The sequence below is a fragment of the Leisingera sp. ABM4_060 genome (genome assembly GCF_056158765.1).
The window spans coordinates 3,070,852-3,126,042 of the sequence record NZ_JBSWTX010000001.1 but is presented as its reverse complement, the minus strand read 5'-3'; the positions used below and the strand labels follow the sequence as shown (position 1 = coordinate 3,126,042).

The window sequence follows — 55,191 nt, the reverse complement described above, 5'->3', positions numbered from 1 at the left end:
CATTCATTGGTGCAAGGATCCGATCCCTATCCTTAAGGATAGGGAGTAATCCCTTTGCGCGCTTTGGGTCTCCGGCACCGCTTGCTATCGTCGGATAACGGATATGGAATACTATCCGGTCTGTACGGGGCTAAGCCCTGGAACCGAGTGAAATTCTTACCACCTCCACTGGTGGGTCCGCCCAGAGGTTTTCGAGACCGCCACTCACGGATGATGGGGATCGATGGGGGAGAAGGGCGCCTGCTTGCAGGCGTCCTTCTTGTTATTCAGGCAGGATTTGGCGCTGAAAAGCAGCCTCAGCCGCTTTCTTCCAGCTTCCCGCGCAGCTCACGCAGGATCGGCAGTGTCGCGCGGACCCGGTCGCTTCCCAGCTCGCCGACCACCTCAGAAATCACTGGAATAATCCCCGCCAGCGCCGCATCGCGGGCCTGCTTGCCGGCCGGACTGATCGCCACCATCTTGCGGCGCGCGTCGTCCCAGTCGGGGCGGACATGGATGTCAGCCGGCCACCTCCAGCTTGTTCAGCGTGTTGGTCATTGCGCCGCGGGTCACGTGAAACGCCTTGGCCAGCTGTGCAGGCGAGCGTTCCAGCCCCGCGCGGGCCAGATGGTTCAGCACCGAGAAATGCGACAGCTCCATCCCCTTGGGCAGCACTTTGCTGAGGCGGGACCGGGCCAGCTGGTCAGCCATGAGTATTTCGCTGAACAGCGATACCGCCAGGGAATTGGTCTCGTCCATCAGGGTCCGTCAAACTCCCGGTCGTGGGTCAGGGAAGGCACGCGCTTGCGTGCTTCTGCCACTTTTTCCAGGTCGAGATCAACGAAAGTCACGCCCGGCTCCTGACCCGCATCGGCCAGCACCTCGCCCCAGGGCGCCACGGCCAGCGAATGGCCGTAGGTCTTGCGGCTTGGCCCGCGGGAAGCAGGGTGCTTGCCGGTCTGGGCCGGAGCCAGCACAAAGCATCCGGTCTCGATCGCGCGGGCACGCAGCAGCGAATGCCAATGCGCAGCCCCGGTAACATAGGAGAACGCCGCCGGCGCGGTGATGATCTGCGCCCCGCCCTTGGCCAGGGCCCGGTGCAGATGCGGAAAGCGCACATCGTAGCAGATGGTCATGCCGATACTGGCAAAGGGCGTTTCCGCCACAACCGCCTGGGTGCCCGGGCGGTAGCCATCGGATTCGCGGTAGGTTTCCTCGGGCGTGACCTCCACGTCGAACATGTGGATCTTGTCATAGCGCGCTTTAATCTCGCCCGTGGGGGAAATCAGGAACTGCCGGTTGGCAAAGCGGCCATCGTCGTCGTGCGTCTTGATACCCAGCGAGCCCAGCAGCAGCCAGATGCCGTGTTTGGCAGCCTCATCGCGCAAGGCGGCCAGGGTCGGGTCGTCCTCTTCATGGCACAGCACGCCGTTCTGATGGGTGCGGCTGCCGGAGAGGCAATTGGTGACCTCAGGCGTCAGTACAAAACCCGCCCCGCCGCGCACAGCCTCCGCGATCATCTCCTGTACCGTTTCCAGGTTTTCAGCTGGAATGTCGGTGGATGTCATTTGCAGCAAAGCTGTGCGCATATCAGGTCTCCGGGTTCAGGCCGCCAGCAACGGGTCGAGCTTGCCCGCCTGCTCCAGCGCATAAAGGTCGTCACAGCCGCCGACATGGGTGTCGCCGATGAAGATCTGCGGCACGGTGCGGCCGCCATTGGCGCGCTCGATCATTTCCGCCTTGCGGCCCGGCTCTGCCAGCACGTTGACTTCGGAAAAGCTGACGCCTTTCTGGTTCAGCAGGCGCTTGGCCGCGTGGCAGAAGCCGCAGAGAGGCGAAGTGTAGATTTCAACGGTTTTCATTCAGGACCCCATGATCTGGTTTGCAAGGTTTTGGAGGAATTGGGGGTTCATTGCAACAATTGCCAGAGGGCGGCGCTTTGCCTCACGCTTGCGTGACCCGGGCCAGCACCGCGACCCGTACCTCCGCGGCACCTGCCTGCAGGCAAGCATCGGTGCAGGCGCTGAGCGTCGCGCCGGAGGTCATCACGTCATCCACGATCAGGACAACGCGGTCCTTGACCCGCTCCAGCCGGTGCGGATGCGCCGTGATTGCGGTGCCCAGAAGCTGATAGCGCTGATCCCGCGTCTTCCCCTCCAGCGCCGGGGTGTGCCGCGCGCGGACGAGCAGATCCGGGCAATGGTCCAAGCCGCTGCGTTTCGCCAGTGCGTCCGCCAGCAAAGCCGACTGGTTGTACTTACGTTTCAAAAGGCGCGTCCAATGCAGCGGCACCGGGCAGAGCAGCGGGTCATCCTGCAGCAAAGGCTGCGCCGCCCGCTCCAGCCAGACTGCCGCCGTCTGCGCAATTTCGGTCCGGTCGCCGTGCTTCAAGCCCAGCACCAGCTTGCGCCCCTGCCCTTCATAGAGCAGCGCCGACCGGCCCTGGCTCCATGGCCGCGGGTGGCGCAGGCAGCTGTCGCATTCCAGCCGGAAACCATCCCCCTCTCCGGGCAGCGGTACTCCGCAGGCCTCGCACACTGTGCCGCTGACGAAATGCATATCCGCCCAGCAGGTGCCACAGAGGCCAAAGTCGCTATCCACCAGCCCGCCGCAGCCCATGCATTGGGATGGGTAAATCAGCGAAACAGCTGTTTGAATCCCGGTCAGCAGCATCTAAATAGCCCCCATGACACAAGCACCCGGAAATCAGGCGCCTCAGCAGCTTTTCGACCGCCGCGCTTTGGCGGCCCGCCGTGCCCGCCGAAACGCGGACGCATTGTTCCTGCATCAGATGGCACGGGACGAGGCCAAGGATCGCCTGAGCTTGGTTAACAGATCCTTTACAGCGCCAGCCGTGGTCTGCCCGTTCCCCGAAGTCTGGGAGGGTTTCCTGCCTGGTGCCAAATTTGTTCTGGACGATGATGTGCTGGCACTGGCGGAAGGCGCGCATGACGTGGTGATCCACGCCATGGCCCTGCATTGGGCCAATGATCCGGTCGGCCAGCTTATCCAATGCCGCCGTGCGCTGAAGGAAGACGGTCTTCTGCTAGTGGTCCTGCTGGGTGGCCAGACCCTGCACGAATTGCGCGCCGCCATGGCCGAGGCTGAGACCGCGGTGATGGGCGGGTTGTCGCCGCGGGTCGCGCCGATGGGAGAGATCCGCGACCTGGGCGGGCTGCTGCAACGGGCCGGGTTCGCCTTGCCGGTGGCCGACCTGGTGCCGCTCACCGCCGAGTACCGCGACCTGACCCACCTGGTCCACGACCTGCGCGGCATGGGAGAGACCAACGCCCTCGCCCAGCGCCTGAAACAACCGGCGCCGCGGGCGCTGTTCCAGCTGGCCGACCAAATCTACCGGGAACACTTCGCCAATGCCGAGGGCCGGCTGCCTGCCACGTTCGAGCTGGTTTGCCTAACAGGCTGGTCGCCGTCGGACAGCCAGCAGAAACCCCTGCGCCCCGGCTCTGCCCAGATGCGGTTGGCTGATGCGCTGAAAGTGCCGGAATCCAAACTCTGATCCCGATAATCTGCACCTATGGCTGCGCCAATGTGATCCAATTGGCCTTTCGCCCGTAAAGACAGTACCTTCCCACCATTCACCGAATTTCCAAGCCCTACAGGACCCGCCCATGCTGGACGCCGCCCGGACCGCCAAATGCCCTGCCCATGCCCCTGCCGACCATCCCGAGATCCCGGCAGAAAAGATCGGCATCCTGCTGGCCAACCTCGGCACACCAGACGACTATTCCTACTGGCCGATGCGCCGGTATCTGAGCGAGTTTCTGTCCGACAAGCGGGTGATCGACTATCCGTCCTGGAAATGGCAGCCGCTGCTGCAACTGATCATCCTGACCAAGCGGCCGTTCTCCTCGGGCGCGGCGTACAAGTCGATCTGGAATCACGACAAGGGCGAAAGCCCACTGATGACCATCACCAAGGACCAGACCGCCAAGATGGCAGAGGTGATGAAAGTGCGCTACGGCGATCAGGTGATGGTCGAATTCTGCATGCGCTACGGTAACCCGTCGACCAAGTCCAAGGTGCGGGAAATGGTGAAAGCCGGCTGCCAGAAGATCCTGTTTGTGCCGCTTTACCCGCAATATGCCGGCGCAACCTCCGGCACCGCAAATGACCAATTCTTCCGCGCGCTGATGGAAGAGCCCTGGCAGCCCGCGGCCCGCACCATCGAACCCTATTTCGATCAGCCCGCCTATATCGACGCTTTGGCGCGTTCGGTTGAAGAAGCCTATGCCAAAGCAGAAAAGCGCCCTGACATCCTCGTGGTCTCCTACCACGGGATGCCCAAGCGCTATCTGATGCAGGGCGATCCCTACCACTGCCAGTGCCAAAAGACGACGCGGCTCTTGAAAGAACGACTGGGCTGGGACGACACCCGGATCACAACCACCTTCCAGTCGGTGTTCGGCCCCGAGGAATGGCTGAAACCCTACACGGTGGATCACGTCGCCACGCTGGCAAAAGAGGGCAAGAAGAATATTGCGGTAATCGCCCCGGCGTTTTCAGCCGACTGCATCGAGACCTTGGAAGAGATCAATGAAGAGATCCGCGAAAGCTTTAAGCACGCGGGCGGCGAGGACTTCCTCTATATTCCCTGCCTCAACGATGATGAGGATCACATTACGGCACTGGCAGGCGTAATTGAGCAGAACCTGAAAGGCTGGCTGGACTAAACGCCCCTCCCGGTCCACATAGGATCCAATATTGGATCGCCGGGCACACCGGCAGACCGGGGAGAGTTTGGATGACGCTTGCGCATTGGGCCGCCGCCCTGAAACAGCATTGGGGCATCGAGGCGGAGCTGACCCGCCTCGATGGGGAATACGACCTGAACTTCCTGGCTAAGGGAGCGGATGGCCAGGGATACATCCTGAAAGCCATGCGCCCCGGCTGCGAGACTTGGCTAGTCGACATGCAGGTGAAGGCGTTCGAACACATCGCCGCCCGCCAGCCCGGTCTGCCTTGCCCGCGGGTGATTGCCTCCGCCGACGGTGAATCCCTGATGACGATCACGGATGAAGTCGGCAAGGACCGGCTGGTCTGGCTGCTGAACCAGCTGCCCGGGCGCTGCTATGCAAAGGTAGAACCCAAAACCGATGCTCTGATCCATGAGATCGGCCAGGTTCTGGGCGGCTCAGCCAAGGCGCTGGCGGATTTCCGGCACGAAGGGCTGGAGCGCGAATTCAAATGGGACCTGATGCGTGCGGGATGGGTCACCGATCAGCTCTCCTGCGTCAACGACCCTGCGCGCCGCGCGATCCTGGAAGATATTTTCGCCAATTTTGCCAAGTTTGAGCCTGTTTTGGCCGAACTTCCCAAACAGGCCATCCACAATGACGCCAATGACTACAACATCATTGTGGCGGGCCAATTGGGTGAGCCGCGCCGGGTGTCCGGCCTCATTGACCTCGGCGACATGTGCGCCGCACCGCGTGTTTGCGACTTGGCGATTGCCGCGGCCTATATCGTGCTGGACCATTCTGTCCCCGAAGCAGCCCTTGCTTCCCTGGTGGCAGGCTATCACCAGGCCTATCCGCTGACACCCGCTGAAGTGGACATGGTCTGGCCGTTGCTGCGTATGCGGCTGGCGGTCAGCGTGGTGAACTCGACCCTGATGGCAGCGGACAATCCGGACGATCCCTATATCACCATCTCGCAAGCCCCGGCTTGGCGGTTCTTGGAAGGCAATGCCTTGCATGGCGGCCTGCTGACCGCCCGGCTGCGCGCCGCCTGCGGCCTGCCCGTGGTAGACGGAGCTGACCGCGTGATGGCCTGGCTGGAACAGGAGCGCGGCAATTTCGCGCCGCTGATGGGCGAGGATCTGGCGGATGCACCGATGGGCTCGCTCTCCGTCGAACACTCCACCTGGCCGCAGAACCCGTTTAACATGCCGCTGGAGGAAGCCGCCAGGGTTGGTGAGGAGTTCGAGGACAATGGCCGTATCTGGCTCGGCTATTATCACGAACCGAGGTTGATCTATGCGGAGCCGGCATTCCGCAAGGGGCCGTGGAAGGCCAGCGACCGCCGCACGGTGCATCTTGCCGTCGACGCATTTGCACCGGCCGGCACACCGATGTTTGCCCCCTTGCGCGGCGAGGTTTTCGTGGCTGAATACCGGGCCGGGCATCTGGACTACGGCGGGGTGATCATCCTGCGCCATGAAACGCCTGAGGGGGATCCGTTCTATACGCTCTATGGCCATCTGAACCCGGAATTCCTCGACCGGTTGAAACCTGGTGACGTGGTGGAACAGGGAGAGGAATTCTGTTGCCTGGGCGATCCCAGTCAAAATGGCGGCTGGGCGCCGCATGTACATTTCCAACTGGCACTGACGACCGAAGGGATCGAGGCCGACTGGCCCGGCGTCGGCGATCCGGACGAGATGTATCTATGGCGCGCAGTCTGCCCGAACCCGGCCGCGCTGCTGAACCTGCCGGACGAAAAGGTCCGCTATCACCCCACCGACAAGGAGAAGGTTCTGGAAGGGCGCCGCGCACATTTCGGCGGCAACCTCAGCCTCACCTACAACGACCCGGTGATGCTGGTGCGGGGTTGGAAGCACCATTTGTTTGACGAATGGGGCCGCCCCTATCTGGACGCCTACAACAACGTCCCCCACGTCGGCCACGCGCATCCCCGCATCCAGGCCGTCGCGTCAGACCAGCTTAAGCGGATGAACTCCAACACCCGCTATCTACATCCGGCGCAAACTGCCTTTGCAGACAAGATCCTGTCAAAGCTGCCGGATCACTTCGAGGTTTGCTTCTTTGTCAATTCCGGCACTGAGGCCAACGAGCTGGCCCTGCGCCTGGCCCGTGCCCATACCGGTGCCAAAGGCATGGTAACGCCGGACCACGGCTACCATGGCAACACCACGGGCGCGATCGACATCTCGGCTTATAAGTTCAACAAGCCCGGCGGTGTTGGCCAGGCCGGCTGGGTCGAACTGGTGGAGGTCGCCGATGACTACCGCGGCTCCTTCCGCCGCGGTGATCCAGACCGAGCACAAAAATTCGCGGATCTGGTAGACCCGGCCATCGCGAATCTGCAACGAAAGGGCCACGGCGTGGCCGGCTTCATTGCGGAAACCTTCCCTTCGGTCGGCGGCCAGATCATTCCGCCCCAAGGCTACCTGCCCGCAGCCTATGAGAAAATCCGGGCCGCCGGCGGCGTTTGTATCGCTGATGAAGTGCAAACGGGGCTCGGCCGTCTGGGCAAGTATTACTTCGGCTTCGAACACCAGGGCGCACTGCCGGACATCGTGGTGATGGGCAAACCCATTGGCAACGGCCATCCCTTGGGTGTGCTGGCGACGACCAAGGCCATCGCAGAAAGCTTTGACAATGGCATCGAGTTCTTCTCAACCTTCGGCGGTTCGACGCTTTCCTGCCGGACTGGCAAGGAAGTGCTGGATATCGTTGACGACGAAGGGCTGCAGGAAAATGCCGAGGCTGTGGGTGCCGTGCTGATCGAAGGTTTACGGGAAGCAGAGCGGAAACACGCCTGTGTCGGCGACGTCCGGGGTATGGGGTTGTTTCTGGGGCTGGAGCTGATCAACCCGGACGGCTCGGAAGCCACAGAGATCTGCGCCTACGTTAAGAACCGGATGCGCGACCACCGCATTCTGATCGGCAGTGAGGGTCCCAAGGACAACATTCTGAAAATCCGGCCGCCTTTGACCATCGAAGCTGAGGACGCGCAGATGATCGTCACAGTGCTGGACAAGATCCTTGCTGAAGTGGCGGCAGTCTGACCCCCCTTCACCTCCTGCAATCAGGCAACAAAAAAGGCGGTGGGATACCACCGCCTTTTCTGTAACCGTGTATCGAAATTAGTTCGATGCAACAGCTGCGCCAACCAGAACCAGCAGCAGCAGCGGCAGCAGGATGCCGCTGGAAGAGCCCTGTGCTTCTTCGACGATGACCGGCGGTTCAACAACCGGCTCGGACAGGTTGCCAGCAGTGGCGGTCGAAGCAGCAGCGGTCAGCGCAGCAGCGATAACGAGTTTTTTCATGTTAACCTCCAGAATTTGCGCGGACCAAACAACTGATCCACGCACCCAAGACTTACCTCGTAATTTTTTCTAACCAGCAAAAATGCGGGATTGCAATTGCTTGTTATAGTTAACAGCTTAGCGCCCGCGCCCGTGTCGTCAAATAAGCAACACCTGCGTGCCGACTTTGGCCAGGCTGAACAATTCGGCAATATGCTCATTGTAAAGACCGATGCAACCGTTGGAAGATTTCCGGCCGATCTTACGCGTATCATGGGTGCCATGAATGCGGTAGTACTTCCAGCTCAGGTACAGCGCATGGCTGCCAAGCGGATTGTCGGGCCCCGGCGGGATGAAGGCCGGCCACTCCGGATTGCGCTTGCGCATGTTTGGAGTTGGTGCCCAGCTCGGCCCCTCAACCTTGCGCACGATCTGGGTGCGGCCGCGGCGGGTGAGGTCATCCGACAGCGGCACCGACGACGGGAACAGCTTGTAGGTGCTTTCGTCCTGCGACCAGTAATGCAGCGCCCGGCTGTCGATATCGACCAGGATTGCCCCATTGCGCAGATTGTCGAAATAAGGCGTCCAGGATTTGGCGCGGAAGGCGGAAATGTTGCGCTGTACCGGCGGTTCCGGCTCCGGCGGCGGGCGCAGCGGATCGAAGGCCTGCTGTGTCTCGTCACCTTCTTCCTGTGCAATGACAGGAGAAGCCGTCAGGGCAGCACTGCCGGCAATGAACTGCCGCCTGCTGAGATTTTTAAATAGATTTCGGGACATCACTCATTCCAACTTGCGCAACCGGGTTCCGGGGTTGCCGCAGTTTATGACCGGAAAGCCGCAGTCGCAAACCAATCCGCCCCGCGCATCCGCATATTTCTGCCGGCCCATTTGCACCTCTGCCACAGGAAGGATAAGTCCAACTGCAACTGACGGAGCGAGAGAGCACTATGAAACGCGTATTTCTGCTGGCAGCTGCTGCAATCCTGACTCTTGCGGCGGCCTGTACGCCGGCAACTGAAACCGGCGGCGCCTACCGGATCCGGAATGCAGACAAAGTTCAGATCCGGATGCTCGATTCCGTCAATGCGCTGCGTCAGGCCTCTGGTTCGCAAGCTGTTCAGCTGAATGCAGAATTGACTGCCGCTGCCGCCACACACTCCCGGGACATGTCGGTGCAGAACCGGCCCTGGCACTTCGGCTCCGACGGCTCCTCGCCCCTGGACCGGATTGCCCGTGCGGGCTACACAGGCACGCTTTTGGGCGAGAATATCTCGGAGACCTACGAGAACGAGCAGCAGACCCTGACCGCCTGGCTGGAACAGCCGGCCACCCGGGCGGTGATCCTTGATCCCAAGGCCGTGAACATGGGGTTTTCCTGGTTCCAGGAAGACAACGGCAAGATCTGGTGGACAATGATCATGGCCAATTGAGCCGGTGCGCCGTGCATCGGCACGGCGTCACGCCCAAGGCTGCCAAGGGGGCCGGCCCTGCCGGCGCTTCTGCAGGCGCGGGAGCCCGCCGGTGCCTGATCAGGGCCGCAGCGCGATGGTAGTGCCGTTCTGCACCATCGCATAGATCTCCTCGATCTCTTCATTCGTCACGGCAATGCAACCCGCAGTCCAGTCGTCCACCCGCGCCGCGCGCTTGCGCTCCTTGGCGTTGTTCGGCTGGCCGTGGATAAAGATCTCTCCGCCGGGCCGCTTGCCCTGCGCCTGCGCATGTGCTCGGTCCTGCACATTGGGGTAGGAAATTCCAACCGACAGGTGGTACCGGCTGTTCGGGTTGCGCCGGTCGACTACATAGGTGCCTTCCGGGGTCTTGCCATCCCCCTCGAACTGCTTGTGCCCCAGCGGTGCAAAGCCAAGCTCGACTTCGTACTCCCGCAGGATTTCATCATTGTGCAGCAGATACAGTTTGCGCGCACCCTTGTTGATCACCACCGAAGTGACCTGGGGGCCTTCATAGGTCTTAAATCTGCTTACCACACCGCCCGCATTGCTGCAGCCCGCCAGCGCCAAGCTGGCCGCGGCACCGATTCCAAATGCCCTTCTGTCCATTGTTGAGCCTGTAGTTCTTTTTTGCCTCTATTCAGCCCATACCGCGAAACCAGCATTAAGAAAATTCACATTTTCCTGCCATCCTGCCCGATCAGGAGTTTTTTTGCGGCCCGGACAAGCCGGAAAGCTTCTGTTCAATCGCTTCCAACCGGTTCAGAACTTCATCCCGGTAGGCATCGGTACGCTCGCCTTCTTCTTCGCCGTGGGCATCCTGCATCGAGTTCACGATCAAGCCGACCAGCAGGTTTACCACCGCAAAGGTCGTCACCATGATGAAGGGCACGAAGAACGCCCAGGCATGCGGGTGCACTTCCATCACCGGACGCACGATCCCCATCGACCAGCTTTCCAAGGTCATGATCTGGAACAGGGAATAGGCGCTGAGGCCCAAATCGCCGAACCATTCCGGAAAGTCCTGTCCGAACAGCTTGGTCGAGATCACCGAGCCGATGTAGAAAATGATCGCCATCAGCAGGAACACCGAGCCCATGCCCGGCAGCGCGGTGATAAAACCTTCGACCACCCGGCGCAGCCGCGGCGCCACCGAGATCACCCGAAGCACCCGCAAAATCCGCAGTGCCCGCAAGACCGACAACCCTTGGGTGCCGGGGGCCAGCGCAATGCCAACAATCACAAAATCAAACACATTCCAGCCGCTCAGGAAAAACCGGTGCCGCCGCACGAGGAGCTTGGCCAGGATCTCCACCACAAAGATCGACAGGCAGATGTAGTCAATCAGATGGATCAGGCCGCCAACCTTGGCCATCACCGAAGGCGCCGTCTCCAGCCCCAGCGTGACAGCATTGACCAGAATGACTGCAGTAATGAACCGGCCAAAGCCGTCGCTGTCCAGAATGGCTGCCAGGCGGCGGGTCGGGGTAGTCGCTTGCGTATCGGTCATCTCAGTCTTCCAGGGTAAATCGCGCAACCAGTTCGGTATGGGCCGACCAGCGGAACTGGTCAACAACCTGCACCCAATCAAGGCTGTAGCCCGCCGAGACAAGGGTCTTTGCGTCACGGGCAAAGCTCACCGGGTTGCAGGAGACATAGGCGATCACCGGCGTGCGGGCCTTGGACAGCTGCGCAACCTGTGCCTCGGCACCGGCCCGGGGCGGGTCGATCAGTGCCGCGTCAAAGGCGGCGCCAAAGGGGTTCAGATCTTCGGGCAGCAGCGGGTTGCGGAACAGGTCGCGGGCTTCGGTGGTCACCTTCTTCAGCCCCTTGGCCTTGCGCCAGCCGGCATCCAGCGCCGCCACCATTTCGCGCTCGCCTTCCACCGCGTGCACCTCGGCCGTTTGCGCCAAGGGCAGCGAAAAGGTGCCGCAGCCGGCAAACAGATCCACAATCCGCTTGGCGCCCTTGGTGATTTCCAGGACGCCGGCCAGCAACGCCTCCTCGCCATCGCGCGTTGCCTGCAGGAAGGCACCCGGCGGCGGGCAAACTCGGGCCGCGCCAAAGGCCTGCACCGGCGGCTGTTCCATCGCCACCGGCTCGTCATCCCAGGTCAGCCGGGCGACCCTGTGCTTCTCCGCCAGCTGCGCAAGCTCAATGCGCAACGGCCCGTCCAGCGGTTTGCCGTTCTTGACCAGCATGTCCAGCCCGGCCTCGGAGATGGTGACTGTCACCGCCAGCGGCGTCTTGCGGCTGGCGCCGGCCAGCGCCAGCGCCTCGGCCACCGGAATCGCCGCCATCAAGGCAGGTTCCAGCAACTGGCAATCCGGAATTTCGGTGATCACATCCGACGCCTGGCCATGAAACCCGGCCATCGCCCCCTTCTTGGTGCGCCGCACCGCCAGCGTCGCACGGCGGCGGGAGCGTGAAGGCGAGGTGTGGATGGAGCGGAACTCTGTCTCCAGCCCCTGCGCTGTCAGCGCATTGCGCACCACATCCGTCTTCCACTCCGCCACAAAACCGTCGCTGGCGTGCTGCAACTGGCAGCCGCCGCAGGATTTGTAATGGCGGCAGGGCGGCTGCACCCGGTGCTCAGACGGTGTCTCGATCCGGATGCCGGTCAGGCGGCTGCCCTCGGTGATGCCGGAGACGGTTTCTCCCGGCAGCGTGCGCGGGGCAAACAAGGGGCCATCGGCCACGCCATCGCCCTGATGGCCCAGCCGGCTGATCGTTGCTGTGGTTCTGGCTGCGTCAGTCATGGCCGCTCCATAGCGCGGTGCATGGATCAGCAAAAGCAAAATGAACGGGGAATTCTATTCAGCTGCCTCAGCCGCGTCGTCATCGGTGCAGATAAAGCCGCCCGACTGGCGCGCCCAGAACTGAGCATAAAGCCTGCCTTTGGCCAGCAGTTCCTCGTGGCTGCCGCTTTCGGCGATCCGGCCCTTTTCCATCACGACAATCCGGTCCATCTCGCTGAGCGTCGACAACCGGTGCGCAATCGCCAGCACCGTCTTGCCGTCCATGACCCGGTGCAAGGCGGCCTGGATCGCGGCCTCGACCTCGGAATCCAGCGCCGAGGTCGCCTCATCCAGCACCAGGATCGGCGCGTCCTTGACGATGGCGCGGGCCAAGGCAATCCGCTGCCGCTGACCGCCCGAGAGCTTCACGCCGCGTTCGCCCAGATAGGCATCATAGCCCTGGCGCCCCTGCCCGTCTTGCAGCTCGGTAATGAATTCATGCGCCTCAGCCTTTTCCGCCGCGGCGATCAATTCATCTTCCGACGCATCCGGTCTGCCATAAAGAATGTTCTCCCGCGCCGAGCGGTTGAACATCGCGGTTTCCTGGGTGACCATGCCGATTTGGCTGCGCAGAGAGTTCTGAGTGACGCCGGAAATATCCTGGCCATCAATCCGGATCTGCCCCTTTTCCCCATCATAGAGCCGAAGAAGCAGTGAAACGAGAGTCGATTTCCCGGCCCCGGATGCCCCAACAATGCCGAGCTTCTCACCCGGGTGAATGGTCAGGCTTATGCCCTGCACCCCGCCCACATCGCGGCCATAGGCAAACTCCACCTGGTCAAAGACAATGCCGCCCTCGCTGACCTGCAGCTCTGTGGCATCCGGAGCATCCTCGACCCGCTCACGTACCGAAAGAGTCTTCATCCCATTTTCGATCTCACCCACGTTGGCATAAATCGCCATCAGCGTGAAGCTGACCCAGCCGGTCATCTGGGCAATGCGGATCGATACCGCGCCCGCAGCCACGATGTCGCCTTCGGTGGCGGTGCCGGACTGCCACAGGAACAAGGTCGCGCCGATCAGCAGCACCGGCAGGATACCCGCCAGGCACATCAGGCAGAAGCGGAAGCTGGCCGAGAGATAGCCGAAATGCAGCGACTTTTCCCGGAAGGAGACCATGGCGTCCTGGGCAGTGCGCTCCTCGTGGTCAGCATGGGCAAACAGTTTTACCGTCTTGATGTTGGTGATCGAGTCGACCACCTGGCCGGTCACCATCGCCCGCGCGCCGGCCCGCGCGCCGGACCGTTTGCGCACGCGCGGCAGGAACCAGCGGATCAGCGCAAAATAGCCAATCAGCCAAGCCAGAAATACGCCGGTGATGCGCCAATCAATAGAGCCTAACAAGGCTAATGAGCCCGCCAGCGATGCCAAGGCAAAGGCCACCACATTGATCATCTCAGTGGTGACAGAGGTCACCGCCGTGGCCGTTTGCATCTGCTTTTGGGCAATCCGGCCGGCAAAGTCATCGTCGAAAAACCGTACCGACTGGCCCAGTGTCCAACGGTTCAGCCTCGACAGCACCAGAGGGTTCACATTGGGCTGCACCACGATGGCGTTGGAGGCCGCAGACAGGCCGAACAGCACCGGGCGCACAAACAGGAAAAAGCCCAGCGCCAGAGCGATCACCGCGACATTGCTCGCGGAGAAGAACTTCTCCGGCCCGCTGGCAATGGCGGTGTCGATCACCATGCCGAGAATAAAGGCGGTGCCTGCCTCCATCCCGCCGGCCAGGGCCGAGAAAGCCGCCGCCATGAACAGCATCGGCCAGGCCCCGGACAGGCACCAGCGCAGGAACGCTCCCAGCTGCTGCGGCGGCGGGCCCTCGGCCGGGCGGAAGGCGTCAATCAGATTGCCAATGTTCATTCTGCTGCCTCGATGTTCAGAAAGCCGCCGGACTGGCGCGCCCAGAGCTGTGCATAAAGCCCCTGCGCCTCCAATAGCGCCTCATGCGAGCCTTCTTCAACTATACGGCCCTGATCCATCACCAGGATACGGTCCATCTGCGCAATGGTGGACAGGCGATGTGCAATAGCGATCACCGTCTTGCCCTGCATCATGCCGTAGAGGGTCTCTTGAATGGCCGCTTCCACCTCGGAATCCAGCGCCGAGGTTGCCTCGTCCAGCACCAGGATCGGCGCGTCCTTCAAGACTACCCGCGCCAGCGTCACCCGCTGGCGCTGGCCGCCGGACAGTTTCACCCCGCGCTCACCCACGTGGGCGTCATATCCCTTGCGCCCCTGCGGGTCCTCCAGATCCAGGATGAAGTCATGCGCCTGCGCCTGTTTGGCGGCAGCGATCATTTGCTCCTCGGTGGCATCGGGCCGGCCATAGAGCAGGTTATCCCGCACCGAGCGGTGCATCAGCGCGCTGTCCTGCTGCACCATGCCGATCCGGCTGCGCAAGCTGTCCTGCGTCACCGCACGGATGTCCTGGCCGTCGATCAGGATCTGGCCGCTTTCGGCGTCATAGAACCGCAAGAGCAGCTTCACCAGTGTCGACTTGCCCGCACCCGACCGCCCGATCAGGCCGATCTTCTCACCCGGGCGGATGGTCATGCTGATCTTATCCAAACCGCCAGCCTCACGCCCGTAATGATGCGAGAGGTTGCGCAGCTCGATCTTACCTTCCGCCAGCCGCAGCGGGTCCGCATTGGCGGCATCGACCAGGTCGATGGGCTGGGCAATCGTTTCCATGCCCTCCGCCACGACCCCCAACTGGCGGAAGAAGGAGGTCAGCGCCCACATGATCCAGCCGGTCATTGCATTCAGCCGCAGGGTCAGCGCCGTGGCAGCCGCAACCAGTCCAACCGACGCCGTTCCCTGCATCCACAGCATCACCGCCCAGCCGACCACGCCGACAATCAGCAGCCCGTTCAGCGTAACCAAGGCCGCATCCATGACGGTGAAAATCCGCATCTCCGCCTGGAACGTCTTGCGGGTGTTTTCGATCGCATCCCGGGCATAGGTCAGCTCGTGGTCGTGATGGGCAAACATCTTAACCGAATGGATATTGGAATAGCTGTCGACCACCCGCCCCGTCACGGTGGAGCGCGCATCCGAGGACGCCTGGCTGGCCGGCCCCACCCGCTTGACAGTCCACATCACCAAAAGCGCGTAAAGGCCAAACCAGATCGCCAGTGGCAGCATCAGCCGGATATCAGCGACCAGCAATAGCACCGCCGCGCCGGCCAGATAGGCCAGCGAGAAGGTGATCGCATCGAACACCTGAAAGATCACTTCGCCTGCGGCGGGAGGAGTTTGCATGATCCGGTTGGCAATGCGGCCGGCAAAATCGTTTTCAAACCAGCCCACCGACTGGCGCAGCACGTGCTTATGCGCGCGCCAGCGGATCAGCGTGCCATAGTTCGGCAGGATCGCGTTGTTCAGCAGCACCACGTCCAGGAACTGGATCAACGGCCGCAGCAGCAGGATGAACAAGGCCACCAGGATCAACTCGGTCCCGTAGTTTTCCCAGACCTGCTCGGGCGTGCCGGACATGATGTCCACCACCCGGCCCATGTAATAGATCAGCCCGACCTCGATGGCGGCAACAATCACCGACATCAGCGCCGTCAGGATAAAGACGGTTTTGAAGGGCTTGGAAAAATCGCGCAGGAACGGCCACAGCCGCGTCGGCGGCGTGTCGGTCTCAGGGTAGGCGCAATAAGGATCAATCAGGTTTTCAAAGAAGCGAAACATGCGGGTGCTCCAGGCGTTCGAGCATTAATGTTGGAATACAGATGAAGACAGCGGGCCGCCCAAGGCTCCCACGTCCAACGGGGCAAGGTCTCAGGCGTTAGAGAAACCAGATCCCGTAATACATCAGCATTCCTCCCGTCATGTGGTGGCTGCCCTATGCGTACGCAAGATTTTTGGTTTTGTCACCCCCTTGCGGTTGTGACGCTGCTGACAGAGGGTGTCAGTGGAGGGTGTCCAGCAGCGCTTCACGGCTGAGCGTGAAACCTGAGGCAATCCACTCGGCCTCAAGGTTTTTCAGCGCCGCGCCCAGCGCCTGCCCTTTGATATCCGGCAAAAGGTCGCGGGCTTTCACCGGGAAGACGGCGTTTGCACCAAGGGTAATTCTAGTCTCTAAATTGGACAAAACCGGCTGTTCCAGCATAGCAGCACGCAGCAGCAGCGCATCCAATGCCTGTTCTGCGCCCAGCCTGTAGCCCAGCTCCCCCGGCCCGGACGTGCCTGCTGCGGCTTCGCGGATGGCCTTCAGGTGGGACGTCTGCGCCTTGCTGAGCCGCAAGGCCTCTTGCGGCCCCTCTCCGCCCAGCGCCGCCAGGCGGCGGATACTGGACGCGGTCCGGTCCCCTTCCAGGTGAACCAGCGGTGCCAAAGCACGGTCATCCGCGCCCGGCAGGACTTGTGCCAGGACACCCGCTTGCCGCATTGCCGCAACCGAAGGCGCGGGATCCGGCGCAGTCAGAAGTTTCAGCAGCTCGGCGCCGACGCGCTCCTTGGACAGTGTCGCCAGCCCATCCAGGTTTGAGGCGATTGCTGCCAAAGCATCCGCATCAAATCCTGCGGCAGGATCGCCATACCAGGAATGGAAGCGGAAATACCGCAAAGACCGCAGGTAATCCTCGCGGATGCGGTTCTCCGCGGTGCCGATAAACCGCACCCGGCGCGCCTGCAGGTCTGCCATCCCGCCCAGCGGGTCCACCACCTCGCCATCCGGGCGCGCGTAAATCGCGTTCATGGTGAAGTCGCGGCGGCGAGCGTCCTCGGCAAGGTCATTCGAAAAGGCCACCACCGCACGGCGGCCGTCAGTTGCCACATCCTTGCGGAAGGTGGTGATCTCATGTGGGATGCCGTGTTTCACCAGCGTCACGGTGCCGTGGTCAATGCCGGTCGGAACCGCATTGATCCCCGCCCGTGCGGCCAGTTCTATCACCTGGTCCGGCAAGGCATCGGTGGCGATGTCCATATCCGAGACCGGCTCGCCCAGCAGCGCATTTCGCACGCAGCCGCCCACAAAAAGCACCTGCGCGCCGTCTGCCGTTACCGCCGTGCAAACCGCCTGGGTTGCCGGGTCGTTCAGCCAGGGCTGATCTATCCGCATTGTCACTCCATCCGCGCCGCCAGTCCGCGCAGCATCCGCGCGGTGGCACCCCAAATGTAATAGGGGCCATAAGGTACGGTATAATAGCGGCGGCGGGTGCCGCGCCAGCGCCGGGATTCCACGATGTAGTGTTCCGGGTTCAGCACATGGGAGAGCGGGACAGAGAACACCTCCACCACTTCACCCGCTTCCGGGCGGGCGGTAAAGTCTTCTCGGATCAGCGCAACAACAGGAGTCACTGCGAACCCGGTTACTGTCTCATGCTCCGGCAGGCAGCCGATGATTTCCGGCAGGTCTTGCGGCAGTCCGATCTCTTCCCAGGCCTCGCGCAGCGCCGCGGCGCAGGCGTCGGCGTCGCCGGCGTCCACCTTGCCGCCGGGAAAGGCGATCTGGCCCGGGTGGTGTTTCAGCGCCGAGGACCGTTTGGTCAGGATCAACCGCGGTGCACCGGTGGCAAGGCAGATTGGCACCAGCACCCCGGCAGGCCGCAGCTTTCGCCCTTCCGGCAGCACGGTGCCCGGGTTGAGGTCAAAATCAGAGGAGCCGCCGCCCTGTTTGCCCAGCGCGGCGGAAAGTCTTTCGGTGAGATCCTGGGCGGTTTCACTCACTGGGCGGATTATCCGCATCAAACCCGAGCGAGGACGGGTCCAGATCGTAATGCGCACCGCAGAACTGGCAGTCGGCGGTTACCCGGCCATCGTCGGTGGTCATCTTTTCGATGTCCTTGGACGAGTAGATCGACAGGCTTTGGCGCACCCGGTCTTCCGAGCAGGTGCAGCCGAACCGGACCGGTTGGAAGTCATAGACCCGCGGTTGTTCCTCGTGAAACAATCGGATCAGCAGATCAGTCGGGGTGACCGAAGGACCGATCAGCTCCAGTGCTTCTACCGTGTTCAGCAGCATGGTGGCACGGTTCCAGTTCTCTTCCTCGTCGCCGGAAACCAGATCGCTGGCTTGCAGGACCTCGCCGGACCCTTCGCCCTGGGCGGCAAAAGGCGACGCCTTGGGCATACTCTGCAGCATGACACCGCCAGCGCGCCAATGCTCGGCCACGCCGGGTTCGGCAGATTTGCCAAAGCTCAGCTTGAACATGGTCGGCAGCTGCTCGGACTGGGCGAAATAGGCCTCGGCACAGGCGCTCAGCGAACCGCCGGCCAGCGGCGTGATGCCTTGGTACGGCTGGGTGCCGTTGCCCTGGTCGATCAGGATGGCGAAATAGCCCTCGCCCACCTGCTCGAACGGGTCGCCATCGGTCAGCCGGTCACGGTCAAAGCTGGCATAGGCGCGGATCTGACCGATCTCGCCTTCCTTCTGCGGCGCATAGTAATCGGTTGCGATCATCCGCACCGCGCCTTTGGACTGCACCTGCAGCGACAGCTTCCAGCGCAGCGAAATGGTTTGGCCGATCAGCGCCGTCAGCAGCGCCATCTCTGCGACCAGCGCCTCGACCACTGACGGGTAGTCATGCTGTTTCAGGATACCATCCAGCACACCATCCAGCCGCGCCACGCGGCCGCGCATGTCGGATGCATCAAGCTGGAAGGGCAGGACGGTGTCGTCCCACGCGATTTTCGAACCAATGGTCATGGGGTTTCCTTACGCGCCGGGGATTGGCATACCGGGGCTATATAGGAGAAACCGCACCAGAGTGAAGAGGCAGACCCGTGATCAGACGTTTTGGCGAGACGCCTCAAAAAGGCCGGACCTACCGCAGACGCCCGGGTGCCTATGCGCTGCTGCCGCGGAACGGCAAGCTATTGGTCACCTGCCAGTATGATCCGGACCCCGATTTGCAATTGCCCGGCGGAGGTATAGATCCGGGCGAATCGCCCATTCCCGCCCTGCACCGCGAGGTTTACGAGGAAACCGGCTGGAAGATCTCCACGCCGCGCAAGCTGGGTGTGTTCCGGCGCTTTGCCTATATGCCGGAATATGAACTATGGGCGGAAAAACTCTGCCATATTTATATGGCCAGGCCCCTGCGCCGGATCGGCCCGCCGCTGGAAGAAGGGCATGAGGCGCTGTGGATGGACCCGCAGGACGCAGCAATCCGGCTGGGCAACGCCGGTGACCGCCATTTCGCGGCACAACTGGCAGCCCGTCTTTAGGGAGCCTGCAGCCCTCCCTTGGAAAATACAAAAGCCCAGCCGCGGCCGGGGTACCTCTGGCAAAGCGCTGTTTGGGAAACTTAGGGGCCCTGATATTCGAACAGAGTGGCTGAGACGTCGTCCTCGAGCCCGTGTTCCTTGCTCATCACTTGGGTCAGATGCCAGTAGAGATCATCAAGGAACTCCTTGCCGCTCTGATCCGGGCTGCATTTTCCAATCAGCTCGAGCAGGCCCTCAGGCTCCAGCATCGAGCCGTCTTCCAGCCGTGCCTCGGTAAAACCATCCGAGAACAGCAGCAGCCGGTCGCCCCGCTCCATGGTGAATTCTTCCTGAGTGTAGCCGATGTCGGGCACCAGCCCCACCGGGACACCGCCCTTGCCGATAAACTCCAGCTCGCCGGTTTTACGCAGCAGCAGAGGGTGCGGATGGCCAGCTTGCACCATCTTGACCACACCGCTGCGCAAGTCGGCGATGCAATAGGCCATGGTGAAGTATTCTTCGATGCCGGTATCGGCGATTAGCCTTGCATTCAGCAGACCCGCGACTTCCTCTGGCTGGCGCAGGGCATAGAACCGGTTAAAGCGTTTCTCCATGCCAACATTCTGGTCGAAGTAATTCGAGGACAAGTAGCCGCCCAAGCGCGCTGTCATCATCGCTGAAGTGATGCCATGGCCGGACACGTCAATGGAATAAAATCCGATTCGATTCACCCCCGGGGAGAACATCCCCACCAGGTCGCCGCCAATATGGCCGCAAGGTTTCAACAGCAGGCTGACAGTGGAAGAACCGAAATCCTTGGACAATTCCGGGACCAGCGATTCCTGGATCTTACGGGCCTGGATCAGGTCCTTGTCGATCGCGTCATAGACCCGCTGCAGCTCCCCAAGCGTTTCGGAGACAATGCGGTTTTTCTCGGACAATTCCCGCTGCATCCGCAGAATCCGCTCGCCCGCCGAAATTCGCGCACGCAGCTCATCCGAGCTTACCGGTTTGGTCAGGAAATCATCTGCGCCGGCGTCAAGCCCTTCGGCAACCTCGTTTTTCTCACTCTTGGAAGTCAGCAGAATGAAATAGGCATAGTCTTCGCTGGACCGGTCCCGGAAGGCGCGGCAGAACTCCAGGCCGTTCATGCCCGGCATCATCCAGTCGCTGAGGATCAGGTCTGGGGTTTCCGCCTGGCAGATCTCCATCGCCGCCTCGCCGCTCTCGGCCTCGACAACCTCGAAACCCCATTTCTTGAGGGAGGCCACAAGGATGCGTCTTTGCAATCGGCTGTCGTCGACAACCAGCACACGGCGTATTGATCCGGCCACTGTGTGGTCCTCGTTGTCCATCGAACTTTCTGGCAGCACCGAAGGCACCTCACAAATGGCAAAATCAGATTGATCTTGTGATACTATCGGTCCAGAAATTTAACAGGCGGTGAAACCTAAAATTTGAGCTTCCCCCTTTAATTCACTATATTTTTACTGCAAGCAACTTAAGAAATGACCCATCCCGACAGATCGTAAGGACGCTTTTACATGATAGACTGGCCGCGCGTGACCGAGCTGCGTGAAGAAGTTGGGGCAGAGGATTTCGAGGAAGTCGTTGAAATCTTTCTTGAAGAAGTCGAGGAGGTCATCGGCAAGCTGCAGGGCGGCGACCGCAGCCAGCTGGAGCAGGACCTGCATTTTCTGAAAGGCAGTGCGCTCAACCTCGGGTTTGCAGACTTTTCGGAATTATGCCTCAGCGGCGAAAGAAAATCTGCACAAGGCGAAGCAGGCAGCGTTGACGTCCCCGCCATCATTGCCAAGTTCCACGATTCGAAATCGGCCTTTCTGGCCGGAATGGCCGAAAAGTTCTGACCGCCGCCTGGCGTCAGATCACGAATTGCGCCAGAGTCTCGTCCTGGGTGATGTCCGTAAAGGTCATCCCCGCTGCGTCCAGCCGCGCGAACAACAGCTCGAAATTCTCCGGCCGCTTGGTTTCAATGCCGATCAGCACCGAACCAAAGTTGCGGGCCGACTTCTTCATGTATTCGAACCGGGCGATATCATCCTCCGGACCCAGGATGCCCAGAAACTCCTTCAGCGCACCGGGCCGCTGCGGAAGGCGCAGGATGAAATACTTCTTCACTCCCGAATAGCGCTGTGCCCGTTCCTTGACCTCGGGCAGGCGTTCAAAATCGAAGTTACCGCCTGACGTCAGGCACACCACGGTCTTGCCGCGGATCCAGGAGCGCACGTCCTGCAGCGCCTCAACCGCCAGCGCCCCGGCCGGCTCCAGCACGATGCCCTCAACGTTCAGCATTTCGATGATCGTGGCGCAGATCCGGTCCTCGGCCACGCTGAGCACATCCGGCAGCGGCACGTCCTTCAGGATGTCAAAGGTCTGATTGCCGATCCGGCCCACCGCAGCGCCGTCGCAAAAGGTATCGACATGCTCCAGCGCCACTGGTTTGCCGGCAGCCAGCGCCGCGCGCAGGCAGGCACCGCCAGAGGGTTCCACAAACAAGCTGTGCACCTCATCGCCAAACCAGGAAGCAACGCCGGAAGACATGCCGCCGCCGCCAACCGGCAGGATCACATGGTCCGGCGCCTTGCCCAGCTGCGCTTCTATCTCCACCGCGATCGAGGCCTGGCCTTCGATCACATCGGCATCGTCGAAGGGCGACAGGAAATGCCCGCCCTCCTTGGCGCACCACTCCTGCGCGGCGGCCAGGCAGATGTCGAAATAGTCGCCGACCAGGTGGATCTCGATATTGCCGCCGCCGAACATCCGGGTCTTCTGGATCTTCTGCTGCGGCGTGGTGACCGGCATGAAGATCACCCCGCGCTTGCCCATGTGCCGGCACATGAAGGCGACACCCTGGGCATGGTTCCCAGCCGATGCGCAAACGAACAGCTCCTGATCCGGCTGCTTGCGCATCGCGTTCAGCGCGCCGCGGATCTTGTAGGAACGAACCGGGCTCAGGTCTTCGCGCTTCAGGTAAATGTCCGCGCCAAAGCGTTCGGACAGATGCACATTGCGCTGCAGCGGAGTTGCAGGGAATACATCGCGCATTGCCTGTTCAGCAGCGCGGGCTTGGGTCTTGAAATCGCTCATGCATCCTTCAGTGGCGCATGCCCGCCCCCAAGGCAAGGGGCGGGCGCGCAGCATACATAAGAATACCGGGAGCTTAGACCGGGCGGCCTTCGACATAGTGGCCGTAGAATGTTGTCAGGATACTGACATTTACCAGCGAAGTTAGTAGGTTCAGGGCATAGGCAAAAAACGGTCCGAGTAGAGGAACCTGCCAAAACCAGTTTGACGCAGATTGAACAACAAACTGGAAAACAAGAAGAATAATGACAAGCACTGTGATTGTACCAGTCGCACCAGAAGTAGCCTGCCAAGCTTCACCGAGTTTGATTGGCTTACCGATCGCAGCACCGGGCAAAACTGAGCCATAGCGGAACATTACGACCATAACGACAACCGGAAAAACTATTGGCATTAGCATTGAAGCCCAAACGGGCGCCATCTGGGCGACTACAATCGTGACAACGATGACTGGGAATGCAAACAGTACAGCCATAAGCATCAGCAAAACCACGTGTCCTGCATATGCAAAAACCCGCTCTGTTGGAAAAGCCGGTATCCATCCTTCGGGATAGGCTTCTAGCAACACGAAGCGATGCCAAGACACAGCAATCCACAAAAAGACCACAACCGAAAACAGCAAAGCAACAATCAGCCACAGAAGCAACGCAACCGAACCATTGCTAATCAACTGCTGCAACGCTGCCTCGTCATACCAAGTAGAGACGGGTACACCAGTTGCGGCAGAAAACCCGATATCAGCAGCAAAGGTCAACACAACTGGAACCAAGCCTATTTGGACGGCTTGCGGAAAATTTCTAACTAGTAATCCTACTGAGTGCACAAAAATCGACCACGCTTTCATTGCCAGCGTTCTCCAATAGATCCTTCATATTCGCCGCGCACGTTATGCGTGCCCGGCGGATTAGAAAACCCCGGACAACCTTGCCCTTCCGGGCAAAACCCGTTACGCCGCAGGCGTTCTGACCTGAGAGGGAATTCCATGTCCGCGCCCAAGAAAGTTGTGCTCGCCTACTCCGGCGGCCTCGACACCTCGATCATCCTGAAATGGCTGCAGACCGAATACGGCTGCGAAGTTGTCACCTTCACCGCCGATCTCGGCCAGGGTGAAGAGCTGGAGCCCGCCCGCAAGAAAGCGGAAATGCTGGGCATCAAGCCGGAAAACATCTTCATCGAAGATGTGCGCGAGGAATTTGTCCGCGACTTCGTGTTCCCGATGTTCCGCGCCAATGCGGTCTACGAGGGTCTCTACCTGCTGGGCACCTCCATCGCCCGCCCGCTGATCTCCAAGCGCCTGGTTGAGATTGCGGAACAGACCGGCGCCGATGCCGTCTCCCATGGCGCCACCGGCAAAGGCAACGACCAGGTCCGTTTCGAACTGGCAGCTTATGCGCTGAACCCCGACATCAAGGTGATCGCGCCCTGGCGCGAGTGGGACCTGTCTTCGCGCACAAAGCTGCTGGAATTCGCCGAGGCGCATCAGATCCCGATCGCCAAGGACAAGCGCGGCGAGGCGCCTTTCTCGGTCGACGCCAACCTGCTGCACACCTCTTCTGAGGGTAAGGTTCTGGAAGATCCGGCGGAAATGGCGCCCGACTATGTCTACCAGCGCACCGTGCACCCGGAAGACGCGCCGGACACCCCGGAATTCATCGAGATCACCTTTGAAAAGGGCGATCCGGTTGCGATCAACGGCGAAGCGATGTCGCCGGCAACCATCCTGACCGCGCTCAATGAATACGGCCGCAAGCACGGCATCGGCCGCCTCGACCTGGTCGAAGGCCGCTTTGTCGGCATGAAATCCCGCGGCATCTATGAAACCCCGGGCGGCACCATCATGCTAGAAGCCCACCGCGGCATCGAATCCATCACCATGGACCGCGGCGCGATGCACCTGAAGGACCAGCTGATGCCGCAATACGCCGAGCTGATCTATAACGGCTTTTGGTACTCGCCGGAGCGCGAAATGCTGCAGGCTGCGATTGACGCCAGCCAGACCCATGTCTCCGGCACCGTGCGCGTGAAGCTCTACAAGGGCTCGGTGAACACTGTTGGCCGCTGGTCCGAAAACTCGCTCTACTCTGAGGCGCATGTGACCTTCGAGGAAGATGCCGGCGCCTACGACCAGAAAGACGCCGCAGGCTTCATCCAGCTGAACGCGCTGCGTCTCAAGCTGCTGGCAGCTCGCGAGCGCCGCACGAAGAAATGAGCGGCTTTGACGACATAGACGGCGAGTTCGAGGACGATTTCGCGGAAGAGCTGGATATGTTCGTCGAAGCTCAGGACACCGTATGGGCGGATGTTCTGAGTGAACTCTCTGCCGGACAGAAGACGAGCCACTGGATGTGGTTCGTCTTCCCCCAGCTGGCCGAACTCGGCCGCTCCCATATGGCGCAGCTTTACGGGATCGAAGATCTCGCAGAAGCCACTGCCTATCTGAATCACGAAAAACTGCGCGCCCGCCTGGTCGAAGTCAGCCGGCTGATGCTGATACATCAGGGCTTGGATGCCGCGCGGATCCTCGGCGATACCGACGCCAAGAAACTGCGCTCCTCAATGACGTTGTTCGCTGCGGTCCCGGATGCGCCCCGGGAGTTTCAGCAGGTGCTCGGCACCTTCTTTGGCGGTCAGCCCTGCCCGTTGACTCAAGACGCGCTTGCCGCCGGGTAACACCCAGCCCTCCCCTTTGGTCAATATTGCCGGAGAGCCCATGGCCGCCTAACCCTGCCATAAGCAGGGGAGGAATACATGGCGCTGGACGATATGGCCGCGAGCATCCGGAAGGGTTTGACCGGCAAGCGCTTTGACGGTTCCCTCAAATTCGATTGCGGCGCAGACGGTGTCATTGTCCTGGCAGACGGAAACGCCAGCACCACAGACCGGAACACCGACTGCACCTTGCGGCTCTCCACCGAAAACCTTACCAAACTGCTGACCGGAAAACTCAACCCGATGACAGCCGTGATGATGGGCAAGATCAGGATCTCCGGCGATATGAGCGTTGCCATGAGACTCAGCAAATTGATTTCCTGAAACTCTTCTTCTGGCCAACAATATCCTGGGGTGAGCGCCGCAGGCGCGAGGGGCAAAGCCCCTCCTCCACTCAGATCCTGGCCGATTTCATCCGCTCGTAATACGGCATCGCTGCGTCCAGCACCGGCTTCAGCGCCTCTGGCACCTCCGGCAATTCCCCTTCAGGGCCGGCAAAACCGGTAGAGTCCCAGACTGCCCCATACCAATGTGCGGCCCAGACACCATCGTCCGGGTGCCCGCCCTGGGCCCAGCTCAGCATTTTTGGTGAAAATGGCATTCCAATGGTGTCGCACAGCTGTTCTAGCTTGCCTGCCGGGTCTTGACGGATATCATGGCTGTCCACAACAACAGGCGTTTGCCCCCAGCTGCGCACCAGATCAAAAAGCTCGGCCTGCTGGCGGAACCCGATATCCTCCAGCGCCGGATTCTCCCGTTTCACCGCATAAGAGGCAATCACCCGGGCCGGATGCCGGATCAGGAAGACGTTTTTCACATCCCGCATCCAATCCCGCGGGACACCAGGGATCATGTGGTGAGTCATGTGCTTCTGATAGAAATAGGGCTTGGCCGCCGGCACCGGCCCAAGCAAGGCCGCGGCTACAGCATCAGGGTCCCGCGGCTGGCTGTCCAGAATCTCCGCCCGCATTGGGTGATCCAGGCCGGTCATCGCCAGGTAGGCTGCATAAAACGGTTCATCCGCCACCGCACAATCGCCACGGTTGGCAAAGGCATACATCATAGCCGTCGACAGGTTGCGCGGTCCGGACCACATGGCAATCCGCATCAGGCGCACTCCCGTTCGATGAGCGCCTTGTACAAGCCCCGGATGTGCTCGGTCACCGGGCCCATTTGCCCGCTGCCGATCTGCCGCCCGTCAATATCCCCCACTGGTGTCTGCGCCCCGAAGGTCCCGGTCAGGAAGGCCTCGTCCGCACCATAGGTGTCGACCAGCGAATAGTTCCGCTCATAAACCGGAATGCCGTTTTCCCGGCACAGATCGATCACCTTCTGCCGGGTGATCCCGTTCATGCAGTAATCTCCGGTCGAAGTCCAAACCTCCCCTTTGCGCACAATGAAGAAGTTGCAGGCATTGGTGGTGTTCACAAAGCCATTCACGTCGAGCATCAGCGCCTCATCCGCACCGGCCTTCTCGGCCGCCACACAGGCGATGATGCAATTCAGCTTGGAATGCGAGTTGAGCTTGGGGTCCTGAGTCATCGGCAGCCCGCGGATATGCGGCACCGTCGCCAGTTTGATCGGCCGCGGCAGATTGGGGCGCGAGTGCTCCATGATGATCGCCATGGTCGGCCCCTGCCGCGACAGGGATGGATGTTGGAACGGCCGCGTCTTCACCCCGCGAGTGACCATCAGGCGGGCATGGGCATCCGTCGTCATGCTATTGGCTTTTTGTGTCTCTAACACCGCGTTTTTGACAGCTTCCCGGTCCATGCCAATATCCAGATCAATGGCCTTGGCAGCCTCGAAAAGCCGGTCCAGGTGCTCATCAATAAAGGCCCATGTCCCGTTATACAGCCGCAGCCCTTCCCAGACACCGTCCCCTAGCATGAAACCGCTGTCATAGACGCTTACCTTGGCCTCGGCCTTGGGGACGGTTTCACCATTCAGATAGATCAGAATCTCTTCGTTGCGCTGATCTTCTTCGGCCTGATGGGTGCTCATCTTATCGGTCATGATGTCCTCCTGCCGGCGCAACCTAGTAATATTGGATCCAATTTCCAAGCAGTAACTTGCCGTCACCTGTCCGTGAAACCCGGTATCAGCGGGTTGAGCCATGGCCTCGCAGCCGGCAGGGTAGCGTCAAATGTAATGGAGTCAGACAATGCGTGTTCTGGAAACCCTGAAACCCCTGGCCCTGATGGGGCTGATTGCCATCGGCACCCTGGCGCAAACCAACCCGTTGCGGGCTCAGTCCCCTGAAACGCTAACTGTGGCCGGAGGCTGTTTCTGGTGTGTCGAAAGCGATTTCGAAAGCGTGCCCGGAGTGATTGAAGCCGTCTCGGGCTATACCGGCGGCAAGCTGGAAAACCCGACCTACAAGGACGTGACCCGCGGCGGAACCGGCCACTATGAGGCGGTGCAGATCACTTTTGACCCGGCAAAAGTATCTCGGGAGAGGCTTCTGGAGCTGTTCTTCCGCTCGGTCGATCCCACCGATGCAGGCGGCCAGTTCTGCGACCGCGGCGAAAGCTACCGGACGGCGGTGTTTGTCTCTGACTCTGCGGAAAAGAGCCTCGCCAAACAAGTAAAAGCCGAAGCGCAATCGGCCCTCGGGCAAGAAATCGTGACACCGGTCCTGCAGGCGGGAACCTTTTACAAGGCAGAAGACTACCACCAGGACTACTACAAAGGAGAAAGCCTGGTGTTTACCCGCTTTGGCCCCAAACGGCAGGCGGCCGCCTACAAACGCTACCGCCAGGCCTGCGGCCGCGACGCGCGGGTGGCGCAATTGTGGGGGGATGCCGCCCCCTTTGCCAAAGGGCATTGAAGCGGGGCGCTGCCCCCTTGGCCTGACGGCCAATTCCCCCGGAGTATTCCGAACCAGAAAGAAGCAGGCCGTCCGGTATCAGAACTTGGCGGCCTGGACTTCGTTTAGATAGGGAATGACATCTGCAGTGCCATGACGCGTCACCATCAGCGCCGCGGCGCGGCTGGCAATTGCCATTGCCTCGGCCATTGCCAGCCCCTGGTCCAAACCGGCCAGCACGTAGCCGGTGAACGTGTCGCCGGCACCTGTTGTATCCACCGCGGTGACCGGCCGGGCCTGGCACGTCGCGCACAGTTCCAGTCTCGCCATCAATATGCCGGGCGCCCTTTGCGCCAAGCGTGATGATCACATCCTTGACGCCAATTGCCCCCGGCGCCTTGCCCGTCGCAGCCTGAAGCTGGCGGGCTTCGACCTCATTCAGAATCAGGAAATCGAGATGAGGCAGCACCGCCTGCACTGCGCCCGCATCAAAGGGTGCAGCTGCGTAGCAGACCCGCAACCCCAGCTGCCGGCCCCGTTCCGCAGCCTCTGCTTGCAGGCCGGTTTCATTCTGCATCACCAGAGTATCACCTTCCGCGGCCTTGGAGAGCGCCCGGATCAGCTGCTCCACCGCAAGTGCCCGGTTGGCGCCGGGAAACAGGATGATCTGGTTTTCGCCATCAGGCTCAACCGCAATGATCGCATGGCCTGTGGGGGTCTCCGTTTCAGTGACATGGCTGGTGTCCACACCATACCCCGCCAGACGCTCCCGGGCCCAGGCACCGTCCGGCCCAACCGCACCGATGTGAAACACCTCGCTGCCGGCGCGGGCGGCGGCCACTGACATGTTGGCGCCCTTGCCGCCCAAGAACCTGTCCAGGCCGGAGGCGGCAAGAGTTTCCCCCGCCGCCGGAAGATGCGGCATGGCATAAACCATATCCGCGTTGATCGAGCCCAGGTTCCAGACCGCCATATCAAATCACCCGATGTTGCAGGCTGCCAGCACCGCCATGTTGAGAATGTCATTGGTGGTGGAGGTGGTCGAACAGATCTGGATCGGCTTGTCGATGCCGGACAGGATCGGGCCGATCACCGTGGCGCCGCCCATTTCCTGCATCAGCTTGACCGAGATTGAAGCGGAATGGCGGGCCGGCACGATCAGGATATTGGCCGGGCCGGTTAGGCGCTGGAACGGGTAGTAGCGCTGCGCGCGCTCATTCAGCGCCACATCGACTGTCATCTCGCCTTCATACTCGAAATCGACGCCGCGCTGATCCAGCACGGTGGGCGCGACATGCATCTTCTCGGCCCGTTCCGACACTGGGTAGCCAAAGGTGGAGAAGCTGACAAAAGCCACCCGCGGCTCAAGCCCCATGTGCCGGGCCACCCCGGCGGCGCGTTCAGCAATGTTGGCCAGGTGGTTCTCGTCCGGCCATTCATGCACCAGCGTGTCTCCGATCAGCACGATCCGGCCCTTGTGCAAAAGCGCGGTAACACCTGCCACGCCATGGGCAGCGTCGGCATCAAACACATGATTGATCCGCTCCAGCACATGCGCGGATTTGCGGGTCGCCCCGGTCACCAGCCCGTCGCCATGGCCATGCGCCAGCATCAGGCTCGAGAACACATGCCGGTCGCGGCCAACCAGGCGGTGGATGTCCTTGTGGTCAAAGCCCTTGCGCTGCAGGCGGCTGTAGAGGAAATCCTTGTAGGCATCGAAATGCGGAGTGTTGGCAGCGTTTACCACCTCCAGCTCGCGCACCGCATCGCCCAGGCCGGCTTTCTCCAGCTTGGCGCGCACGTCTTCCTGCCGGCCCACCACCAGAGATTTGCCAAAGCCCGAACGCTGGTACATGACGGCGGCGCGCAGCGCCCGCGGATCGTCGCCCTCGGCAAAGATCATCCGCGACTGAGCCGAGCGGGCCCGCGCATTCAGCCCGCGCAGGATCGAGGCGGTTGGATCCATCCGGGATTTCAGACCAACCTCATAGGCATCCATATCGACAATCGGACGGCGGGCGGCGCCGGTATCCATGCCGGCTTTGGCCACCGCCGGAGGAATCCGGTGGATCAGCCGCGGGTCGAACGGCGTCGGGATGATATAATCGCGCCCAAAGGACAGCGATTTGCCATAGGCCAGCGCCACCTCGTCCGGCACGTCTTCACGGGCCAGGGCGGCCAGGGCATGGGCGCAGGCGATCTTCATCTCGTCATTGATGGCACGGGCGTGAATGTCCAGCGCGCCGCGGAACAGGTAGGGGAAGCCCAGCACGTTGTTGACCTGGTTCGGGTAATCCGAGCGGCCGGTGGCGACAATGGCATCCACCCGCACCTCATGTGCCTCTTCCGGGGTGATTTCCGGATCCGGGTTGGCCATCGCAAAGATCACCGGGTTGTCGGCCATCGAGGCAACCATCTCCTGGGTCACCGCGCCTTTGACAGACACGCCAAGAAAAACGTCAGCCCCGCGCATGGCCTCTTCCAGCGTGCGCAGATCGGTGCTGATCGCATGGGCCGATTTCCATTGGTTCATGCCTTCGGTGCGGCCCTGGAAGATCACGCCCTTGGTGTCGCAGACGATGCAATTCTCGTGCCGCGCCCCCATGGCCTTCAGCAGTTCGATACAGGCGATGCCCGCCGCGCCGGCACCGTTCAGGACAATTTTCACATCCTCGATCTTCTTGCCCGACAGATGCAACGCATTGATTAGACCGGCGGCGCAGATCACCGCGGTGCCGTGCTGGTCATCGTGGAAGACCGGAATGTCCATCTCTTCCTTCAGGCGCTGCTCGATGATGAAGCATTCAGGCGCCTTGATGTCTTCCAGGTTGATGCCGCCGAAGGTCGGCCCCATCAGGCGCACCGCTTCGATGAACTTGTCCGGGTCTTCGGTGTCCAGCTCGATATCGATCGAGTTCACATCGGCAAACCGCTTGAAGAGAACCGATTTTCCTTCCATCACCGGCTTGGAGCCCAGGGCCCCCAGATTACCCAGGCCCAGCACCGCCGTGCCGTTGGAAATCACCGCAACCAGGTTGCCCTTGTTGGTGTAGTCATAGGCGGTTTCCGGATTTTCTGCGATCGCTTCGCAAGGCACGGCCACACCCGGGGAATACGCCAGCGACAGATCCCGCTGCGTGGTCATCGGGACGGTGGCGTTGATCTCCCATTTCCCCGGCGTCGGCTGCAGGTGGAACGCCAGGGCTTCTTCGTTGGTGATCTTTGATTTGGGCATTGAAACTCGTGTCCTCTCCTCGTCGGAGACCGTCTTATCCCAGCCAACCGCGGCCCTCAATCAAGGGTTTCAAGAATTTGTATAGCCAGAATTGAGATAAATGCGGCTAAAAGACGATAAATACCGTCAAGTTTTCGCCTTAAAGTAGACAGCCGAACGCTGTAATTCTTTAGTAGATGTTAACCCGCACCTGCCCGCCAGGTGGCGCTGCGGGCCGAAGTCCAAGCCTGGCCAGCATTTGTCAGAACGGCCTCTGTCCGCCCGGAGACCGGGCATAGGATCAAAGGAACAATGTGGAATGATAAACTTCCAGAATAATTCCGGCGCGATGGTTGCCTTGCAGACTCTGGGCGGCACCAACAGCCAGCTCAACACTGTGCAAGACAGCATTTCCACCGGCCAGCACGTCAATACCGTGCAGAACAACGCGGCCCTCTGGGCCATTTCCGAGCTGATGAACTCGGATGTCGCCGGGTTGCAATCGGTCTCAGACTCGCTTTCCCTGGGCGAAGCCACCGTCGCGGTCGCCTCTGCCGGGGCGGAACAGATCACCGAAACCCTGACGGAAATGCGGTCGCTGGCGGTGATGGCGGCCAGCGGCATGGGCGACTTCAGCAAGTTCGAAGCCGCCATAGCAAAGAAAACGGAACAGATCAGTTCGATCATTTCTTCCTCCGGCTTCAACGGGGTGAACCTGCTCAAGACCGATGTCAACGGCTCCGGCGGCACCGGGCTGACAGTGCCCTCAGCGATTTCCAGCGATGGCAGCCTGAGCACCCTCAGCATTGACGGTGTGGATTTTGAAGGTAGCCCGCTGTTTGATCTCGGCAGCCGCACCGCCATCACTGACGGCGCCAGCGCCCTGACTGCACTGGGCGAAATCGAGGGCTTTCTAGCCTACGCAGTCGATGGCTCTGCAGCTTTGGGGGCAAGTGCCAATCAACTCGCTGGCCAAGGCGACTATATCAGCAAACAGTCGGATACGCTCACCCGCGGTATCAGCTCGATGATCGACACAAATATGGAGGAAGCCGCAACCAAGCTGCTGGCGCTGCAGGCACAGCAACAGCTGAGTACGCTGTCGCTCTCCATCGTCAACACGATGCCCGACACCCTGCGCAACCTTTACTGACAGCAGCCTGCCGCCGGACCCCCTGGGCGGCAGGCATATCCGGGTTTTCCTCGCTCCGCCCCCATTGTAGATGTCTTGCAAAGACGACCCCGGGGGACCTCCAATGACCGTAACGCCCATGATGGCGCAGTATCTCGAGATCAAGGCAGCGCATGCAGACGCGCTGCTTTTTTACCGGATGGGCGATTTCTACGAGATGTTCTTTGAGGACGCGGTCAACGCAGCCGAAGCCCTGGACATCGCGCTGACCAAACGCGGCAAGCATAACGGCGAAGACATCCCGATGTGCGGCGTGCCGGTTCATGCCGCCGAGGGCTACCTGCTGACACTGATCCGCAAGGGTTTCCGCGTCGCCGTAGGTGAACAGATGGAAAGCCCGGCAGAGGCCAAGAAACGCGGTTCCAAATCCGTAGTGAAACGCGACGTGGTACGGCTGGTGACCCCCGGCACCCTGACCGAGGATTCCCTGCTGGAGGCGCGCCGCCACAACTTTCTGGTCTCCTACTCCGAACTGCGTGACGAGGCCGCCCTGGCCTGGGCCGACATCTCCACCGGCGCGTTTCACGTGATGCCGGTAGCCCGTGTCCGCCTGTCGCCAGAGCTGGCCCGGCTGGCGCCATCGGAACTGATTGTCGCCGACGGTCCCGCCTATGACGCCGCCCTGCCGCTGGCGGACGAATACAAGATTCCGCTGACCCCATTGGGCAAGGCCAGCTTTGACAGCACCGCAGCAGAGAAACGTATCTGCAGCCTGTTCAACGTCAGCGCCCTGGATGGCTTCGGCACCTTCACCCGCGCCGAGGTCTCGGCCATGGGTGCCCTGATCGACTATCTGGAGATCACCCAGAAAGGCAAGCTGCCGCTGTTGCAGCCGCCGCAGCAGGAGGCCCAGGACCGGGTGGTGCAGATCGACGCCGCCACCCGCCGCAATCTGGAACTGACCCGGTCGCTCTCCGGTGGCCGTGCCGGTTCGCTGCTGTCGGTGGTGGACCGCACCGTTACGCCCGGCGGCGCCCGCTTGCTGGAACAGCGCCTGTCCAGCCCCTCGCGCAATCTGGATGTGATCCACCAGCGCCTTGCAGCCTTGGACTTCACGGTTGACCAGGCGCAGACCGCCGAGGATCTGCGCGCCGCCTTGCGCAAAACACCTGACCTCGACCGCGCCCTTTCCCGCCTCGCCCTGGAGCGCGGCGGTCCGCGCGACTTGGCTGCAATCCGCAACGGGCTTTCTCAGGCAGAGGTGATTGCTGAACTCTGCGCCGGCCTGGATCTGCCCGACCTGATGACCCGCGCCATGTCCGATCTGCAAGGGTTTGATGACCTGCTCTCCCTGCTCGACGCGGCCCTCATCGCCGAGCCGCCCTTGCTGGCGCGTGACGGCGGTTTCATCGCCACCGGCTATGATCCGGAACTGGATGAAGCCCGCACCCTGCGCGACGAGGGCCGCTCGGTCATTGCCTCGATGCAGAAGCAATATGCCGAACACACCGGCGTCGGCTCGCTGAAAATCAAGCACAACAACGTGCTGGGCTATTTCATCGAAACCACCGCGACCCACGCGGACAAGATGATGTCGCCGCCGCTGAACGAGACCTACATCCACCGCCAGACCACCGCCAACCAGGTGCGTTTCACCACGGTGGAACTCAGCGAGATCGAGACCCGCATTCTTAACGCTGGAAACCTTGCTCTGGAGATCGAAAAACGGCTCTATGCAGGGCTTTCAGGCGCTATTTTGGACTGTGCAGCCCGGCTCAACACCGCCGCACGCGGACTAGCCGAGCTGGACCTGCTGACCGGGCTTGCCGATCTGGCCCGCGGCGAAAACTGGATCCGCCCCAAAGTCGACAACAGCCGGGGGTTCCACGTGGAAGGCGGCCGCCACCCAGTGGTGGAACAGGCCCTGCGCCAGCAAGGCGGCGAGGCCTTTGTCGCCAACAACTGTGACCTCACCGCCCAGGACGGCGCCGCGGTCTGGCTGCTGACCGGCCCCAACATGGCTGGTAAATCGACCTTCCTGCGCCAGAATGCGCTGATTGCCCTGCTCGCCCAGATGGGCAGCTATGTCCCGGCCGAAGCCGCCCATATCGGCCTCGTCAGCCAGTTGTTCAGCCGCGTCGGCGCCTCCGACGACCTGGCCCGCGGCCGCTCCACCTTCATGGTCGAGATGGTCGAAACCGCCGCCATCCTGAACCAGGCTGACGACCGCGCCCTGGTGATCCTGGATGAGATCGGCCGCGGCACCGCCACCTATGACGGGCTTTCGATCGCCTGGGCGACACTGGAGCACCTGCACGAGGTGAACCGCTCCCGCGCGCTGTTTGCCACCCACTACCATGAGCTGACCCAGCTCGCAGCCAAGCTGGAAGGCGTCGACAACGCCACCGTTGCCGTCAAGGAATGGGAAGGCGAGGTGATCTTCCTGCATGAAGTCCGCAAAGGCGCCGCCGACCGCTCCTATGGTGTGCAAGTAGCCCAGCTGGCCGGCCTGCCAGCTTCAGTAGTTGCCCGAGCGCGCGACGTCCTCGACATGCTGGAACAAGGCAGCCGCGAAGGCGGCAGCAAGATCCAGATCGACGACCTGCCCCTCTTCGCCGCCGCGCCGCCGCCGCAACCGAAAGCCCCATCCGGCCCCTCGCCGGCGGAGCAGCTGCTTGCAGACATCCACCCGGATGACCTGTCTCCCCGCGAAGCGCTGGAGATGCTCTACAAACTCAAAGACGCAGCCACTTAAAGAGAAAGGCGGGCCTCAACCGGACCCGCCTCTTCATCTTTCTAAAAATACTCCCGCCGGCGGCAGCGCCCGCAAGGGCGCACCACCTTATGCCGGCGTCGACGACACGCCAACCTGCGCCGCGCGCAGCAGCCGGTCGTGCAGCATGAAACCTTCCGCCGACACCTGGATGATGTCGCCCGCCTTGGTGCCCGGCACCGGCGCCTCGAACATCGCTTCATGCACTTTGGGGTCGAACTTGTCGCCAACCTCGGGCGAGACAATCCGGATGCCGTGCTTCTCAAACACGCCCAGCAGCGAGCGCATGGTCAGCTCCACGCCTTCGATCAGCGCCGCAGACACTTCCCGCTGCTCATCGGTCGCCGCTTCAATTGCGCGCTTCATGTTGTCATAGACCGGCAGCATGTCGCGGGCCAGTTTCGAACCGCCATAGTTCTCTGCTTCCCGGCGTGCCTTGTCGCCGCGCTTGCGGGCGTTTTCGGCATCCGCTAGCGCCCGCATGAAGCGGTCTTTCAGCTCATCCCGTTCCGCCCGGAGCGCATCGATTTCCAGTGAGGCATCATCAAATTCCTCGGTCTGCGCCGCCAGCTCTTCCGCCTCGGCGGCGGCGATGTCATCCAGAAAGTCTTCGTCCTTGAGCTCTGCCATGTTTCACCTCTAACTCCGGTCCGACAGCAATTTGCCGACCAGTTGTGCCGTATAGTCCACAATCGGCACGATCCGTCCGTAATTCAGGCGCGTCGGGCCAATCACCCCCACCGCACCAATGATCTTTCGATCCGCGTTCATATAGGGAGACACCACCAAAGAGGAACCCGAAAGTGAGAAAAGTTTGTTTTCCGAACCGATAAAAATGCGCACGCCGTCGCCGTCCTCGGTCAGTTCCAGGAATTCGGCAATGTCCCGCTTGCGCTCCAAGTCGTCAAACAGGGTGCGGATCCGCTCCAGCTCCTCCGCGGCGCCGGTTTCGGCCAGAAGATTCGCCCGGCCCCGCACAATCAGCCGGGCCTGCTCACTGCCGTCATCTTCCCAGACCGCCAAGCCGCTTTCAATCATGGCGTGTGCCAGGCTGTCGATCTCCTGCCGCCGCGCTGCGATCTCAGTCTGGATCTGACGCTGCACTTCACTCAGCGTCCGCCCTTCGATCAACGCATTGAGGAAATTCGCCGCCTCCCGCATGGAACTCGGCGTTTGCCCTGGCGGTGGTGTGAATAGACGGTTCTCCACATGGCCATCCGAAAACACCAGCACCACCAATGCCCGGTCATACGCCAGCGAGACAAATTCGATATGGCGGATCTCAGCCTCATGCTTGGGAGTAAGCACCAGGGACGCCCCTTGCGTAACGCCCGACAGCGCCGCCCCGACCCGGTCCAGCATGCCGCCCACATCTCCGGCGTTTTTTCCAAGGGTCGCGTCGATCTTCTCGCGGTCCTTCGCTTTCAGATCCTCGACTTCCAGCAGCCCGTCAACGAACATCCGCAGACCCAGCTGCGTCGGAACCCGGCCGGCGCTGACATGCGGGCTATCCAGCAGACCCAGATACTCCAAGTCCTGCATCACATTGCGGACTGTCGCCGCGCTGACCTTCTCGCTTAACGATCGCGTGAGAGTACGGCTGCCAACCGGCTCGCCGCTCTCAAGATAGCTTTCCACTACCGTCCGAAACACCTCCCGCGAGCGGTCGTTCAGATCCTGCAGAATGTTTTGCGGGTCACTCATCGGCCTTCCAGCATGTCTTGCGGTTTCAACATAAGAAGCCGCTGCCAAGATGTCATTAAAGAGCAGCAGGCCAAAAGGTCAATCGGGCTTGCATCGCCTTGGTTCCGGGGGCTATCCCCAAGCCAACAGCAAAAGGATATACCATGCGACCCTCCGGACGAGAATTGAATGAAATGCGCGCCGTCTCGATCGAGACCGGTTTCACCAAACACGCCGAGGGCTCCTGCCTGATCAAGATGGGCGACACCCATGTTCTGTGCACCGCCACCATCGAAGACCGTGTGCCGCCGTTCATCAAGGGCACCGGCCTGGGCTGGGTCACTGCCGAATACGGCATGCTGCCCCGTGCCACCAACACCCGCATGCGCCGCGAGGCTTCCTCGGGCAAACAGGGCGGCCGCACCGTTGAAATCCAGCGTCTGATTGGCCGCGCCCTGCGGGCCGGCGTCGACCGCGTTGCCCTGGGCGAGCGCCAGATCACCGTCGACTGCGACGTGCTGCAGGCTGACGGCGGCACCCGCTGCGCCTCGATCACCGGCGGCTGGGTGGCGCTGCGCCTGGCCGTGAACAAGCTGATGAAAGCCGGCGACGTGCAGATCGACCCGCTGCTGGATCCGGTTGCTGCCGTTTCCTGCGGTATCTATGCCGGCCAGCCGGTGCTGGATTTGGACTACCCGGAAGATTCCGAGGCCGGCGTCGATGGCAACTTCATCATGACCGGTTCCGGCAAGCTGATCGAAGTGCAGATGTCGGCCGAAGGCTCCGTCTTCTCCCGCGACCAGATGAACCAGCTGATGGACCTGGCTGCCCAAGGCACGTCTGAGCTGGCCGAAATGCAGAAGGCCGCCTGCAAATGACCCGCAAACTGGAAGGCGGCAAGCTGCTTGTCGCCACCCACAACAAGGGCAAGCTGCACGAGATCTCCGAGATCCTCGCCCCCTTCGGCGTCAGCGTTGTCGGCGCCGGCGAGATGGATCTGCCGGAACCGGAAGAGACCGAAGACACCTTCGTCGGCAATGCCCGGATCAAGGCCCATGCCGCCGCCAAGGCCACCGGCCTCCCTGCCCTCTCCGATGACTCCGGCATCACCATCGACGCGCTGAACGGCGCCCCCGGTGTCTACACCGCCGACTGGGCTGAAACCCCCAGCGGCCGCGACTTCAAGATGGCAATGACCCGCGCCAATGATGAGCTGAACGCTGCCGGTGCCGGCGCCCCCCGTACCGCCCAGTTCCGCTGCACCCTGGTCATTGCCTGGCCCGACGGCCACGACGAAGTCTTCGAAGGCGTGATGCCCGGGCAGCTGGTCTGGCCGATCCGCGGTGCGCACGGCTTTGGCTACGACCCGATGTTCCAGCCCGACGGCTACAGCATCACCTGCGCCGAAATGGATCCGGCGGAGAAAAACAAGATCAGCCATCGCGGCAAGGCGGTGGCCCAATTCGTCCAGGGCTGTTTCGGTGGATGACTGGCGCAATGGGGGCTTTGGCCTTTACGTGCATTGGCCCTTTTGCCAGGCCAAATGCCCCTATTGCGACTTCAACAGTCATGTCTCCGCAAAAATAGACCAGAACCTATGGGTTAGGGCCTATCTGGCCGAACTGGACAGACTCTCGGAACAGCTGTCAGGTCGCGTTCTGAACTCGATTTTCTTCGGCGGCGGCACCCCGTCCCTGATGCAGCCGGAAACCGTGTCTGCCGTTATCGAGAAGGCACGTGAAATCTGGCCCTTTGCCAATGACATAGAGATCTCTCTTGAAGCAAACCCGGGTTCCGTTGAGGCCACTCGCTTTGCCGGCTACCGCGACGCCGGCGTCAACAGGGTCTCCATGGGCATTCAGGCTCTGAACGACGAGGATCTGCGCCGGCTGGGCCGCATCCACAGCGTTTCCGAAGCCAAGGCCGCCTTTGACATCGCCCGCAACTGTTTCAACCGAGTGAGCTTTGACCTGATCTATGCCCGCCAAGGCCAGACCCTGGAGGCCTGGCAGGCCGAACTGCGCGAAGCGCTGTCGATGGCCATTGACCACCTTTCGCTCTACCAGCTCACTATCGAGGACGGCACCGCATTCGGTGACCGCTACGCCCGCGGTAAACTACGCAACCTGCCCACCGATGACACCGCTGCCGACATGTATCTGGCCACTCAGGAGATCTGCGCAGACTTCGGCATGGCCGGCTATGAGATTTCCAACCATGCCAAACCCGGCTCGGAATCCCGCCACAACCTGATCTATTGGCGTTATGGCGACTATGCCGGGATCGGCCCAGGCGCCCATGGCCGCCTCACCCTGAACGGCATTCGATACGCAACTGAAACCCACCTCGCTCCAGGGGCTTGGCTGCAAGCCGCCGGCAAGGGTAACGGTGAATCCCTACGCGAAGCTCTCACAGCCAAAGATGCTGCAGCCGAATACCTGATGATGGGGATGCGCCTTTTCGAAGGTCTGGATATGGTGCGCTATTCCCAGCTCGCCGGCCGGAATCTCCCTAAAAGCCGGCTTGATAACCTTGTACAGCTCGGCATGGTCACTATCTCGGAGCAAAGGCTACGCGCAACTGATCATGGCCGCGCGGTATTGAATGCGGTTCTCCGCGAACTGTTGATGGATTGAAGCAATGCGTGTTCTCTATGCCGGCCTTGGACTATTCTTTGTTGCCTTGGCCTTCATTGGCATTGTTCTCCCTCTCCTCCCAACTGTTCCTTTCCTGCTGCTCGCAGCCTTTTGTTTCGCCAATTCCTCAGACCGGCTGCACAACTGGATTCTGGCCCACAACATCTTTGGTCCCATGATCACCGACTGGCGCAACAGCGGTGCAATCCGGCCGGGCGCAAAAAAGGCGGCAACCATTTCGATTGCCGCCGTCTTTGGATTGTCACTGCTGCTTTCAGTCCCGGTCTATGTTCTTGGCACTCAAGCGCTGGTGCTGTCAGCCGTTCTAGTCTTTATCTGGACCCGGCCTAGCGGCTGAGCAGATTGCACAGCTCATCCAGCTGATCGAGGTCCTCATAGCTTATCGTGACAGAGCCGCTTTCGCCGCCAGGCTTATGATCAATCGACACTTTCATCTTCAGCATCGCTGACAAATCGCCTTCCAGAGCGCGCGTGTCTGCATCCTTTTCAACTGCCTTCTTCGGCTTTTTGGCTGTCGCCGTCTGAAGTCCGGCGGCATCCTTCTTCACCAGCGCTTCGGTCGCCCGGACGGACAACCCGCCCTTAACGATCTTCTTCGCAAGATCCGACGCATTGTCCGAGGTAATCAGAGCACGGGCGTGGCCGGCAGACAGTTTCCGCTCTTGCACCAAAATCTGAACATCGTCCGGCAAATGCAGCAGGCGGACCAGGTTCGCAATATGGCTGCGGCTCTTTCCGAGCGCCTCCGCCATTTTTTCCTGGGTATGCCCGAATTTCTCCATCAGTTGCTTATAACTCTGCGCCTCTTCCATCGCGTTCAGGTCGGAACGCTGAATGTTTTCGATGATGGCAACTTCCATCATCTCAAGGTCAGAGTAGTCCCGGATCAGAACCGGCACTTCATGCAACTGCGCTGCTTGCGAGGCCCGCCAGCGGCGTTCCCCGGCAACGATCTCATACTGGCCACTCGGGCGCGGCCGCACGATCAGCGGCTGCAGAACCCCCTTCTCCTTTATGGAGGCGGTCAGGTCATCCAGATCCTCCTGAAGAAACTGCCGGCGCGGCTGGTTCGGGTTGGCAACAATGTTCTCGATTGGCACCAGAATTTCCGCATTCCGCGGTGCTTCAGCCTGCGTGCTCACCGGCGCAGGGTTTACATCTGCCATCAACGCTGACAATCCCCGGCCCAGCCCGCGTGGTTTTGTTTTCTTATCTGACATGATTGCCTCCGGTGGGTGTACTTCATCTACGCCGCTATCTTGTGATGTTTATTGATGATTTCCTCTGCCAGAGCACGGTAGGCCTGCGCCCCCAGAGAGTTGGTGTCGTAATTCAGAACCGGCTGAGCGTAAGACGGCGCCTCACTGACCCGGACATTCCGCGGGATCTTGGTTTGGAACACCAGGTCACCCAGATTGTCACGGGCATCCTGTTCCACCTGCTGCGACAGGTTGTTGCGCCGGTCGAACATGGTCAGGACAATCCCCTCAATTCGCAGCCCCGGGTTCGCCGATTGCCGCACTTCGCGAATCGTCAGCATCAGCTGTGTTACCCCTTCCAGCGCAAAGAACTCACTTTGCAGCGGGACCAGAACGGAATGCGAAGCCACCATGGCGTTGACGGTCAGCAAGTTCAACGAAGGCGGGCAATCTATCAGAACATAATCCCAATCGTAGTCATCCATTGCAGTCTGACGCAGCGCGTCATGTAATAGAAAGCTACGCTTTTCATTGGTAAACAGCTCAATATCCGCCGAACTCAGATCTATGGTCGCGGGGATAATGCACAGATCCTCTATCTGCGTCTGCCGGATCACATCTTCCAGAGACGCATCCTCTACCAGAAGATCATAGGTCGTCAGATCCCGGTCTGAAGGCTCGATCCCCAACCCCGTCGACGCATTGCCCTGCGGATCAAGATCCACCACAAGCACGCGCAATCCGCACTCCACCAGGGCGGCGGCCAAATTGATGGCCGTTGTTGTCTTCCCTACCCCGCCTTTCTGATTTGCCACCGCGATAATACGAGGCCCCTCCGGCCGGGAATAATCAGACACGTGCCACTCCCCTTATTTTCAGGATTACTGCTTCGGGTTCTGTCAAACTTCTAACCGGTTCCGCGTCGAATCGCCATTGCCCCCGCGCGTTATCCACTTCTTTTTTCCAGCTTTCCCCCTTGGGGAAAACGGCGAGACCGGTGCCGTTCAAATGCCGTTCCGCGAACTCAAGCAACGACGACAGATCAGCCAGCGCGCGCGCGGAAAGGACATCTGCGTGCTGCGGTTCTGCTTGCTCAATCCGTTGGGTCAAAACCTTCACTGCAGCTCCGCATTCCCGGGCGGCCGTGCGCAAAAACGCCGACTTACGCTGATCGCTTTCAATCAACGTCACCTTCATTTCCGGCGCCTCATCCGCTGCCAGCAAGGCGATAATCAGCCCCGGGAATCCCCCGCCGCTGCCAATATCCACCCAATTTGCAATCGGATCAGCACAGCGGAACACTTGCACAGAATCCGCAATGTGCCGCGTCCAAAGCTGTTCCAAGCTTGATTTGGACACCAGATTGATCTTCGGGTTCCATTTCAGGATTACCTGCTCAAAGATCTCCAGCCGCTCCAATGTTTCACGTGAAACATTCAGAGTTTGCAGTACATGTTTATCAGTCATGCGGATTTATCCTGAGCCCCGCGGTCCCGGCGTAAACGGGCAAGCAGCAACGCCAGACCGGCAGGTGTCATCCCATCGATGCGGGCTGCTTTGGCCAGCGTTTCCGGCCTTGCCTGAGACAGCTTCTGCTGCAGCTCCTTCGACAGTCCTTCAATTCCATAGTAGGAAAAATCTGCCGGAATTGCATAGCCTTCATCGCGCTTCATCGCGGAGATCTCTCGCTCCTGCCGAGCAATGTAGTTGGCATAAAGCGCATCTCTCTCGACCTGTCGGCGGATATCCGGCTCTACCGCTGACAGCTCGGGCAACAAAGGCAAGATGTCTTCGAACGCCACATCCGGAAACGCCAGGACGTCTAGTCCTGACCGGCGGTTCCCATCCTGGTTGACCCGGATCCCAGCCTCCTGCACTTGTTTTGGTGTAAAGCTCTGGGCGTCCAGCACATTCCGCACAGAGCCCAGCTTCTCACTCTTCTCTAGAAACGCCCTCTGCCGCTCTGCACCGACGCAGCCTAGTTCGATTGCCATTGGGGTCAGTCTCTGGTCCGCATTGTCAGCCCGCAGTGACAGGCGGAATTCAGCACGGGATGTGAACATGCGGTAGGGTTCAGTAACCCCATTGGTCGTGAGATCATCAATCATCACCCCAATGTAGCTGTTGGAACGACCAAAGATCACCGGCGCCTCCCCCTGGCACCGGCGCGCGGCGTTCAGCCCTGCGACAAGCCCCTGCGCCGCGGCTTCTTCATAACCTGTGGTTCCGTTGATCTGGCCGGCCAGGTAGAGACCAGGAACATCCTTCAGCGATAGCTCCAGGGTCAGCGCCCGTGGGTCGACATAATCGTATTCGATGGCGTAGCCCGGCTGCAAAATTCGCGCCTGCTCCAATCCGTGTATTGAATGAACATAATCCTCTTGCACGTCGGTCGGCAGACTTGTGGAAATACCATTGGGATAGACAGTGTGGTCAGAGACACCTTCCGGCTCCAGGAAGATCTGATGCGACTCCTTATCGGCAAAGCGTACGATCTTGTCTTCAATGGATGGGCAGTACCGTGGTCCGACCCCTTCGATATGCCCACCGTACATGGCGGAACGCTCCAGATTTTTCCGGATAATCTCGTGCGTTTTTCCATTGGTGTGGGTAATACCGCAGGAAACTTGCTTGGCGCTGAGCGACTTGGTCAGGAAGGAAAAGAAGACAGGGTCGTCATCCCCCGGCTGCGCAGCAAGTCTGTCCCAGTCGATTGTCCGCCCGTCCAGGCGCGGCGGCGTGCCAGTCTTCAGGCGGCCAAGCGGCAATTCAAAACTGTCGAGGCGCTCCGCCAGTTTGACTGAGGGTTTATCGCCCATGCGCCCACCGGGTTTCGAGACGTCGCCAATATGGATTACACCGCGGAGGAAGGTGCCGGAGGTCAAAATGACCGTCTTGCTTGGAACTTCGCTTCCATCTGCCAGGACAACACCTCTGACCGCTTCTCCGGACATGAGGAAATCGATCACCTCGCCCTCGATAATTTCCAGGTTAGGCTGTGTTTCGGTCAGCTTCAGCATTTCCGTCCGGTAGATTTTCCGGTCGGACTGCGCGCGAGGTCCCTGCACTGCCGGGCCTTTGCGGCGGTTCAGTAGTCTGAATTGAATACCAGCCACGTCGGCCACCCGGCCCATCACACCGTCCATGGCGTCGATTTCCCGGACCAAATGACCTTTGCCCAAGCCGCCAATCGCAGGGTTGCAGGACATCACGCCAATTCCCGCCCGGTCCAGAGTGACCAGAGCCGTTCTAACTCCCATGCGGGCCGCTGCATGCGCCGCTTCAGTGCCGGCGTGACCGCCGCCAACAACAATCACATCGTAAGCTGAATGTTTCACGTGAAACACTCCTTCACTTTCCTAGGCAGAAACTCGAGAAGATCTCGTCCAGGAGATTTTCAACGCCGATGCGCCCCACCAGCATTTCCAACGCCCGGATGGCAGACCGCATTTCCTCGGCGGCTATATCATAATACTCAGCCCCGCGCTGCAAAATATCCTGTGCTTCCTTCAGGCTTGCTAGCGCGTCGACCATCGCATCCCGATGACGTGCCCGCGTGGCAATGCCGGCCTGGGCCGACCTGTTTTTTAAAACGCTGGATATATGGTCAATCAGGTGGTCAATCCCCTGCCCAGAACGGCCTGAAACCGCATTTCCGGCATCATCCCTCAGATCAGCCTTCGGACGCAGGCGGATGTCGCCGACCCGCATTTCAACATCCAGGATTTCATCATCTTCCGCTAGGAACACCCGAAGATCGGCATCTTCCGCCCGCCTGCGCGCCAGCGCTATTCCGATCCCCTCGACATGGTCGTCTGTATCCCGCAAGCCGGCCGTATCCAGCAGGGTGACAGGCAGGCCGGCGAGATCCATGCGCACTTCGATGATATCGCGGGTGGTGCCGGCAAATTCTGAGGTGATAGCAGCTTCGCGGCCGGCCAAGGCATTCAGCAGTGTAGACTTCCCAACATTGGGCGCACCGATGATGGCCACTTCAAAACCGCTGCGGATCCGTTCGGCTATTTTAACGCCGGCAGTCTCTTTCTCCAGGCCGGCCTGGACATCCGACAGAAGGTCAGAAACCTCGGGCGTGACGTCAACCGGTACATCCTCGTCGGCAAAATCGATGGTAACCTCGATCAAGGATGCCGCCCGGATCAGGTTCACTCGCCATTTTTCCGCCAAGTCACCCAGCCCGCCGGCGAGGATGATTTGCGCCTGCTTGCGCTGTGCCTCGGTTTCCGCATCGATCAGATCCGCAAGACCTTCAACTTGAGCCAGGTCCAGGTTACCATTTTCCAGCGCCCGGCGAGTGAATTCACCGGGTTCAGCCATTCTCAAACCACTGATTTGCCCCAGCGAATCAAGCACGGCAGATACCACGGCTGTACTTCCATGTGTTTGAAATTCAACAGTATTTTCACCTGTAAAGCTGTTCGGTGCGGTAAAGGTCAAAACCAGCGCTTCATCCAGGCGTTCCCCTGATTCGTCCCGCAATTCCCGCAGGCTGGCCCGCCGCGCCGGCAGGCAGCCGCCGCAAAGCTGCGCGCCGGCTTCAAGCGCCAAAGTGCCGGAGACGCGGATCACCGCAACCCCGGCCTTTCCTTGGGCGGAGGCCAGCGCAAAGATCGTGTCCATGGGGTGGCCCTTCTCTCTCGCCGGCCCGGGTCAGGTGTTCATCGAGTCGAAGAACTCGGAGTTCGACTTGGTCTGCTTCAGCTTGGACAGCAGGAATTCGATCGCGTCGGTGGTGCCCATCGGGTTCAGGATCCGGCGCAGCACAAAGGTCTTGGCCAGATCGACCTTGTCAACCAGCAGATCCTCCTTCCGGGTGCCGGATTTGAGAATGTCGATGGCCGGGAACACGCGTTTGTCTGCGATTTTGCGGTCCAGAACGATTTCCGAGTTACCGGTGCCTTTGAATTCTTCAAAGATCACCTCGTCCATGCGCGAGCCGGTGTCGATCAGCGCGGTGGCGATGATGGTAAGAGAGCCGCCTTCTTCGATGTTCCGCGCCGCACCAAAGAAACGTTTCGGGCGCTGCAGCGCGTTTGCATCCACACCACCGGTCAAAACCTTACCCGAGGATGGCACCACGGTGTTAAAGGCCCTACCGAGTCTTGTTATCGAATCAAGAAGGATCACAACATCTCGTTTATGTTCCACCAAACGCTTGGCTTTTTCGATGACCATTTCCGAGACTGCAACGTGCCGGGTCGCCGGCTCGTCAAAGGTGGAGGAGACAACCTCGCCCTTCACCGAGCGCTGCATGTCGGTCACCTCTTCCGGGCGTTCGTCGATCAGCAGAACAATCAGATAACACTCCGGATGGTTCTTTTCGATCGAATGCGCGATGTTCTGCAGGATCACCGTCTTACCGGTCCGCGGCGGCGCCACGATCAGCGACCGCTGGCCTTTGCCGATCGGAGCAACCAGGTCGATCACCCGGGCGGAGCGGTCCTTGATGGTCGGATCTTCGATCTCCATCTTCAGGCGCTCATCCGGGTAGAGCGGCGTCAGGTTGTCAAAGGCGATCTTGTGACGGGCCTTCTCCGGCTCTTCAAAGTTGATTTTGGTGACATTGGTCAGCGCGAAATAGCGTTCGTTGTCCAGCGGCGCCTTGATCAGGCCCTCAACCGTATCGCCAGTACGCAACGACCATTGGCGGATCATGTCGGGGGAGACATAGATGTCATCCGGACCTGGCAGATAGTTTGCCTCGGGCGAGCGCAGGAAGCCAAAACCGTCCTGCAACACTTCCAACACCCCGTCGCCGCCGATTTCCCAGCCCTCATCCGCGCGTTCACGCAGGATCTGGAACATCATCTCGCCCTTGCGCATGGTCGAGGCGTTTTCGATCTCCAGCTCCTCAGCCATCGCCAGCAGCGCTTTGGGGCTTTTTGCCTTGAGATCGGACAGATTCAGGGATTGCACGGTCATATATATACGGCCTCTACTCCCCCGTTTGCCCAGGGGGTCGGTCTGACGACAGGATTGGAAAACACGAAATGCCCGGACGGGCCCGTTGAGAGCCATACATAGGGACTCGTTTCGGATAAGTCAAACGCCGGCTGCAACCATTCCGGCGCTGCGGGGCCCGTTTCTGCGTCTCTGCGTCAGAATTTGAAGATGACCGAAACCACAATCACCAGCATCAGCACCGTGGGCACCTCGTTCATCATCCGGAACTGCCGGCCCGTGAGGGTATTCCTGCCTTCTTTGAAGTCACGGTAGCGGAACAGCAGCCAATGGTGGAACCAGGTCATCGCTATCACCGACGCGCCCTTGGTCCAGGGCCAGATGTAGCTCCAGTCTACGATTCCGGGCGTCAAAACGATGAACAGACCGGCAGCCCAGGAGACATACATGGCCGGACGCATGATGACCCTCAGGAGCTTCTCTTCCATTGTCAGGAAGATCGGCACTGCATCCTGCACATTCTCTGCCTGCTCCACGTGATACACAAACAGACGGGGGAGATAGAAGAGGCCTGCCATCCAGCTGAGCACAGCCATGATGTGCAGCGACTTGGCGTATGGGTAGAGCGTGAACATTGCATCGCTCAGGTCCATGGGCTGTTCTCCCCGGTCTGATCTGACCACCCTAATAATTAAATGAATATTAGAAGGATGATGTTTTAGTAGTGTGCGTGGATTCCAGTGGATAAGTAAATCCTCCTCCGCTTATCCCCAGCAGGGATAAGATTCCAGCTTGGATGGGACAGGAGTTGTGGAAATTTCCTTAACGCCTTAGAAATAAGGTGCGTTAAGGATGTGTTTACCTTTTCTTGCTTGGGGATAACGACGGGATGGTCCGGGGAGAGCCGGTATATCCACGGATTCCAAGTTATCCTCGCTCACAAAGGACGACTCAGCCGGCTGAATCCTGAGATTTGCGTCAACCCCTGGAGTTTTTACTTGAGCGTGGAAAACCATACAAAACGTCCTGAAACGATCTGCGTCTTTCCCACGGGGTTTTCCACATGACTGCCCACATAGTGCTGGCTTCCGGTTCCGAAATCCGGGCGCATCTGTTGCGCCAGGCAGGCATAGAATTTACCACTGACGTCCCGCGGCTGGATGAAGACGCGATCAAGGCCGCGCTTCTGGCTGAACAGGCGCCGCCGCGGGATATTGCCGATGCGCTGGCTGAGGCCAAGGCGCGTAAGATCAGCGGTAAACACCCCGGAAAACTGGTGCTGGGTTGTGATCAAGTGCTTGATTTTGAAGGAACCCTTCTCTCCAAACCCATCAGTGAAGAGGTGGCGCTGAAGCAGCTCAAGGAGATGTGCGGCAAGCGGCACATGCTGCTGTCGGCGGCAGTGATCTACCGCGACGGAGAACCTGTCTGGCGCCATGTAGGACAGGTCCGGCTGGTAATGCGGAAATGCTCCGATGCCTATCTTCAGGACTATGTCTCCCGCAACTGGGACAGCATCCGCCACGCGGTGGGCGCCTATAAGCTGGAGGAGGAAGGCGTGCGGCTGTTCGCCTCCATTGACGGAAGCTACTTTAATGTCTTGGGATTGCCGCTGATGGAGCTTATCAGTTACTTAGGCCTGCAAGGGGTAATCGAGCAATGACAGAAGCAAAAATCCCGCTCGCCGGCGTTATAGGCTGTCCGGTTGCACATTCCAAATCCCCGCAGCTGCACCGCCACTGGCTGAACACGCACGGCATCGCCGGCCATTACGTGCCGATGCATGTGAAGCCTAAGGATCTGGCCGACACCATCCGGATGATGCCGAAGATGGGGTTTGTCGGCGCCAATGTGACCATCCCGCATAAGGAAGCGGTGATGGAGATCGCTGATAAGGTCACCGACCGGGCCAAGCTGATCGGCGCCGCCAATACGCTGATCTTCCGCAAAGATGGCACCATCCTGGCCGACAATACCGATGGCTATGGTTTTATCACCAACCTGCACCAGGGCGCGCCGCTGTGGGAGCCGCAATCCGGCCCGGCCGTAGTGCTGGGCGCCGGCGGCGCCTGCCGCGCGGTAGTGGCCTCGCTGCTTGAGGCCGGCGTGCCCGAGATCCTGCTGACCAACCGCACCCGTGACCGTGCCGAACAGCTGCAAAACGATTTCGGCAGCCGGGTGAAAGTGTCTGATTGGGTCCAGGCCGGAAATATCATTGAAGAAGGCGCGTTGATCGTGAACACCACCTCGCTGGGCATGGTGGGCAAGCCGCGCTTGCGGGTGCCGCTGGACGGGCTGCAGCGCAACGCCGTGGTGACCGACCTGATCTATGCGCCGCTGAAAACCGAGTTGCTGCAGGCCGCCGAGGATGCCGGCTGTACTGTGGTCGACGGGCTTGGCATGCTTCTGCACCAGGCGGTACCGGGGTTCGAGCGCTGGTTCGGCCACCGCCCCGACGTGGATGCAGCCACCCGCGCGGCGGCGCTCAGATGAGTTTCAGCCTCGGCCTCACCGGCTCGATCGGTATGGGCAAAAGCACCACCGCCAAGCTGTTCGCGGCCCATGGCTGCGCAGTTTGGGATGCGGATGCGGCGGTTCACCGGCTTTACAGCCGGGGCGGTGCAGCCGTTGAGCCCATGGGAGCAGCCTTTCCGGAAGCAATCGAAAATGGCGAAGTCAGCCGCACTGCCTTGAAGCAGATCATCGGCCGGACCCCGTATGCACTAAAGCAGATCGAAACCATCGTTCATCCGCTGGTCACGCAGGACCGGGCCGCCTTCCGGGCGCAGGCAAAAAGCGATGTCCTGGTCTTCGACATCCCGCTGCTGTTTGAAACCGGCGGCAATGCCGAAATGGATGCGGTGGCCTGTGTGAGTGTCGATGCGGAAACCCAGCAGCAGCGGGTTCTTGCCCGCGGCACGATGACGGTTGAGCAGTTCCGGCATATTCTGCAAAAACAGATACCGATTGAGGACAAGATCGCCCGTGCCGACTATGTGATCGAAACGGACACGCTGGAGCACGCCGAGGCGCAGGTGGCAGAGATCCTCGCAGACATCAGGAGCAAACTAAGCCATGCGTGAAATCGTTCTTGATACCGAGACCACCGGCTTTGACCCATTCTCCGGCGACCGGATTGTCGAGATCGGTGCGGTGGAGCTCTATAACCACATGCCCACCGGCAAGACGTTCCACGAATACATGAACCCGGAACGCTCCATGCCGGCAGAGGCATTTTCGGTGCATGGCATCGGCCCCGACCTGCTGGAGCCGCCGCAGAAACCGGAACCTGGCGCGGTGACGCTGCGGGACAAGCCGGTGTTTGCCAAGATCGGCCAGAAGTTCCTCGATTTCGTCCAGGACTCCAAGCTAGTCATCCACAACGCCAGCTTCGACATGAAGTTCCTGAACTATGAACTGGACCGGATGGGATTGCCCAAACTGCCGATGGATCAGGCGCTGGATACGCTGGCGATGGCCCGCAAACGGTTCCCGGGCTCGCCGGCGACGCTGGATGCGCTGTGCCGCCGCTTCAACATTGACAACTCGAACCGGACCCTGCACGGCGCGCTGCTCGACTCCGAGATCCTGGCCGATGTCTATCTGGAACTGATCGGCGGCCGTCAGCCGGACTTCGGCCTGTCCGCACAAGCCTCCCCCGGCTCGGTCCAGGTCGAAGACGACTGGCGCCCCGCCCCGCGGCAAACGCCCCTGCCCGCGCGGATCACCGCCGAGGAGCAGGCCGCCCATGACGCCTTTGTCGCCAAGATGGGCGATGATGCCCTGTGGAAGGCCTCCTGAACGCAGCCAGCCCGTGCCAAAGAAAAACGCCGCTGAATGTCAGCGGCGTTTCCTGTTTCCAAGGTCTGAACCCTTACTGGGTCGGGGCAGCCGCGGCAGCCTCTTGCTGGCGGCGGGCCAGCTCGTTGCGGTAGATCGCCACGAAATCGATGTTGTCCAGGTTCAGCGGCGGGAAGCCGCCGTCGCGGGTCACGTCGGACACGATGCGGCGCAGGAACGGGAAGGTCATGCGCGGGCATTCGATCAGCAGGAACGGGTGCAGCTGATCTTCCGGCACGCCGGCGATGTTGAACACGCCGACATATTCCAGCTCCAGCACAAACAGGACTTCGCCGCCTTCTTTGTTCTTGGATTCGACGGTCAGCTTGGTGACAACCTCATACTGGTTCTCAACCGAACGCTTCTTGGCATCCAGGTTCACCTGCACGCTGACGTCGGGCTGGACCTCGCCGCCGGAGCCTTTCTGCGCCATCACGTTTTCAAACGACATGTCGCGGATGAACTGGCCCAGAATGTTCATCTGAACCTGCTGCTGCTGGGCTTCGCCGTTTTCGGCCATCGGGATACTCCTGAAAAAATGCTTTGGACCGTGCTTAACAGCTTGGTCCGGGTATCTCAACGGGGGCCGTCAACCCAGCCTGAGGGGCCCTCCGGGCGCTTGCCCGGGGTCACATCTTCGTAATCTCCGTCGATGATGTCATCCGGTCTTCCGGCGGTTCCGGGGTAGTGGCGCCCCTGCATGCTGCCCGGCCCCATCTGGAACTGAGCCACAGTGACACGGGCGCGCAGATAGCGGTACACCGCCAGCCGCACTGGCGGCATCAGCAGGGCAAAGCCGAAGGCATCGGTAAAGAACCCCGGCGTCAGCAGCAAAGCACCGGCAAACAGGATCATGGCCCCATGGGCCAAGGGCTCTGCCGGGTCGTTCAATTGCTGAAAAGACGATCTCAGCTGCCCCATCGCCATACGCCCCTGGGTTTTCACCAGCCAGGTGCCGATTACCGCGGTCAGAACCACGATGGCCAGGGTCGGCCATAGCCCGATAGCGCCCCCCACCTGAATAAACAAAGCGATTTCAATGATGGGAACCATCAGGAAGGCCAGGAAAAGATACATTAGGGTTTCCTTGAGATCATACGCTGCAGCGGTAGACTTGCCCCCGCCCGTCACCTACATAAGACTTGACCGCTTTGGTTTCAAACCAAGCACGAACGCCTAGCATGAGGTATCCATGGAGTCGCCTGTGATTCAGCTTTTGGTTCTGGCCGGTATTGCTGTGTTTCTGATCCTGCGCTTGAAAAGCGTTCTGGGAACACGCGAAGGCTTTGAAAAGCCGCCGTTGCCGCAATCCGAAGCACGCGGCCGCCGCCCCGACCTGGAAGTCATCGAAGGCGGCCCGGACCGGGACATCACCGACTATGTCGCCGATGACAGCCCGCAGGCGCGGGCGCTGGCTGAGATGAAGCGGGCCGAGCCCTCGTTCCAGGTGCAGGAATTTGTTCAGGGCGCCCGCGGCGCCTATGAGATGATCCTGATGGGCTTTGAGCACGGCAACCTGGACGACATCCAGCCCTTCCTGGCCGAAGACGTGTTCGAAAGCTTTGTCGATGCGGTTGCGCAGCGCGAGGACCAGGGCCTGAAGATCGAGGCAGAATTTATCGGTGTGCGCGAAACTACCGTGGCCGATGCCCGGTTCGACGCGCAGTCGGGCCGAGCCGAGATCACCATGCGCTTTGTCGGAGAGATGACCTCGGTGGTCCGCGACCGCGGCGGCGACATTGTCGAGGGTGACCCGAAGGCAGTGAAACGCCAGAAGGACACCTGGGTCTTTGCCCGCAACATGGGCGCGGACGACCCCAACTGGCAGCTGGTCGCGACGGACGCATGATTGCCGCGCTTCGGGGGGCACTGGCGGCAGCTGCATTTGCAGGTGCCGCAATGACCGCCTCCGGGGCGCACTCCGAGACCGTCTCCAGCATCCTGGAGTTTTCCGAGCTGCAGGGCTGGGACGAGGATGACCACGCCGCGGCGCTGTCGGTCTTTCTGGAAACTTGCCGTGACCTCAAGGACCCCGATTGGGCTGCCCTGTGCAAGGCCGCGCGGGCCCAGGCGCCCGGCGGGGCCCGGGCCTTTTTCGAACTCTTCTTCCGCCCGGTTCTGATCGAAGACGGCAACGCCGCCCTTTTCACCGGATATTTTGAGCCGGAGCTGAACGGCTCCCGCTACCCTTCAGGCCGCTACCGTTATCCTGTTTACAAGATGCCGCCTGAGGCACGCCAAACCAGCCTGTGGCTGCCGCGCCGGGACATTCTGACCAGCGGTGTGATGGAGCGCCGCGGGCTGGAAATCGCCTGGGTCGACGACCCGGTGGAGCTGTTCTTTCTGCAGATCCAGGGCTCCGGCCGGATCCGCCTGCCGGACGGTTCGACCATCCGGGTCGGCTATGGCGGCGCCAACGGGCACGAATACAAATCCATCGGCCGCGAACTGGTGCGCCGCGGCGTCTACAGCGCCCATCAGGTCAGCGCCCAGGTGATCAAGTCCTGGGTGCGCCGCAACCCGGCGGACGGCAAGGAACTGCTGTTCCATAACCCCTCCTATGTCTTCTTCCGCGAGGTGCGCAAAGTGGCCGCCTCCAAGGGGCCGCTGGGGGCGATGAACCGCTCGGTCACGCCGATGCGCACCATTGCAGCCGATCCCGCCTATACACCGCTGGGCGCGCCGGTCTGGGTGGAAAAGGACGGCCATATGCCGCTGCGCCGGCTGATGGTGGCGCAGGACACCGGCTCCGCCATCAAGGGCGCACAGCGTGCCGATATCTTTGTCGGCACCGGTGACGAGGCTGGACAAACGGCCGGCACAATGAAAGACCCCGGGCGGATGGTGGTGCTGCTGCCGATCCAGCGGGCTTATGCGATGTTGCCGGAAGACCTTTGAATGACACGGCGGAAATTGACGGAAGAGGAGATCGACCTCTGGCAAAAGGTCGTCAAGCAGACTGAGCGCCTGTCGCCCGGCGCCCATTCCACGCCGCCCTACCCGCCGAAACCCAAGCCCAAGCCGGTCAAACACCCGGAACCGCGGCTCGACCCGTTTGAGGTTGGCAGCCGGGCCAGGCCGAAACCGGTGAAGCACGACCTGAAGCCTTCGATCGCCCGCAGCCTGTCCACCGATCCGGTGAAGATGGATGAGAAATCCTTCCGCCGCATGAAGCGCGGCAAGATCCGGCCCGAAGGCAAGCTGGACCTGCACGGCATGCGCATCGATGGCGCGCACCCTGCCCTCACCCGGTTCATCCTGTCGGCCCAGGCCTCGGGCAAGCGGCTGGTGCTGGTGGTCACTGGCAAGGGCAAGCACCGGGACGAGCCGGGTCCGATCCCGGTGCCGCTCGGCGTGCTGCGCCACAAGGTGCCCCAATGGCTGGCGCTGCCGCCCTTGGCGCAGGCGGTGCTGCAGGTGACGCCAGCCCATGTCAGCCACGGCGGCGAAGGTGCCTATTACGTCTACCTGCGCCGCTCCCGCTGACCGCGGCAGCGGTTACCTGTTGCTGGCGGGCGGGCTTGTCAGCGCCAGCTTTACTGCGTTGTCGCGGATGACAAGCTGGCCCGGAAGGATGTTCTGCAACCCCTCCCGGCCCTGGGCAAAGGTGTCAGCGGTTTCGCGGGCACCGTTCAACAGGGCGAGCAATGCCGGGGATGTGGCAGCGACGAAATGCTGAGACTCCGCTTCATCGGCAAATGCAGTGGTGTCGATAACCTCGACCGGCAGCCCGCTTAGGTCTTCGATATTGTCCAGATTGCCCAGCCGTTCGCGGCCGTTCAGCCCGCGCAGGCGCTGTGACAGCGTCAGGACATTGTCCTTGCGCGAAACAAAAATCAGAAACGGCTGCGGCACCTTGGAAAACTGCTGCATCTGCGATCTGAAAACATCGACATCCAGGTCCGGCGACATCAGAATCACGCCGCCGAGGTTGCGCGCGGTCCAGCCGGGGCTGCCGATTTCGATCTGGCGCAACGCCTCCATGGTCAGCAAACCGCCCATGGAATGGGCCACCACCACGATCCGCCCGGCCCCCGAGGCGCGCAGCCTGCGCAACAGCGTTTCCAGCCCGTCGCGGGCAAACAGCACGCTGTCGCCATCATAGGCGTAACCCAGCGGCTTGCCTTTGCTGGGCCAGGAATAAATCACGGTCGCCCCTGGAATTTCGATGTCATGGCTGAGCTGGGCGGCGCGAAAGGCAGTCTCTGCCTGGGTTGAGTTAAAGCCATGCACAAAAACCGTGACATCGCGTTCCTTGGGCGGAAAGCGGGCCAGCTCCTGTTGCAGCCGGGTTGAGAAAGCCGTTTCGCTCTCGAATTTCCTGCGCCCGGCCATGGTGAACTCTGTAGCCGGGTCGGGATCGCCATAACCGAACTTCAGCGAGCCGGGGCTATGCGCCGGCGGGATCGAGACGGTGAGTTCCAGCAAGCTGAAATTCTCCGCCCGCTCGGGGCCAAAGGTTCCGTCGGGCAGCGGTTCGCGGTTGGTGGCGGCAAAGACGGTTTTGGCGGTACCCACCTCCAGCGCCTCGGGCACAGTGGGGCTATAGGACCGGTCGGCGCATCCGCCCAATCCAATCAGTACCAAAGCGGCAACCGCGCGCAGGCTTTGCATAGATGTCTGCCCTCAAAAAACACGTGGCGGCAGGCTACTGCACCTGCCGCCAATGTCCAGATTCGCTGCCGCGTTCCGGCGGCTTACAGCACGTAACGGCTGACGTCGGCGGACCGGCCCAGCTCGCCCAGGTGCTTCATGACA

General features: G+C 60.8%; 55 protein-coding genes and 2 pseudogenes (1 of these 57 only partly in view). 23 read left to right on the top strand and 34 right to left on the bottom strand.

Annotated elements, in window-relative coordinates:
* Positions 1–296: 296 nt before the first annotated feature.
* From ACXAEH_RS14940 to ACXAEH_RS14925, 4 genes and pseudogenes are all read right to left on the bottom strand, one after another.
* Positions 297–738 (bottom strand): annotated as a pseudogene (locus ACXAEH_RS14940) (MarR family winged helix-turn-helix transcriptional regulator).
* On the bottom strand, positions 738–1,568 hold the full coding sequence (locus tag ACXAEH_RS14935) for a carbon-nitrogen hydrolase family protein (protein WP_475033871.1): 831 nt from the start codon (positions 1,566–1,568) through the stop codon (positions 738–740). The pseudogene ACXAEH_RS14940 and the gene ACXAEH_RS14935 overlap by 1 nt, the downstream one beginning before the upstream one ends.
* Before the next feature lie 15 nt (positions 1,569–1,583).
* Positions 1,584–1,841: a glutaredoxin 3 gene (gene grxC / locus ACXAEH_RS14930; RefSeq protein ID WP_039126576.1), complete on the bottom strand. Its 258-nt coding sequence runs from the start codon at positions 1,839–1,841 to the stop codon at positions 1,584–1,586.
* 82 nt (positions 1,842–1,923) lie between these two features.
* Positions 1,924–2,652 carry a double zinc ribbon domain-containing protein gene (locus ACXAEH_RS14925; RefSeq protein ID WP_475033870.1) on the bottom strand — a complete coding sequence of 243 codons (729 nt, stop codon included), beginning with the start codon at positions 2,650–2,652 and terminating at the stop codon, positions 1,924–1,926.
* 13 nt (positions 2,653–2,665) lie between these two features.
* Between ACXAEH_RS14925 and ACXAEH_RS14920 the strand changes: the two genes are divergently transcribed.
* The 3 genes from ACXAEH_RS14920 (at position 2,666) to ACXAEH_RS14910 (ending at position 7,750) form a co-directional block, all read left to right on the top strand.
* Positions 2,666–3,496 (top strand): methyltransferase domain-containing protein, encoded by an 831-nt coding sequence (locus tag ACXAEH_RS14920; RefSeq protein WP_475033868.1) that lies wholly within the window; start codon positions 2,666–2,668, stop codon positions 3,494–3,496.
* Positions 3,497–3,608: 112 nt separating this feature from the next.
* Positions 3,609–4,670: a ferrochelatase gene (gene hemH, locus ACXAEH_RS14915; RefSeq protein WP_475033867.1), complete on the top strand. Its 1,062-nt coding sequence runs from the start codon at positions 3,609–3,611 to the stop codon at positions 4,668–4,670.
* A gap of 71 nt (positions 4,671–4,741) precedes the next feature.
* Positions 4,742–7,750: an aminotransferase class III-fold pyridoxal phosphate-dependent enzyme gene (locus tag ACXAEH_RS14910; RefSeq protein ID WP_475033865.1), complete on the top strand. Its 3,009-nt coding sequence runs from the start codon at positions 4,742–4,744 to the stop codon at positions 7,748–7,750.
* Positions 7,751–7,828: 78 nt separating this feature from the next.
* On the opposite strand, the gene ACXAEH_RS14905 is transcribed toward ACXAEH_RS14910, so the two are convergent.
* Positions 7,829–8,011 (bottom strand): hypothetical protein, encoded by a 183-nt coding sequence (locus ACXAEH_RS14905; protein ID WP_024092111.1) that lies wholly within the window; start codon positions 8,009–8,011, stop codon positions 7,829–7,831.
* A gap of 138 nt (positions 8,012–8,149) precedes the next feature.
* On the bottom strand, positions 8,150–8,767 hold the full coding sequence (locus ACXAEH_RS14900) for a L,D-transpeptidase (RefSeq protein ID WP_475033864.1): 618 nt from the start codon (positions 8,765–8,767) through the stop codon (positions 8,150–8,152).
* 170 nt (positions 8,768–8,937) lie between these two features.
* Here ACXAEH_RS14900 and dalA point away from each other — a divergent pair, with 170 nt between their 5' ends.
* A complete protein-coding gene (gene dalA, locus ACXAEH_RS14895; RefSeq protein WP_475033863.1) occupies positions 8,938–9,420 on the top strand; it encodes a divisome-associated lipoprotein DalA in 483 nt (160 codons plus the stop codon).
* A gap of 99 nt (positions 9,421–9,519) precedes the next feature.
* Here dalA and ACXAEH_RS14890 read toward each other — a convergent pair whose 3' ends face one another.
* The 8 genes from ACXAEH_RS14890 to hslO all read right to left on the bottom strand — a co-directional run bounded on the left by ACXAEH_RS14890 (position 9,520) and on the right by hslO (position 18,893).
* The gene (locus ACXAEH_RS14890; protein WP_475033861.1) at positions 9,520–10,047 is read right to left on the bottom strand and encodes a L,D-transpeptidase family protein; all 528 of its coding nucleotides are present in this window, start codon (positions 10,045–10,047) and stop codon (positions 9,520–9,522) included.
* A 91-nt stretch (positions 10,048–10,138) separates the two neighbouring features.
* Positions 10,139–10,948 (bottom strand): ion transporter, encoded by an 810-nt coding sequence (locus tag ACXAEH_RS14885; RefSeq protein WP_475033860.1) that lies wholly within the window; start codon positions 10,946–10,948, stop codon positions 10,139–10,141.
* A gap of 1 nt (position 10,949) precedes the next feature.
* Positions 10,950–12,197 (bottom strand): class I SAM-dependent RNA methyltransferase, encoded by a 1,248-nt coding sequence (locus ACXAEH_RS14880; protein WP_475033859.1) that lies wholly within the window; start codon positions 12,195–12,197, stop codon positions 10,950–10,952.
* Between the two features lie 54 nt (positions 12,198–12,251).
* On the bottom strand, positions 12,252–14,099 hold the full coding sequence (locus ACXAEH_RS14875; protein WP_475033857.1) for an ABC transporter ATP-binding protein: 1,848 nt from the start codon (positions 14,097–14,099) through the stop codon (positions 12,252–12,254).
* The gene (locus tag ACXAEH_RS14870; protein ID WP_475033856.1) at positions 14,096–15,934 is read right to left on the bottom strand and encodes an ABC transporter ATP-binding protein; all 1,839 of its coding nucleotides are present in this window, start codon (positions 15,932–15,934) and stop codon (positions 14,096–14,098) included. The genes ACXAEH_RS14875 and ACXAEH_RS14870 overlap by 4 nt, the downstream gene beginning before the upstream one ends.
* 220 nt (positions 15,935–16,154) lie before the next feature.
* Positions 16,155–17,306, bottom strand: a complete 1,152-nt coding sequence (locus tag ACXAEH_RS14865) for a CCA tRNA nucleotidyltransferase (protein WP_475033855.1) — start codon at positions 17,304–17,306, stop codon at positions 16,155–16,157.
* Positions 17,307–17,308: 2 nt separating this feature from the next.
* Positions 17,309–17,932, bottom strand: coding sequence for a CoA pyrophosphatase (locus ACXAEH_RS14860; protein WP_475033853.1), 624 nt, complete (start codon positions 17,930–17,932; stop codon positions 17,309–17,311).
* Positions 17,907–18,893, bottom strand: a complete 987-nt coding sequence (gene hslO, locus ACXAEH_RS14855; RefSeq protein ID WP_475033852.1) for an Hsp33 family molecular chaperone HslO — start codon at positions 18,891–18,893, stop codon at positions 17,907–17,909. The genes ACXAEH_RS14860 and hslO overlap by 26 nt, the downstream gene beginning before the upstream one ends.
* A gap of 77 nt (positions 18,894–18,970) precedes the next feature.
* Between hslO and ACXAEH_RS14850 the strand changes: the two genes are divergently transcribed.
* Positions 18,971–19,414, top strand: a complete 444-nt coding sequence (locus tag ACXAEH_RS14850) for an NUDIX hydrolase (protein WP_475033850.1) — start codon at positions 18,971–18,973, stop codon at positions 19,412–19,414.
* Between the two features lie 80 nt (positions 19,415–19,494).
* Here the strand turns inward: ACXAEH_RS14850 and ACXAEH_RS14845 are convergent, their stop codons facing one another.
* Positions 19,495–20,748, bottom strand: a complete 1,254-nt coding sequence (locus ACXAEH_RS14845) for a PP2C family protein-serine/threonine phosphatase (RefSeq protein WP_475035586.1) — start codon at positions 20,746–20,748, stop codon at positions 19,495–19,497.
* A 189-nt stretch (positions 20,749–20,937) separates the two neighbouring features.
* On the opposite strand from ACXAEH_RS14845, the gene ACXAEH_RS14840 reads away from it, so the two are divergent.
* On the top strand, positions 20,938–21,261 hold the full coding sequence (locus ACXAEH_RS14840; protein WP_475033849.1) for an Hpt domain-containing protein: 324 nt from the start codon (positions 20,938–20,940) through the stop codon (positions 21,259–21,261).
* A 13-nt stretch (positions 21,262–21,274) separates the two neighbouring features.
* Here ACXAEH_RS14840 and ilvA read toward each other — a convergent pair whose 3' ends face one another.
* Together ilvA and ACXAEH_RS14830 are read right to left on the bottom strand one after the other, a co-directional pair.
* Complete coding sequence (gene ilvA, locus ACXAEH_RS14835; RefSeq protein WP_475033848.1) at positions 21,275–22,501, bottom strand: threonine ammonia-lyase IlvA; 1,227 nt, start codon at positions 22,499–22,501, stop codon at positions 21,275–21,277.
* 73 nt (positions 22,502–22,574) lie between these two features.
* Positions 22,575–23,342, bottom strand: coding sequence for a hypothetical protein (locus ACXAEH_RS14830; protein WP_475035636.1), 768 nt, complete (start codon positions 23,340–23,342; stop codon positions 22,575–22,577).
* Positions 23,343–23,480: 138 nt separating this feature from the next.
* On the opposite strand from ACXAEH_RS14830, the gene ACXAEH_RS14825 reads away from it, so the two are divergent.
* The 3 genes from ACXAEH_RS14825 to ACXAEH_RS14815 all read left to right on the top strand — a co-directional run bounded on the left by ACXAEH_RS14825 (position 23,481) and on the right by ACXAEH_RS14815 (position 25,531).
* Positions 23,481–24,707, top strand: coding sequence for an argininosuccinate synthase (locus ACXAEH_RS14825; protein ID WP_475033846.1), 1,227 nt, complete (start codon positions 23,481–23,483; stop codon positions 24,705–24,707).
* Positions 24,704–25,168 (top strand): DUF1810 domain-containing protein, encoded by a 465-nt coding sequence (locus ACXAEH_RS14820; protein ID WP_475033844.1) that lies wholly within the window; start codon positions 24,704–24,706, stop codon positions 25,166–25,168. Before ACXAEH_RS14825 ends, ACXAEH_RS14820 begins: the two co-directional genes overlap by 4 nt.
* Before the next feature lie 78 nt (positions 25,169–25,246).
* A complete protein-coding gene (locus ACXAEH_RS14815; protein WP_475033842.1) occupies positions 25,247–25,531 on the top strand; it encodes an SCP2 sterol-binding domain-containing protein in 285 nt (94 codons plus the stop codon).
* A 70-nt stretch (positions 25,532–25,601) separates the two neighbouring features.
* Here the strand turns inward: ACXAEH_RS14815 and ACXAEH_RS14810 are convergent, their stop codons facing one another.
* Both ACXAEH_RS14810 and ACXAEH_RS14805 read right to left on the bottom strand, forming a co-directional pair.
* Positions 25,602–26,315 (bottom strand): sulfotransferase-like domain-containing protein, encoded by a 714-nt coding sequence (locus tag ACXAEH_RS14810; RefSeq protein WP_475033840.1) that lies wholly within the window; start codon positions 26,313–26,315, stop codon positions 25,602–25,604.
* Positions 26,315–27,223 (bottom strand): D-amino acid aminotransferase, encoded by a 909-nt coding sequence (locus ACXAEH_RS14805; RefSeq protein ID WP_475033839.1) that lies wholly within the window; start codon positions 27,221–27,223, stop codon positions 26,315–26,317. Before ACXAEH_RS14805 ends, ACXAEH_RS14810 begins: the two co-directional genes overlap by 1 nt.
* A gap of 148 nt (positions 27,224–27,371) precedes the next feature.
* Here ACXAEH_RS14805 and msrA point away from each other — a divergent pair, with 148 nt between their 5' ends.
* On the top strand, positions 27,372–28,037 hold the full coding sequence (gene msrA, locus ACXAEH_RS14800) for a peptide-methionine (S)-S-oxide reductase MsrA (protein WP_475033837.1): 666 nt from the start codon (positions 27,372–27,374) through the stop codon (positions 28,035–28,037).
* Positions 28,038–28,115: 78 nt separating this feature from the next.
* On the opposite strand, the pseudogene ACXAEH_RS14795 reads toward msrA, so the two are convergent.
* Positions 28,116–28,989 (bottom strand): annotated as a pseudogene (locus ACXAEH_RS14795) (ribokinase).
* Positions 28,990–28,995: 6 nt separating this feature from the next.
* Positions 28,996–31,251, bottom strand: a complete 2,256-nt coding sequence (locus tag ACXAEH_RS14790) for an NADP-dependent malic enzyme (protein WP_475033836.1) — start codon at positions 31,249–31,251, stop codon at positions 28,996–28,998.
* Between the two features lie 298 nt (positions 31,252–31,549).
* On the opposite strand from ACXAEH_RS14790, the gene ACXAEH_RS14785 reads away from it, so the two are divergent.
* A complete protein-coding gene (locus ACXAEH_RS14785; protein WP_475033835.1) occupies positions 31,550–32,383 on the top strand; it encodes a flagellin N-terminal helical domain-containing protein in 834 nt (277 codons plus the stop codon).
* Positions 32,384–32,486: 103 nt separating this feature from the next.
* Entirely contained in the window at positions 32,487–35,117 is a 2,631-nt protein-coding gene (gene mutS / locus ACXAEH_RS14780) for a DNA mismatch repair protein MutS (RefSeq protein ID WP_475033833.1), read from the top strand.
* Positions 35,118–35,204: 87 nt separating this feature from the next.
* Here mutS and ACXAEH_RS14775 read toward each other — a convergent pair whose 3' ends face one another.
* On the bottom strand, positions 35,205–35,765 hold the full coding sequence (locus tag ACXAEH_RS14775) for a nucleotide exchange factor GrpE (protein ID WP_039126498.1): 561 nt from the start codon (positions 35,763–35,765) through the stop codon (positions 35,205–35,207).
* Between the two features lie 9 nt (positions 35,766–35,774).
* Positions 35,775–36,839, bottom strand: a complete 1,065-nt coding sequence (gene hrcA, locus ACXAEH_RS14770; RefSeq protein WP_475033832.1) for a heat-inducible transcriptional repressor HrcA — start codon at positions 36,837–36,839, stop codon at positions 35,775–35,777.
* Between the two features lie 143 nt (positions 36,840–36,982).
* Between hrcA and rph the strand changes: the two genes are divergently transcribed.
* Genes rph through ACXAEH_RS14750 form a run of 4 tightly spaced genes read left to right on the top strand, consistent with a single transcriptional unit; the run spans position 36,983 to position 39,812 of the window.
* Positions 36,983–37,696, top strand: coding sequence for a ribonuclease PH (gene rph, locus ACXAEH_RS14765; protein WP_039126493.1), 714 nt, complete (start codon positions 36,983–36,985; stop codon positions 37,694–37,696).
* Positions 37,693–38,307, top strand: coding sequence for an RdgB/HAM1 family non-canonical purine NTP pyrophosphatase (gene rdgB, locus ACXAEH_RS14760; RefSeq protein ID WP_475033831.1), 615 nt, complete (start codon positions 37,693–37,695; stop codon positions 38,305–38,307). Before rph ends, rdgB begins: the two co-directional genes overlap by 4 nt.
* A complete protein-coding gene (gene hemW, locus ACXAEH_RS14755; RefSeq protein ID WP_475033829.1) occupies positions 38,300–39,454 on the top strand; it encodes a radical SAM family heme chaperone HemW in 1,155 nt (384 codons plus the stop codon). Before rdgB ends, hemW begins: the two co-directional genes overlap by 8 nt.
* A gap of 4 nt (positions 39,455–39,458) precedes the next feature.
* Entirely contained in the window at positions 39,459–39,812 is a 354-nt protein-coding gene (locus ACXAEH_RS14750) for a YbaN family protein (RefSeq protein WP_475033828.1), read from the top strand.
* Here ACXAEH_RS14750 and ACXAEH_RS14745 read toward each other — a convergent pair.
* The 7 genes from ACXAEH_RS14745 to ACXAEH_RS14715 all read right to left on the bottom strand — a co-directional run bounded on the left by ACXAEH_RS14745 (position 39,802) and on the right by ACXAEH_RS14715 (position 47,246).
* Entirely contained in the window at positions 39,802–40,695 is an 894-nt protein-coding gene (locus tag ACXAEH_RS14745) for a ParB/RepB/Spo0J family partition protein (protein ID WP_475033827.1), read from the bottom strand. The genes ACXAEH_RS14750 and ACXAEH_RS14745 overlap by 11 nt on opposite strands.
* 26 nt (positions 40,696–40,721) lie before the next feature.
* Positions 40,722–41,531, bottom strand: coding sequence for a ParA family protein (locus ACXAEH_RS14740; protein ID WP_475033825.1), 810 nt, complete (start codon positions 41,529–41,531; stop codon positions 40,722–40,724).
* A complete protein-coding gene (gene rsmG, locus ACXAEH_RS14735) occupies positions 41,524–42,141 on the bottom strand; it encodes a 16S rRNA (guanine(527)-N(7))-methyltransferase RsmG (protein WP_475033824.1) in 618 nt (205 codons plus the stop codon). The genes ACXAEH_RS14740 and rsmG overlap by 8 nt, the downstream gene beginning before the upstream one ends.
* Positions 42,138–44,012: a tRNA uridine-5-carboxymethylaminomethyl(34) synthesis enzyme MnmG gene (gene mnmG / locus ACXAEH_RS14730; protein ID WP_475033822.1), complete on the bottom strand. Its 1,875-nt coding sequence runs from the start codon at positions 44,010–44,012 to the stop codon at positions 42,138–42,140. The genes rsmG and mnmG overlap by 4 nt, the downstream gene beginning before the upstream one ends.
* Positions 44,013–44,025: 13 nt before the next feature.
* The gene (gene mnmE, locus ACXAEH_RS14725) at positions 44,026–45,312 is read right to left on the bottom strand and encodes a tRNA uridine-5-carboxymethylaminomethyl(34) synthesis GTPase MnmE (RefSeq protein ID WP_475033821.1); all 1,287 of its coding nucleotides are present in this window, start codon (positions 45,310–45,312) and stop codon (positions 44,026–44,028) included.
* A 30-nt stretch (positions 45,313–45,342) separates the two neighbouring features.
* Positions 45,343–46,614: a transcription termination factor Rho gene (gene rho, locus ACXAEH_RS14720; RefSeq protein WP_475033820.1), complete on the bottom strand. Its 1,272-nt coding sequence runs from the start codon at positions 46,612–46,614 to the stop codon at positions 45,343–45,345.
* Between the two features lie 176 nt (positions 46,615–46,790).
* Positions 46,791–47,246, bottom strand: a complete 456-nt coding sequence (locus ACXAEH_RS14715; RefSeq protein WP_475033819.1) for a CopD family protein — start codon at positions 47,244–47,246, stop codon at positions 46,791–46,793.
* Between the two features lie 410 nt (positions 47,247–47,656).
* Here ACXAEH_RS14715 and ACXAEH_RS14710 point away from each other — a divergent pair, with 410 nt between their 5' ends.
* The 4 genes from ACXAEH_RS14710 to dnaQ are packed head-to-tail and all read left to right on the top strand — an operon-like array spanning position 47,657 to position 50,394.
* Complete coding sequence (locus tag ACXAEH_RS14710; protein ID WP_475033817.1) at positions 47,657–48,256, top strand: Maf family protein; 600 nt, start codon at positions 47,657–47,659, stop codon at positions 48,254–48,256.
* On the top strand, positions 48,253–49,086 hold the full coding sequence (locus ACXAEH_RS14705) for a shikimate dehydrogenase (RefSeq protein ID WP_475033816.1): 834 nt from the start codon (positions 48,253–48,255) through the stop codon (positions 49,084–49,086). The genes ACXAEH_RS14710 and ACXAEH_RS14705 overlap by 4 nt, the downstream gene beginning before the upstream one ends.
* Positions 49,083–49,676, top strand: coding sequence for a dephospho-CoA kinase (coaE, locus tag ACXAEH_RS14700; RefSeq protein ID WP_475033815.1), 594 nt, complete (start codon positions 49,083–49,085; stop codon positions 49,674–49,676). The genes ACXAEH_RS14705 and coaE overlap by 4 nt, the downstream gene beginning before the upstream one ends.
* A complete protein-coding gene (gene dnaQ, locus ACXAEH_RS14695) occupies positions 49,669–50,394 on the top strand; it encodes a DNA polymerase III subunit epsilon (protein WP_475033813.1) in 726 nt (241 codons plus the stop codon). The genes coaE and dnaQ overlap by 8 nt, the downstream gene beginning before the upstream one ends.
* A 73-nt stretch (positions 50,395–50,467) precedes the next feature.
* Here the strand turns inward: dnaQ and secB are convergent, their stop codons facing one another.
* On the bottom strand, positions 50,468–50,953 hold the full coding sequence (gene secB, locus ACXAEH_RS14690) for a protein-export chaperone SecB (protein WP_475033812.1): 486 nt from the start codon (positions 50,951–50,953) through the stop codon (positions 50,468–50,470).
* A 56-nt stretch (positions 50,954–51,009) separates the two neighbouring features.
* Entirely contained in the window at positions 51,010–51,510 is a 501-nt protein-coding gene (locus ACXAEH_RS14685; protein ID WP_039162463.1) for an FxsA family protein, read from the bottom strand.
* Positions 51,511–51,625: 115 nt separating this feature from the next.
* On the opposite strand from ACXAEH_RS14685, the gene ACXAEH_RS14680 reads away from it, so the two are divergent.
* Genes ACXAEH_RS14680 through ACXAEH_RS14670 form a run of 3 tightly spaced genes read left to right on the top strand, consistent with a single transcriptional unit; the run spans position 51,626 to position 53,919 of the window.
* The gene (locus ACXAEH_RS14680; RefSeq protein WP_475033811.1) at positions 51,626–52,282 is read left to right on the top strand and encodes a Tim44/TimA family putative adaptor protein; all 657 of its coding nucleotides are present in this window, start codon (positions 51,626–51,628) and stop codon (positions 52,280–52,282) included.
* Positions 52,279–53,331 carry a murein transglycosylase A gene (mltA, locus tag ACXAEH_RS14675; protein WP_475033809.1) on the top strand — a complete coding sequence of 351 codons (1,053 nt, stop codon included), beginning with the start codon at positions 52,279–52,281 and terminating at the stop codon, positions 53,329–53,331. Before ACXAEH_RS14680 ends, mltA begins: the two co-directional genes overlap by 4 nt.
* Positions 53,332–53,919, top strand: a complete 588-nt coding sequence (locus ACXAEH_RS14670; RefSeq protein ID WP_475033808.1) for a Smr/MutS family protein — start codon at positions 53,332–53,334, stop codon at positions 53,917–53,919.
* 12 nt (positions 53,920–53,931) lie between these two features.
* On the opposite strand, the gene ACXAEH_RS14665 is transcribed toward ACXAEH_RS14670, so the two are convergent.
* A complete protein-coding gene (locus ACXAEH_RS14665) occupies positions 53,932–55,047 on the bottom strand; it encodes an alpha/beta hydrolase (RefSeq protein WP_475033807.1) in 1,116 nt (371 codons plus the stop codon).
* An 83-nt stretch (positions 55,048–55,130) separates the two neighbouring features.
* Positions 55,131–55,191, bottom strand: partial view of an ATP-dependent protease ATPase subunit HslU gene (gene hslU / locus ACXAEH_RS14660; RefSeq protein WP_475033805.1) — the end only. 1,253 nt of this gene lie beyond the right edge of the window; only the last 61 of its 1,314 coding nucleotides appear in the window; its start codon lies off the right edge, out of view — the gene reads right to left on this strand; it ends in the stop codon at positions 55,131–55,133.

Excerpts from the sequence above, each read along its gene's own strand:
- ACXAEH_RS14860 (WP_475033853.1), bottom strand. The coding sequence starts at position 17,932 with ATGCGGATAATCCGCCCAGTGAGTGAAACCGCCCAGGATCTCACCGAA.
- ACXAEH_RS14805 (WP_475033839.1), bottom strand. The coding sequence starts at position 27,223 with ATGACCGATAAGATGAGCACCCATCAGGCCGAAGAAGATCAGCGCAAC.
- ACXAEH_RS14905 (WP_024092111.1), bottom strand. The coding sequence starts at position 8,011 with ATGAAAAAACTCGTTATCGCTGCTGCGCTGACCGCTGCTGCTTCGACC.
- secB (WP_475033812.1), bottom strand. The coding sequence starts at position 50,953 with ATGGCCGAAAACGGCGAAGCCCAGCAGCAGCAGGTTCAGATGAACATT.
- hemH (WP_475033867.1), top strand. The coding sequence starts at position 3,609 with ATGCTGGACGCCGCCCGGACCGCCAAATGCCCTGCCCATGCCCCTGCC.
- ACXAEH_RS14875 (WP_475033857.1), bottom strand. The coding sequence starts at position 14,099 with ATGAACATTGGCAATCTGATTGACGCCTTCCGCCCGGCCGAGGGCCCG.
- hrcA (WP_475033832.1), bottom strand. The coding sequence starts at position 36,839 with ATGAGTGACCCGCAAAACATTCTGCAGGATCTGAACGACCGCTCGCGG.
- ACXAEH_RS14870 (WP_475033856.1), bottom strand. The coding sequence starts at position 15,934 with ATGTTTCGCTTCTTTGAAAACCTGATTGATCCTTATTGCGCCTACCCT.
- ACXAEH_RS14670 (WP_475033808.1), top strand. The coding sequence starts at position 53,332 with ATGACACGGCGGAAATTGACGGAAGAGGAGATCGACCTCTGGCAAAAG.
- ACXAEH_RS14885 (WP_475033860.1), bottom strand. The coding sequence starts at position 10,948 with ATGACCGATACGCAAGCGACTACCCCGACCCGCCGCCTGGCAGCCATT.
- ACXAEH_RS14840 (WP_475033849.1), top strand. The coding sequence starts at position 20,938 with ATGATAGACTGGCCGCGCGTGACCGAGCTGCGTGAAGAAGTTGGGGCA.
- ACXAEH_RS14775 (WP_039126498.1), bottom strand. The coding sequence starts at position 35,765 with ATGGCAGAGCTCAAGGACGAAGACTTTCTGGATGACATCGCCGCCGCC.
- ACXAEH_RS14925 (WP_475033870.1), bottom strand. The coding sequence starts at position 2,652 with ATGCTGCTGACCGGGATTCAAACAGCTGTTTCGCTGATTTACCCATCC.
- ACXAEH_RS14665 (WP_475033807.1), bottom strand. The coding sequence starts at position 55,047 with ATGCAAAGCCTGCGCGCGGTTGCCGCTTTGGTACTGATTGGATTGGGC.
- rho (WP_475033820.1), bottom strand. The coding sequence starts at position 46,614 with ATGACCGTGCAATCCCTGAATCTGTCCGATCTCAAGGCAAAAAGCCCC.
- ACXAEH_RS14890 (WP_475033861.1), bottom strand. The coding sequence starts at position 10,047 with ATGGACAGAAGGGCATTTGGAATCGGTGCCGCGGCCAGCTTGGCGCTG.
- ACXAEH_RS14790 (WP_475033836.1), bottom strand. The coding sequence starts at position 31,251 with ATGCCCAAATCAAAGATCACCAACGAAGAAGCCCTGGCGTTCCACCTG.
- ACXAEH_RS14880 (WP_475033859.1), bottom strand. The coding sequence starts at position 12,197 with ATGACTGACGCAGCCAGAACCACAGCAACGATCAGCCGGCTGGGCCAT.
- dalA (WP_475033863.1), top strand. The coding sequence starts at position 8,938 with ATGAAACGCGTATTTCTGCTGGCAGCTGCTGCAATCCTGACTCTTGCG.
- ACXAEH_RS14745 (WP_475033827.1), bottom strand. The coding sequence starts at position 40,695 with ATGTCAGATAAGAAAACAAAACCACGCGGGCTGGGCCGGGGATTGTCA.
- rdgB (WP_475033831.1), top strand. The coding sequence starts at position 37,693 with ATGACCCGCAAACTGGAAGGCGGCAAGCTGCTTGTCGCCACCCACAAC.
- ilvA (WP_475033848.1), bottom strand. The coding sequence starts at position 22,501 with ATGAGCGATTTCAAGACCCAAGCCCGCGCTGCTGAACAGGCAATGCGC.
- grxC (WP_039126576.1), bottom strand. The coding sequence starts at position 1,841 with ATGAAAACCGTTGAAATCTACACTTCGCCTCTCTGCGGCTTCTGCCAC.
- ACXAEH_RS14785 (WP_475033835.1), top strand. The coding sequence starts at position 31,550 with ATGATAAACTTCCAGAATAATTCCGGCGCGATGGTTGCCTTGCAGACT.
- rph (WP_039126493.1), top strand. The coding sequence starts at position 36,983 with ATGCGACCCTCCGGACGAGAATTGAATGAAATGCGCGCCGTCTCGATC.
- msrA (WP_475033837.1), top strand. The coding sequence starts at position 27,372 with ATGCGTGTTCTGGAAACCCTGAAACCCCTGGCCCTGATGGGGCTGATT.
- ACXAEH_RS14830 (WP_475035636.1), bottom strand. The coding sequence starts at position 23,342 with ATGAAAGCGTGGTCGATTTTTGTGCACTCAGTAGGATTACTAGTTAGA.
- ACXAEH_RS14865 (WP_475033855.1), bottom strand. The coding sequence starts at position 17,306 with ATGCGGATAGATCAGCCCTGGCTGAACGACCCGGCAACCCAGGCGGTT.
- ACXAEH_RS14710 (WP_475033817.1), top strand. The coding sequence starts at position 47,657 with ATGACTGCCCACATAGTGCTGGCTTCCGGTTCCGAAATCCGGGCGCAT.
- ACXAEH_RS14810 (WP_475033840.1), bottom strand. The coding sequence starts at position 26,315 with ATGCGGATTGCCATGTGGTCCGGACCGCGCAACCTGTCGACGGCTATG.
- rsmG (WP_475033824.1), bottom strand. The coding sequence starts at position 42,141 with ATGACTGATAAACATGTACTGCAAACTCTGAATGTTTCACGTGAAACA.
- ACXAEH_RS14845 (WP_475035586.1), bottom strand. The coding sequence starts at position 20,748 with ATGGACAACGAGGACCACACAGTGGCCGGATCAATACGCCGTGTGCTG.
- ACXAEH_RS14750 (WP_475033828.1), top strand. The coding sequence starts at position 39,459 with ATGCGTGTTCTCTATGCCGGCCTTGGACTATTCTTTGTTGCCTTGGCC.
- mutS (WP_475033833.1), top strand. The coding sequence starts at position 32,487 with ATGACCGTAACGCCCATGATGGCGCAGTATCTCGAGATCAAGGCAGCG.
- ACXAEH_RS14825 (WP_475033846.1), top strand. The coding sequence starts at position 23,481 with ATGTCCGCGCCCAAGAAAGTTGTGCTCGCCTACTCCGGCGGCCTCGAC.
- coaE (WP_475033815.1), top strand. The coding sequence starts at position 49,083 with ATGAGTTTCAGCCTCGGCCTCACCGGCTCGATCGGTATGGGCAAAAGC.
- ACXAEH_RS14820 (WP_475033844.1), top strand. The coding sequence starts at position 24,704 with ATGAGCGGCTTTGACGACATAGACGGCGAGTTCGAGGACGATTTCGCG.
- ACXAEH_RS14920 (WP_475033868.1), top strand. The coding sequence starts at position 2,666 with ATGACACAAGCACCCGGAAATCAGGCGCCTCAGCAGCTTTTCGACCGC.
- ACXAEH_RS14935 (WP_475033871.1), bottom strand. The coding sequence starts at position 1,568 with ATGCGCACAGCTTTGCTGCAAATGACATCCACCGACATTCCAGCTGAA.
- ACXAEH_RS14685 (WP_039162463.1), bottom strand. The coding sequence starts at position 51,510 with ATGTATCTTTTCCTGGCCTTCCTGATGGTTCCCATCATTGAAATCGCT.
- hslO (WP_475033852.1), bottom strand. The coding sequence starts at position 18,893 with ATGACCATTGGTTCGAAAATCGCGTGGGACGACACCGTCCTGCCCTTC.
- ACXAEH_RS14705 (WP_475033816.1), top strand. The coding sequence starts at position 48,253 with ATGACAGAAGCAAAAATCCCGCTCGCCGGCGTTATAGGCTGTCCGGTT.
- ACXAEH_RS14900 (WP_475033864.1), bottom strand. The coding sequence starts at position 8,767 with ATGTCCCGAAATCTATTTAAAAATCTCAGCAGGCGGCAGTTCATTGCC.
- ACXAEH_RS14715 (WP_475033819.1), bottom strand. The coding sequence starts at position 47,246 with ATGGACCTGAGCGATGCAATGTTCACGCTCTACCCATACGCCAAGTCG.
- mltA (WP_475033809.1), top strand. The coding sequence starts at position 52,279 with ATGATTGCCGCGCTTCGGGGGGCACTGGCGGCAGCTGCATTTGCAGGT.
- dnaQ (WP_475033813.1), top strand. The coding sequence starts at position 49,669 with ATGCGTGAAATCGTTCTTGATACCGAGACCACCGGCTTTGACCCATTC.
- ACXAEH_RS14815 (WP_475033842.1), top strand. The coding sequence starts at position 25,247 with ATGGCGCTGGACGATATGGCCGCGAGCATCCGGAAGGGTTTGACCGGC.
- ACXAEH_RS14910 (WP_475033865.1), top strand. The coding sequence starts at position 4,742 with ATGACGCTTGCGCATTGGGCCGCCGCCCTGAAACAGCATTGGGGCATC.
- ACXAEH_RS14680 (WP_475033811.1), top strand. The coding sequence starts at position 51,626 with ATGGAGTCGCCTGTGATTCAGCTTTTGGTTCTGGCCGGTATTGCTGTG.
- mnmE (WP_475033821.1), bottom strand. The coding sequence starts at position 45,312 with ATGGACACGATCTTTGCGCTGGCCTCCGCCCAAGGAAAGGCCGGGGTT.